61 protein-coding genes, 2 tRNA genes and 1 pseudogene (1 of these 64 only partly in view) are annotated in these 56088 nt (G+C 51.0%); 40 read left to right on the forward strand and 24 right to left on the reverse strand.

Annotation, left to right across the window (positions count from 1 at the left end; all coding sequences use genetic code 11):
- Positions 1-372 (reverse strand): annotated as a pseudogene (locus MV421_RS08140) (hypothetical protein); the annotation flags it as partial.
- Positions 373-604: 232 nt separating this feature from the next.
- On the opposite strand from MV421_RS08140, the gene MV421_RS08145 reads away from it, so the two are divergent.
- Together MV421_RS08145 and MV421_RS11070 are read left to right on the forward strand one after the other, a co-directional pair.
- The gene (locus MV421_RS08145; RefSeq protein WP_297503653.1) at positions 605-1294 is read left to right on the forward strand and encodes a hypothetical protein; all 690 of its coding nucleotides are present in this window, start codon (positions 605-607) and stop codon (positions 1292-1294) included.
- Positions 1295-1319: 25 nt separating this feature from the next.
- The gene (locus MV421_RS11070) at positions 1320-1724 is read left to right on the forward strand and encodes a type II toxin-antitoxin system PemK/MazF family toxin (protein WP_297503651.1); all 405 of its coding nucleotides are present in this window, start codon (positions 1320-1322) and stop codon (positions 1722-1724) included.
- 390 nt (positions 1725-2114) lie between these two features.
- On the opposite strand, the gene MV421_RS08150 is transcribed toward MV421_RS11070, so the two are convergent.
- A tRNA-Lys gene (locus tag MV421_RS08150) sits at positions 2115-2192 on the reverse strand.
- A 106-nt stretch (positions 2193-2298) separates the two neighbouring features.
- On the opposite strand from MV421_RS08150, the gene MV421_RS08155 reads away from it, so the two are divergent.
- The 15 genes from MV421_RS08155 to MV421_RS08225 all read left to right on the forward strand — a co-directional run bounded on the left by MV421_RS08155 (position 2299) and on the right by MV421_RS08225 (position 10931).
- Positions 2299-2374: transfer RNA gene (locus MV421_RS08155), tRNA-Gln, on the forward strand.
- A gap of 371 nt (positions 2375-2745) precedes the next feature.
- The gene (locus MV421_RS08160) at positions 2746-2961 is read left to right on the forward strand and encodes a BlaI/MecI/CopY family transcriptional regulator (RefSeq protein ID WP_297420887.1); all 216 of its coding nucleotides are present in this window, start codon (positions 2746-2748) and stop codon (positions 2959-2961) included.
- Positions 2962-3011: 50 nt separating this feature from the next.
- Positions 3012-3401 (forward strand): hypothetical protein, encoded by a 390-nt coding sequence (locus tag MV421_RS08165; protein WP_297420891.1) that lies wholly within the window; start codon positions 3012-3014, stop codon positions 3399-3401.
- Between the two features lie 255 nt (positions 3402-3656).
- Complete coding sequence (locus MV421_RS08170; RefSeq protein ID WP_297420885.1) at positions 3657-4259, forward strand: DUF1102 domain-containing protein; 603 nt, start codon at positions 3657-3659, stop codon at positions 4257-4259.
- A gap of 14 nt (positions 4260-4273) precedes the next feature.
- Positions 4274-4810 carry a DUF1102 domain-containing protein gene (locus tag MV421_RS08175; RefSeq protein WP_297420883.1) on the forward strand — a complete coding sequence of 179 codons (537 nt, stop codon included), beginning with the start codon at positions 4274-4276 and terminating at the stop codon, positions 4808-4810.
- Positions 4811-4923: 113 nt separating this feature from the next.
- Positions 4924-5991 (forward strand): signal peptidase I, encoded by a 1068-nt coding sequence (locus MV421_RS08180; RefSeq protein ID WP_297420881.1) that lies wholly within the window; start codon positions 4924-4926, stop codon positions 5989-5991.
- Positions 5984-6907, forward strand: coding sequence for a hypothetical protein (locus tag MV421_RS08185; RefSeq protein ID WP_297420879.1), 924 nt, complete (start codon positions 5984-5986; stop codon positions 6905-6907). The genes MV421_RS08180 and MV421_RS08185 overlap by 8 nt, the downstream gene beginning before the upstream one ends.
- Positions 6904-7893: a DUF5305 family protein gene (locus MV421_RS08190; RefSeq protein WP_297420877.1), complete on the forward strand. Its 990-nt coding sequence runs from the start codon at positions 6904-6906 to the stop codon at positions 7891-7893. The genes MV421_RS08185 and MV421_RS08190 overlap by 4 nt, the downstream gene beginning before the upstream one ends.
- A gap of 82 nt (positions 7894-7975) precedes the next feature.
- Positions 7976-8512: an inorganic diphosphatase gene (locus MV421_RS08195; protein WP_297420875.1), complete on the forward strand. Its 537-nt coding sequence runs from the start codon at positions 7976-7978 to the stop codon at positions 8510-8512.
- Between the two features lie 35 nt (positions 8513-8547).
- Positions 8548-9108 carry a DNA-directed RNA polymerase gene (locus tag MV421_RS08200; RefSeq protein WP_297420872.1) on the forward strand — a complete coding sequence of 187 codons (561 nt, stop codon included), beginning with the start codon at positions 8548-8550 and terminating at the stop codon, positions 9106-9108.
- A gap of 3 nt (positions 9109-9111) precedes the next feature.
- Complete coding sequence (gene spt4, locus MV421_RS08205; RefSeq protein ID WP_297504074.1) at positions 9112-9300, forward strand: transcription elongation factor subunit Spt4; 189 nt, start codon at positions 9112-9114, stop codon at positions 9298-9300.
- On the forward strand, positions 9297-9830 hold the full coding sequence (locus MV421_RS08210; protein WP_297420867.1) for a GTP-dependent dephospho-CoA kinase: 534 nt from the start codon (positions 9297-9299) through the stop codon (positions 9828-9830). The genes spt4 and MV421_RS08210 overlap by 4 nt, the downstream gene beginning before the upstream one ends.
- Positions 9820-10116: a 30S ribosomal protein S24e gene (locus MV421_RS08215; RefSeq protein WP_297420865.1), complete on the forward strand. Its 297-nt coding sequence runs from the start codon at positions 9820-9822 to the stop codon at positions 10114-10116. The genes MV421_RS08210 and MV421_RS08215 overlap by 11 nt, the downstream gene beginning before the upstream one ends.
- 10 nt (positions 10117-10126) lie before the next feature.
- Positions 10127-10303, forward strand: a complete 177-nt coding sequence (locus MV421_RS08220) for a 30S ribosomal protein S27ae (protein WP_297420863.1) — start codon at positions 10127-10129, stop codon at positions 10301-10303.
- 46 nt (positions 10304-10349) lie between these two features.
- A complete protein-coding gene (locus MV421_RS08225) occupies positions 10350-10931 on the forward strand; it encodes a HemK2/MTQ2 family protein methyltransferase (RefSeq protein ID WP_297420861.1) in 582 nt (193 codons plus the stop codon).
- On the opposite strand, the gene MV421_RS08230 is transcribed toward MV421_RS08225, so the two are convergent.
- Positions 10916-11053 (reverse strand): hypothetical protein, encoded by a 138-nt coding sequence (locus MV421_RS08230; RefSeq protein WP_297420859.1) that lies wholly within the window; start codon positions 11051-11053, stop codon positions 10916-10918. The two genes, MV421_RS08225 and MV421_RS08230, sit on opposite strands and share 16 nt — an antisense overlap.
- Positions 11054-11199: 146 nt before the next feature.
- Between MV421_RS08230 and twy1 the strand changes: the two genes are divergently transcribed.
- From twy1 to MV421_RS08285, 11 genes are all read left to right on the forward strand, one after another.
- On the forward strand, positions 11200-12201 hold the full coding sequence (gene twy1, locus MV421_RS08235) for a 4-demethylwyosine synthase TYW1 (RefSeq protein ID WP_297504079.1): 1002 nt from the start codon (positions 11200-11202) through the stop codon (positions 12199-12201).
- Between the two features lie 69 nt (positions 12202-12270).
- Complete coding sequence (locus tag MV421_RS08240; protein ID WP_297504082.1) at positions 12271-14517, forward strand: prenyltransferase/squalene oxidase repeat-containing protein; 2247 nt, start codon at positions 12271-12273, stop codon at positions 14515-14517.
- A 7-nt stretch (positions 14518-14524) separates the two neighbouring features.
- The gene (locus MV421_RS08245) at positions 14525-15619 is read left to right on the forward strand and encodes a cell division protein FtsZ (RefSeq protein ID WP_297504084.1); all 1095 of its coding nucleotides are present in this window, start codon (positions 14525-14527) and stop codon (positions 15617-15619) included.
- A complete protein-coding gene (locus MV421_RS08250; RefSeq protein WP_297504086.1) occupies positions 15616-16263 on the forward strand; it encodes a hypothetical protein in 648 nt (215 codons plus the stop codon). The genes MV421_RS08245 and MV421_RS08250 overlap by 4 nt, the downstream gene beginning before the upstream one ends.
- 19 nt (positions 16264-16282) lie before the next feature.
- Positions 16283-16939: a hypothetical protein gene (locus tag MV421_RS08255; RefSeq protein WP_297504089.1), complete on the forward strand. Its 657-nt coding sequence runs from the start codon at positions 16283-16285 to the stop codon at positions 16937-16939.
- Position 16940: 1 nt separating this feature from the next.
- Entirely contained in the window at positions 16941-17390 is a 450-nt protein-coding gene (locus tag MV421_RS08260; protein ID WP_297504091.1) for a hypothetical protein, read from the forward strand.
- A complete protein-coding gene (locus tag MV421_RS08265; RefSeq protein WP_297504093.1) occupies positions 17365-17871 on the forward strand; it encodes a hypothetical protein in 507 nt (168 codons plus the stop codon). Before MV421_RS08260 ends, MV421_RS08265 begins: the two co-directional genes overlap by 26 nt.
- Before the next feature lie 53 nt (positions 17872-17924).
- Positions 17925-19367: a hypothetical protein gene (locus MV421_RS08270; RefSeq protein ID WP_297504116.1), complete on the forward strand. Its 1443-nt coding sequence runs from the start codon at positions 17925-17927 to the stop codon at positions 19365-19367.
- On the forward strand, positions 19364-21466 hold the full coding sequence (locus MV421_RS08275) for a hydrolase (RefSeq protein ID WP_297504096.1): 2103 nt from the start codon (positions 19364-19366) through the stop codon (positions 21464-21466). The genes MV421_RS08270 and MV421_RS08275 overlap by 4 nt, the downstream gene beginning before the upstream one ends.
- The gene (locus tag MV421_RS08280; protein WP_297504100.1) at positions 21466-23793 is read left to right on the forward strand and encodes a DUF2341 domain-containing protein; all 2328 of its coding nucleotides are present in this window, start codon (positions 21466-21468) and stop codon (positions 23791-23793) included. The genes MV421_RS08275 and MV421_RS08280 overlap by 1 nt, the downstream gene beginning before the upstream one ends.
- Before the next feature lie 4 nt (positions 23794-23797).
- Positions 23798-24541, forward strand: coding sequence for a DUF2101 family protein (locus MV421_RS08285; RefSeq protein WP_297504102.1), 744 nt, complete (start codon positions 23798-23800; stop codon positions 24539-24541).
- Between the two features lie 323 nt (positions 24542-24864).
- Here the strand turns inward: MV421_RS08285 and MV421_RS08290 are convergent, their stop codons facing one another.
- The 13 genes from MV421_RS08290 to MV421_RS08350 all read right to left on the reverse strand — a co-directional run bounded on the left by MV421_RS08290 (position 24865) and on the right by MV421_RS08350 (position 38520).
- Positions 24865-25431 (reverse strand): GMP synthase subunit A, encoded by a 567-nt coding sequence (locus tag MV421_RS08290; RefSeq protein ID WP_297417298.1) that lies wholly within the window; start codon positions 25429-25431, stop codon positions 24865-24867.
- Positions 25428-25874: a type II toxin-antitoxin system VapC family toxin gene (locus MV421_RS08295; RefSeq protein WP_297417301.1), complete on the reverse strand. Its 447-nt coding sequence runs from the start codon at positions 25872-25874 to the stop codon at positions 25428-25430. The genes MV421_RS08290 and MV421_RS08295 overlap by 4 nt, the downstream gene beginning before the upstream one ends.
- A complete protein-coding gene (locus MV421_RS08300) occupies positions 25871-26080 on the reverse strand; it encodes an antitoxin AF2212-like protein (protein WP_297417305.1) in 210 nt (69 codons plus the stop codon). Before MV421_RS08300 ends, MV421_RS08295 begins: the two co-directional genes overlap by 4 nt.
- Positions 26081-26126: 46 nt before the next feature.
- Positions 26127-27050, reverse strand: coding sequence for a glutamine-hydrolyzing GMP synthase (guaA, locus tag MV421_RS08305; RefSeq protein ID WP_297504119.1), 924 nt, complete (start codon positions 27048-27050; stop codon positions 26127-26129).
- Positions 27051-27117: 67 nt separating this feature from the next.
- Positions 27118-28113 carry a formate--phosphoribosylaminoimidazolecarboxamide ligase gene (locus tag MV421_RS08310; protein WP_297417307.1) on the reverse strand — a complete coding sequence of 332 codons (996 nt, stop codon included), beginning with the start codon at positions 28111-28113 and terminating at the stop codon, positions 27118-27120.
- Positions 28110-30254, reverse strand: coding sequence for a phosphoribosylformylglycinamidine synthase subunit PurL (purL, locus tag MV421_RS08315; protein WP_297417310.1), 2145 nt, complete (start codon positions 30252-30254; stop codon positions 28110-28112). The genes MV421_RS08310 and purL overlap by 4 nt, the downstream gene beginning before the upstream one ends.
- A gap of 92 nt (positions 30255-30346) precedes the next feature.
- Positions 30347-31840 (reverse strand): PEP/pyruvate-binding domain-containing protein, encoded by a 1494-nt coding sequence (locus MV421_RS08320; protein ID WP_297417313.1) that lies wholly within the window; start codon positions 31838-31840, stop codon positions 30347-30349.
- Positions 31841-31867: 27 nt separating this feature from the next.
- Positions 31868-32788, reverse strand: a complete 921-nt coding sequence (locus MV421_RS08325) for an ABC transporter ATP-binding protein (protein WP_297504109.1) — start codon at positions 32786-32788, stop codon at positions 31868-31870.
- Positions 32789-32798: 10 nt separating this feature from the next.
- Positions 32799-33587 (reverse strand): ABC transporter permease subunit, encoded by a 789-nt coding sequence (locus tag MV421_RS08330; protein WP_297417319.1) that lies wholly within the window; start codon positions 33585-33587, stop codon positions 32799-32801.
- 166 nt (positions 33588-33753) lie between these two features.
- Positions 33754-35259, reverse strand: coding sequence for a DUF4932 domain-containing protein (locus MV421_RS08335; RefSeq protein WP_297518189.1), 1506 nt, complete (start codon positions 35257-35259; stop codon positions 33754-33756).
- Positions 35260-35348: 89 nt separating this feature from the next.
- Positions 35349-37076: a M1 family aminopeptidase gene (locus MV421_RS08340; protein ID WP_297518192.1), complete on the reverse strand. Its 1728-nt coding sequence runs from the start codon at positions 37074-37076 to the stop codon at positions 35349-35351.
- Complete coding sequence (locus tag MV421_RS08345; RefSeq protein ID WP_297518195.1) at positions 37077-37508, reverse strand: SPASM domain-containing protein; 432 nt, start codon at positions 37506-37508, stop codon at positions 37077-37079.
- Positions 37509-37812: 304 nt separating this feature from the next.
- Complete coding sequence (locus tag MV421_RS08350) at positions 37813-38520, reverse strand: radical SAM protein (protein ID WP_297503020.1); 708 nt, start codon at positions 38518-38520, stop codon at positions 37813-37815.
- A 430-nt stretch (positions 38521-38950) separates the two neighbouring features.
- Between MV421_RS08350 and MV421_RS08355 the strand changes: the two genes are divergently transcribed.
- The 3 genes from MV421_RS08355 to MV421_RS08365 are packed head-to-tail and all read left to right on the forward strand — an operon-like array spanning position 38951 to position 41030.
- The gene (locus tag MV421_RS08355) at positions 38951-39754 is read left to right on the forward strand and encodes an ABC transporter permease (protein WP_297503022.1); all 804 of its coding nucleotides are present in this window, start codon (positions 38951-38953) and stop codon (positions 39752-39754) included.
- Positions 39755-39764: 10 nt separating this feature from the next.
- Positions 39765-40040, forward strand: a complete 276-nt coding sequence (locus MV421_RS08360) for a MarR family transcriptional regulator (RefSeq protein WP_297503024.1) — start codon at positions 39765-39767, stop codon at positions 40038-40040.
- Positions 40041-41030 carry an ABC transporter ATP-binding protein gene (locus MV421_RS08365; protein WP_297503026.1) on the forward strand — a complete coding sequence of 330 codons (990 nt, stop codon included), beginning with the start codon at positions 40041-40043 and terminating at the stop codon, positions 41028-41030.
- Positions 41031-41038: 8 nt separating this feature from the next.
- Here the strand turns inward: MV421_RS08365 and purQ are convergent, their stop codons facing one another.
- The 4 genes from purQ to purD are packed head-to-tail and all read right to left on the reverse strand — an operon-like array spanning position 41039 to position 44434.
- The gene (gene purQ, locus MV421_RS08370) at positions 41039-41710 is read right to left on the reverse strand and encodes a phosphoribosylformylglycinamidine synthase I (protein ID WP_297503028.1); all 672 of its coding nucleotides are present in this window, start codon (positions 41708-41710) and stop codon (positions 41039-41041) included.
- A 1-nt stretch (position 41711) separates the two neighbouring features.
- Complete coding sequence (gene purS / locus MV421_RS08375) at positions 41712-41954, reverse strand: phosphoribosylformylglycinamidine synthase subunit PurS (RefSeq protein ID WP_297503030.1); 243 nt, start codon at positions 41952-41954, stop codon at positions 41712-41714.
- A 10-nt stretch (positions 41955-41964) separates the two neighbouring features.
- Entirely contained in the window at positions 41965-43107 is a 1143-nt protein-coding gene (locus tag MV421_RS08380; protein WP_297420995.1) for a formate--phosphoribosylaminoimidazolecarboxamide ligase family protein, read from the reverse strand.
- Positions 43108-43117: 10 nt separating this feature from the next.
- Complete coding sequence (gene purD, locus MV421_RS08385; RefSeq protein WP_297421021.1) at positions 43118-44434, reverse strand: phosphoribosylamine--glycine ligase; 1317 nt, start codon at positions 44432-44434, stop codon at positions 43118-43120.
- 110 nt (positions 44435-44544) lie between these two features.
- Here purD and MV421_RS08390 point away from each other — a divergent pair, with 110 nt between their 5' ends.
- The 4 genes from MV421_RS08390 (at position 44545) to purE (ending at position 46478) form a co-directional block, all read left to right on the forward strand.
- Positions 44545-45198 carry a hypothetical protein gene (locus tag MV421_RS08390; protein ID WP_297420994.1) on the forward strand — a complete coding sequence of 218 codons (654 nt, stop codon included), beginning with the start codon at positions 44545-44547 and terminating at the stop codon, positions 45196-45198.
- Positions 45199-45214: 16 nt separating this feature from the next.
- Complete coding sequence (locus tag MV421_RS08395) at positions 45215-45679, forward strand: hypothetical protein (RefSeq protein ID WP_297518198.1); 465 nt, start codon at positions 45215-45217, stop codon at positions 45677-45679.
- A 92-nt stretch (positions 45680-45771) separates the two neighbouring features.
- Positions 45772-45939, forward strand: a complete 168-nt coding sequence (locus MV421_RS08400) for a hypothetical protein (protein WP_297518200.1) — start codon at positions 45772-45774, stop codon at positions 45937-45939.
- A gap of 104 nt (positions 45940-46043) precedes the next feature.
- Positions 46044-46478 (forward strand): 5-(carboxyamino)imidazole ribonucleotide mutase, encoded by a 435-nt coding sequence (purE, locus tag MV421_RS08405; RefSeq protein ID WP_297420992.1) that lies wholly within the window; start codon positions 46044-46046, stop codon positions 46476-46478.
- A gap of 327 nt (positions 46479-46805) precedes the next feature.
- Here the strand turns inward: purE and purT are convergent, their stop codons facing one another.
- Positions 46806-48125, reverse strand: a complete 1320-nt coding sequence (purT, locus tag MV421_RS08410; protein WP_297420991.1) for a phosphoribosylglycinamide formyltransferase 2 — start codon at positions 48123-48125, stop codon at positions 46806-46808.
- Positions 48126-48353: 228 nt separating this feature from the next.
- Between purT and MV421_RS08415 the strand changes: the two genes are divergently transcribed.
- From MV421_RS08415 to MV421_RS08430, 4 genes are all read left to right on the forward strand, one after another.
- Positions 48354-49502: a DUF4855 domain-containing protein gene (locus tag MV421_RS08415; RefSeq protein ID WP_297420990.1), complete on the forward strand. Its 1149-nt coding sequence runs from the start codon at positions 48354-48356 to the stop codon at positions 49500-49502.
- Positions 49487-50500, forward strand: coding sequence for a CGP-CTERM sorting domain-containing protein (locus MV421_RS08420; RefSeq protein WP_297518203.1), 1014 nt, complete (start codon positions 49487-49489; stop codon positions 50498-50500). The genes MV421_RS08415 and MV421_RS08420 overlap by 16 nt, the downstream gene beginning before the upstream one ends.
- A gap of 96 nt (positions 50501-50596) precedes the next feature.
- Complete coding sequence (gene purM / locus MV421_RS08425) at positions 50597-51601, forward strand: phosphoribosylformylglycinamidine cyclo-ligase (protein ID WP_297421019.1); 1005 nt, start codon at positions 50597-50599, stop codon at positions 51599-51601.
- Between the two features lie 31 nt (positions 51602-51632).
- On the forward strand, positions 51633-51797 hold the full coding sequence (locus MV421_RS08430) for a hypothetical protein (protein WP_297420988.1): 165 nt from the start codon (positions 51633-51635) through the stop codon (positions 51795-51797).
- Here the strand turns inward: MV421_RS08430 and purC are convergent.
- Positions 51769-52476 (reverse strand): phosphoribosylaminoimidazolesuccinocarboxamide synthase, encoded by a 708-nt coding sequence (gene purC, locus MV421_RS08435; protein WP_297421017.1) that lies wholly within the window; start codon positions 52474-52476, stop codon positions 51769-51771. The genes MV421_RS08430 and purC overlap by 29 nt on opposite strands.
- Before the next feature lie 158 nt (positions 52477-52634).
- Between purC and purF the strand changes: the two genes are divergently transcribed.
- Entirely contained in the window at positions 52635-53984 is a 1350-nt protein-coding gene (gene purF / locus MV421_RS08440) for an amidophosphoribosyltransferase (RefSeq protein ID WP_297421015.1), read from the forward strand.
- Here the strand turns inward: purF and fdhF are convergent.
- A complete protein-coding gene (gene fdhF / locus MV421_RS08445; protein ID WP_297421013.1) occupies positions 53974-55959 on the reverse strand; it encodes a formate dehydrogenase subunit alpha in 1986 nt (661 codons plus the stop codon). The genes purF and fdhF overlap by 11 nt on opposite strands.
- 83 nt (positions 55960-56042) lie before the next feature.
- Positions 56043-56088, reverse strand: the final stretch of a protein-coding gene (gene pdxT / locus MV421_RS08450) for a pyridoxal 5'-phosphate synthase glutaminase subunit PdxT (RefSeq protein WP_297503436.1). 548 nt of this gene lie beyond the right edge of the window; the window shows 46 of its 594 coding nt (coding positions 549-594); its start codon lies beyond the right edge, outside the window — the gene reads right to left on this strand; its stop codon occupies positions 56043-56045.

The following is a 56088-nucleotide window of genomic DNA, read 5'->3' on the forward strand; positions in this document are numbered from 1 at the left end:
TCTTGTGTCGATGTTATTTGTCCTTTTGAGTTTGACACAGTTCTTTATTGCTTCGTATTCTTCTTTTGTGATGATTTTTGCCTCGTACATGTATTTTGCAAGGCTTCTGAGTGCGAGTCGTTGATTCTTCGAGCCGTCTTTCATTTGTAGTATATCATTGAAGGTTTGTACTTTTTTGAGTGCGTTTTCATACTCAATGAGCGTCTTTTTTGACAGGTGCTGCATTCCCCATTTCTGCCATTCTCCAATCAGTCGTTCTTTTTCCAAAAGGAGCATTTTGAGAGGCTCACATTTTTCCAATTGGCCGTTTGTGAGTGTTCCATAGCCTGATAAGCGGGAGGTCCGGGGTTCGAAGCCCCGCGGGCCCACCATCGAAACTTTGCTGGGCAGAGTTTCATCAAAGTTCGTAGCTCTCTTTCTAAAGTTGAATCTCAAGTGATTTTCTTTACTTCTTTCTCCCGAAAGCCTCGTTCTTTAGGGCGGGGAGGAAGTCAGGACTTTTAGCTTTTGAAACGATGGAGTAATAATTATTACGTACGAAACCTATTTAAGCCCCATACGGATACCTTCCCTTGGAGATAGAGGCTATGAGGGCGATCATAATGTGCGCCCAAGTGGCGAGAGGATATTATGCATTCTGGCAAAGATTCTTCAAAGAAGTCCCCCCGTGTTCACGGATATCACCTCCCTATCAGATGCATTTGAAAAAATACGAACACAAATAGATAAAAACTCCGATGAGATCCTACAGAAACTCCTAAAGATCACTCCTGAAGAGGCAACCAAAGAATCTTATGAGAGGGCAATAAGAGATATCCACGATATTATCATCTCTGAAATGTCTCAATTCTTAGATGAGCTCATAGAAGCCGCAGAAAACAACTACATGCGTCCAGAAGAGGTCAAAGAGGAAATTCTCAATATTCTAATTCCTGAGATAGTAAAACTTCAGGCCCAAATGAATGAATCAAACACAAAGCTATGGGAAAAAGCGTTAAACAAAGATACTCTGACTGAGGAAGAGATTAAACAATTCGAAACCCTTGACAAATTCTTATTCCTCGAATCAAACATCCTCAGGATAATGGCAGAGAACAGGGATCTTAAAACCATGGAGGAACTAATTGGATACTCCCTCCTCTTGCTTCTGAGAGTCCTAAAGCTTGTTGAGGAAAAAAGAGACATAGCCAAACTTGAAAAAGACTTTAAAATCGTTGCAGAGAAAATAAAGTCCCTAAATCCTGAACCAAGAGCAATAGATGACTACTTCATTGACGAACTCCTAGAAGAGTGATTCCCTAACCCAAGGAGGACAAAACATGTTCGAACAGGGTGAAATATGGACGGCACCATTTCCCTACTATGAACTCCAGAATAACACGGCATACAAAAGACAGTTCGTTTTAAAAGACAAAATACGGCCCGTCATAATAGTCTCAGAGAGTAACTTCAATTCAGACAAGTTAGATGTCATAGTCTGCCAAGTCTCCCGACACAAAGACTATCGGATACTAACCCTACGTCCGGAACTCAAAAAGAGATTGATAATAATCTCAAACTCCAACCTAATACCCGGGACAGGAAACCTAAGAAACATAAGTATCATCAAGCCATTTAAATTATTCACCCTTCCCAAAGACCTCGTTCTAAATGGAAAACTGATCGGAAAACTCGACCAGCAAACACTCCAACAACTATTAAACAACATCCACAGCCTCTTTTAGCTCCTTGTCCCTAAGGGTAAACCTTACGAGGAATCTAACCATAAGAACAGTCTGCAAAATCATCACAGCCGAGGTGATCCCATGAAAGAAACCAAAGAACCACTAGCGAAGTTTCACGCGAAACTTGATCCAAAGGTAGGGTCCTGAAAAAGCTCCTAGCCCTCGGTATGGTTTACGAGGATCGTGGGATGTACAAACTCTCCGAGCGCTTCTCAGAGCGTATGGAAAACCTAGCCAAGATGTGGAAGTTTGAGATCGGCAAAGTCGCTGAACTGTGGTGAAGACCATGACCACAGTCCTAATAACTAACCAGGAGCCGCTTCATCGAGGAGGCGGTTATCATGAGGCTTTCGCATGAGAACTTGCTTTCTGGAGAAGTGAGGACGATTCTGGCGGGCCGGGCGGGATTCGAACCCGCGGCCACGGGGTTAAAAGCCCCGCGCTCTAACCAGGCTGAGCTACCGGCCCATTCCAAGGGGATACATGTGGGGAGATTTTATAAGCTTTGCCCCGTCCGTCGGCCCCATTAAAGGAAAAAATTTATAAATCCCCTCCTTCATCTATCAGCGGGTACAGCCCCGTGGTGTAGCGGCCAAGCATCGGGGACTCTGGATCCCTGGACCGGGGTTCGAATCCCCGCGGGGCTACCATTTAAACCCCGTCTTCGCTTTTCGAACCTCATGTTATACCTCGTATTGTAATCCTCACTATAATGGTTTCTTTATGTCTGTGGGATTTTTCTGTGTGTTCCATCTTCAGGTCTTTAACTCATGGAATTTTCTTACATTATTTTTAGGATATTGGAAAAACTCCAAGTCCTGTTTAAGAACCCCCGTTATGAAACGCTCTCATACTATCGCTTTTGTGGCTTATCTGCTTGATAAGACCCGTTTTTTGGATATCATAATTTGAGCGTTGTGATCGGTGAATAAAACTTTTTAGGAACTCTTAAATAAGATGGCGTCCAACTCTAATCAACATCCGGGTGTTACACACCGCGGGCTTAATGTGGGGTGATGGCATGAACGGTTCAGTGGACTTGGAGAGTGAAATCAGAGGCATGCTCCGCGCCCATGGGGAACTTAGCGTTGCGTTCATAACGAGGTTCCTCCATGAGAGGGGCCTGGACTGCACGAGGCAGGGGGTAGAAAGGGTTCTCAGGCGACTCGTTAGAAAGGGTGTGGTCGAGGCTTTCTACACAAACGGAAATCAAAGGAAGCACTACAGGTTAAGGTGAAAAACGTGGGGACCTCTTCGGTCATACTAGGAAACAGCAGGAGGATGCTGATGATAGAGTTCCTCCAGAACAGGGAGGGGCGAGCGGAGCTCAGGGAAGTGGTTGACTTCATTGCAGAGAAGGAAGGCGCGACCGACAGGAAGCACAGGAAGAGCGTTTACGTGAGCCTCGTCCAGACCCATATCCCGCGACTCCAGAGGGAGGGGGTTATCTCCTTCGATAGGGGCACCGTCACACTACTGAGGATACCCGACGACGTGACCGTCTATATGGAGGTCGTGAAGAGGAATGACATAAGCTGGAGTGCCTTCTACACGGGTACCTCGCTCATCTTTCTCCTCACAGGTTTTTACCTCGGAAACGTCCACCTTATCTTCGCGTCACTCGTGTACCTCATTATCAGTTTTGTGCACCACCGGCGGGTTAGGCGGCTGGTGTGAGTTTTTCAGAGCTTCTTCAGGTAAGCGAGGCCTTTTACTGGGAGTAACGTAACGTTACCCCACCGGTAACCCGGAATTTACTATATACCTTTGAGGCTAAGTTTGATGTGGAGCAACCTTAGGGGGTTGCCCGCCTAAGGGGCACTGCTGTGATGCAGGGCCAAAGCTGTGTGTGTTCGTGGCACCGAGGGGTTCTAAAACCCCCGCACCCAGGTTTGATCTGGTCCACGGTGCCTCCAAACGGAGGCGAAAAAATTGAGAAAGAATCTTGCTTTGGGAATTTTTGGCCTGCTGGTGGCCTTTGGTCTCGTTTTGGGAGCCGGAGCCAACTTCAGGGATTACAACGCAGACAGGAGCGTCCACTGGAATATCGTGAGTGACGACAACGAGCTTATTGACCTCACCCCGATCCAGCCCTACGCGTACATAAACAATGGCGGCGTCCTCGTCGTTGATATAAGCCCGAACAATCCGAACTGGCCGGGCTACGGAAACGGACTCAGCCCGAACTCAGAGTACAACTTCGATGAGGTCTTCCAGGTAAGCAACCACCTCTGGGAGAACAACATGTCAATTGTTGTCAGGATAACCAACGCCAACACCGCGATCCAGTTCTACGGTGCAGACATGAACGTACACGACAGTGCAAACGGCACAGTTGTTTACGCCAGTGACATGGCGAAGAACGACGTCTGCTTCATCGTGAACAACGGCGACGCAGTTAAGGTTGGAATGGACTTTACGGTTGGAAACGACGCTACAAACACCACTCAGAGCAGTACCATCCACATACAGGCCTACAGACTCGGCACCGAGCCGTCGGAGCTTGTTGGAAAGTGCGGACAGGGGAACAACTGAAGGAGGAATGAAGCATGAATAAACTACTTGGATTGGCCGTACTTATGATTGGAATGCTCCTAGCGGTTGGAGCGGGTGCGAACTTCCGCTACTACTCAGCGGACAGATCTGCATCATTCCAAGTCGTCTCGGACGACAACGAACTTATTGACCTTACTGCACTTCAGCCCTACGTGACCTACGACGCTGGAAAGCTCTACGTCGACATAAGCCAGTACAACCCCAACCACCCTGAGGGCGGCGGAAACGGCATGAGCCCGAACACGACCTACGTCTTTGAAGAAATGTTCCAGGTAAGCAACCACCTCTGGGAGAACAACCAGACCAACTACCCGATCTGCGTCAAGATAAAGAGCGACCACGACAACGTACTGCTCTTTGCAGGGAACTACACCAGCCCGATAGCGGGTCCAGGTGACAACATAGAGTTCACAGTCGAGCACGGCAACCCAGTCCCCATAGGCATGATCTTCGACAACACCAACGCTACCGAGGGCATGGATCAGTTTCAGATGAGCTTTGAGGCACACGCAGGTGCATGCGGGCCGTGATTTCAGTCTGAGGCTTTTGCCTCCCACATTAACTTTGTGAATTGAATCGGTTTTCATAGCTCTCATACGCTCTAATCCGACGGCTCGTGCCGCGCTGTAAGGAAGGGATATCCATGAAAGGATTGGTAAAAAACATTACGATAACCTTATTGCTCATGTTCCTGACCGCCTCAGTGGCGGGTTTTCTGCTCGACAGGCCTATTCTGATTTCCTACGCATACTCCGAGAGCATGACGCCTACAATAAACAAGGGCGACCTCTTTTTCATAAACCCGCTCTCAAGGACCGGAGACGTTGGGGACATCATAGTATTCCACAGGCGCGACGGCTGGACCGTCCACAGGATATTTGCGGTTTCTGAGAACGGTTACCTGACGAAGGGAGACAACAACGTGGCCACAGACCAGCAGGATGGGATCTACCCCCCCGTCAAACCCTCCGATGTCGCCGGAAAGGTGATAACCCTCTCTGGCCATCCACTAGTCATAAGGGGAGGGGGAGCGTTCATAGAGTCAATGAGGAAGCGCCTGACGAGCGTCTATGCCGTAGTCATTTTCCTCATCCTCGGTGCCTTCCTGACGTTCTCCGGAGGGGGGAAGAAAAGAAGCCACTCGAAGAGAAGGAAGTTCATCCGCGTTAGGGCGAGAACCCTCTACGCCGTTCTGTCCGTCGGAATCATTGCCGGCTTTATCTTCGTTACCGTGGCGTCGTGGGGCACCCTCGCGTTCACTTACTCCTCAACCCTTGCCGGCGGTCAGAAAGAGGGCTGGTACCTCCCAGGGAGTTCCTTCGAGAGAAACCTTACTGTAAAGAACAGCGCGGTATATCCATTCTACTACTTCGTCGGGGAGAAAGGGGAAGGGGCGGAAATCACAAACGCAAGGGCATTCAAGCTAGGCGGCGGTTCCTTCCACAACGTAACGGTGGACGTCAAGGTCCCAGCCGATACGAGGATCTACCGTGTGGAGGTGGCGGTTCGCTCCTATCCAGCCATACTGCCGGGGAACCTTGTGGCGGCACTCTACGGGGCGAATCCTTACCTTCCTTTGGTCGCTTACTCGGCCGAGCTGGCCCTAGTTCTCCTAGCCTTTTACCGACTGGCTGACATAGCGGACGGCGATGTTCTTAGAATACGAACCAGGAGGAGAAGCCTCCTGAGCAAACTCATGGGGGATGGTTGATATGAGGACACTTTTCCTGGCTTTGGCGTTCATCCTTGGTCTCCTCCTGGTGGTGGGATCGAGCGGGAACTTCCAGGGCTACAGCTCGGTCAGGGACGTTTCGGTGGACATCGTGCCGCACGACCAGGAGTACGTTGGGTTCAGGTGTAACGATGGTTATGCGGCGGTCGTTACGGTGGGCCAGAACTCCACCGAGAACTTCGGTGCACTGACGGTCATGAACTACCTGCCCGGAAACCATGAGGTAGCTGTGGCAGTTGAGCCGGATTACTCGTTGCTTCCCACAGGATTGGACGTTGAGGTTGAGACTGAAAATGGGGGTTCGGCCGTTCTCTCACCTGGAGAGGAGCGTACTCTGATTGGAAGGGTTACCGCAGGGAACGTAAGTCCCGGGACGTACATAATCCCGCTTGGCCTCTACGCCAGCTGGGACGGCGGCTCGGCATCGCTCTCACCCTGTCCGATTAAGGTCATTGTGAGGGGCGATCCGAAGATAGAGAAGACCCTCATCTTCGGAAACGCGACCGTTGAAAGGGGGGCGAGGGGTCCATGGACTTTCAGGATAACCGTTACGAATCCCACCTCCGAGCCGCTTGAGCTTACGGTGACCGACTTCATTTCCACCGACTTCCGGATCGTCCCCTGTGGGATTAGGGCAAGTTCAGGCTCCTATTTCCTCGCACCCTCTGGCTGCGGTTGCAGGAGGGGAACCAGACTGGTCTGGTACGTTAGGGTTCCGGCAGGGGGAAGCGAGCACATCGACGTTACGGTGCGGGCCGGACACTGCGGGCTTTCGTGTGGAACCCACACCCTCAACTCCGGTGCGAGGATTGAGGGGTATGGGATAGTGAGCAACGGCCTGAATGTGAGGGCCGTTTGCAATGGAACTAGTTTTTCGGAGGAGGATGATTCATGATAAATTTCAGGATTGAACGGAGCAGGGCGATTACCATTGCACTCGTCGCTTTTATAAGTCTGGCAGTTCTTTTTGGCGGTTATTCGGCCGCGGCTTACCTAAAGAGTCCTACAACGACGGAGGTTTCTTACAGGACACTCTACGTTGAGAGGGGAAGTCTGAGTCATATGGGATTCTTCTCGAACGAGACGGTCTACAGAAACGGGACGCCGCTTGGATACTACCCGGAGAAGATAACCCGCGAGATAAGGGGTGCCTATGACTACTCCACAAGCCCCCCTGAAAGAGGAACCTACAGCGCGGTGCTGAGGGCTGACTACTACGTTACCGCCAACAAGAAGCGCATATCCCTGAAGAACACGACGATAAAGCGCTGGGAAGGGGACTTTTCAGGCTCGTTCTCGATTCCGGTTAACTTCAATATGACCAAACTCACCGGCGCCCTTGCTGATCTTCGCGAGGGAACGGGCCTTTATCGAGCGGCCTCGGATGTCTACCTGATCGTCAACGTCAGCGTTCCCGGAAGGAAAACCTTCACCCAGAGGATAAATCTCATCAGGAACACCGCTGGAATGTTGGCCCTTGAAGGATCATTGAAGTCCTACAAGAAGGTCGGTAGAACTGTCAACACGACGGTAAACACCTTCAGTTTCTTGGGAAAGAACGTTCCAGTCTCGACCGGGAGGACGGTCTTTCCGGCTATGGCCTTTGCCTTTGCCCTTCCACCGCTGGGCTTTACTTACACAAGGCGGGAGAGGAAGCCGAAGGATGAGCTTAAGGGCCTGAGGAAGTTCGTGGTTGCGGGAACCCCGAGTGGAGTTCCGGATGACCCGATCGAGCTTGACTCCGTTGAAGACCTTGAGAGGGTCTTTGACCTCGTTGACAAGCCGATAGTGCACCGCGTTGAGAACGGGGAGGACGTTTACTCGATAACCGACGGTGAGGTGGTTTACGAGTACCGGGCTGGAAACAACGGCGCCAGCTGATTGCTTTTCTCCCCCTCCCGACCAAAACTTTAAAAGCACTATCTGAAAGCCTAACTGTAGAGTTGGTGAGAGGTGATTAGAAATGAACCCATTCCATGACATAGAACCCGGACCGAACGCTCCGGAGGTTGTCAACGCCGTTATAGAGATCCCTAAGGGGAGCAGGAACAAGTACGAGCTTGACAAGAAACACGGCCTCATAAAGCTTGATAGGGTGCTCTACAGTCCGTTCTTCTACCCGGTTGACTACGGGCTCATCCCGCAGACATACTACGATGACGGCGACCCCTTTGACATCATGGTAATAATGCGTGAGCCGGTTTACCCGCTCACCCTCATCGAGTCCAGGCCGATAGGCATAATGAAGATGAACGACAGTGGCGACAAGGACTGGAAGGTCTTGGCCGTTCCGGCTGATGACCCCTACTTCAAGGACTGGGAGGACATCGACGATGTCCCAAAGGCCTTCCTCGACGAGATAGCCCACTTCTTCCAGAGGTACAAGGAACTCCAGGGCAAAACAACCAAGGTCGAGGGCTGGGGCAACGCCGAAGAGGCCAAGAAGGAAATCCTCCGCGCCATAGAGCTTTACAAAGAGAAGTTTGGGAAGAAGGAATGACCTCTTCTCCCTTCTTACCTTTGGGAGGTTGAGGCATGTACAAGCTCCTAACGATTAAGGACGTCGTCAGGATTCCGCCCAGGATGTTCACAATGGATCCGAAGGAGGCCGCCAAGGCAGTGCTCCGCGAGGCCTACGAGGGTATCTACGACCGTGACGAGGGCGTAGTTTTGGCCGTTATGGACGTCAGGGAGGTCGGCCAGGGCGTTATCGTTCCCGGAGACGGTGCCACCTACCACGAGGTGATCTTTGATATCATCGTCTGGAAGCCGGAGATGCACGAGGTCTTTGAGGGTGAGGTAATAGACGTTGCCCCATATGGAGCGTTCATCAGAATTGGCCCGATGGATGGCTTAGTTCACATCAGCCAGCTCATGGACGACTACGTTGTCTTTGATGAAAAGAACAAGCAGTTCATAGGCAAGGAGACCAACAGAACCCTCAAACTCGGCGACTACGTCAGGGCTAGGGTCATAGCGGTCAGCGTCAAGAGCCGTGTCATAAGGGAGAACAAGGTCGGCCTCACCATGCGCCAGCCAGGTCTCGGAAAGAGGGACTGGATAGAGAGGGAGAAGCGCAAGGAGAAGGAGGCGTGATCCATGGCCAAGGAGCGTGCCTGCAGGCACTGCCACTACATCACCACGGAAGACTGCTGTCCGATATGCGGTAGCAGGGACCTCAGCGACGAGTGGTTCGACCTGGTTATAATCACCGACCCCGAGAAGAGCATGATAGCCAAGAAGCTGGGGGTTAAAGTTCCCGGCAAATACGCGGTAAGGGTTAGATGATGAGGTTCGTGCTCACCCCAGAGCTTCGCGCTGCCCTGAAGGAACCAATGGGTGAGATTATACGGGGCGAGATTCCGGAGCCTTACCTCAAGATAATGGACGAACTGAAGCGCGCCCCGTTCTTAGTAACTGTCGGTGATGTAGTTACTGAGAACGTCCTCCGGCTCGGTATCAAGCCGAGTATGGCCATCTACGACCACAGAACGGAGAGACGGGACTACACTCCCAATATCGAGACTGATGCGGTTCTCATGACTGTCCAAAATCCCCCAGGGACGATAACGAAAGCTTTATTAAACGCAATCAGAAAGGGCTTTGGGCTGGCCGGACGTGGGAGGCGCGTTTACCTAAGCGTGAGCGGTGAGGAAGACCTAGCCGCGATTCCGGCAGTCCTCTACGCCCCCGTTGGCTCGGTAGTACTCTACGGCCAGCCCGACGAGGGGGTAGTGCTTATAAGGGTAACACCCGAATGCAAGCTCAGATGCGGGAAGCTCATGTCCAAGATGGAGGTGGTTCACGATGGAGATTAAGGTTACCGAAATGAAGGAGAACAAGCTCCTCAGAAGGAAAGAGATACACTTTGACGTCCTTCACGAGGGCGAGCCTACCCCGAGCAGGGAAGCGGTGAAGGGCAAGCTCGTCGCCATGCTAGACCTCGACCCCGAGACCGTTGTTGTCCAGTACATCCGGAGCTACTTCGGAAGCCACGTCAGCAAGGGCTACGCGAAGGCCTACGAGAGCAAGGAAAGGCTCCAGTATATCGAACCCGATTACGTTCTCCTTAGGAACGGGTTCATCCAGAAAGAGGAGGAGTGAGGTGGTCTGAATGGCGAAGGGCAAGAAGAAGACCAGTCAGAAGTGGAAGCTCTACGAGGTTAAGGGTAGGAAGATCGTCAGGAAGAACAAGTTCTGCCCGCGCTGCGGGCCTGGAGTCTTCATGGCCGAGCACAAGGACCGCTGGAGCTGCGGCCGCTGTGGCTACACCGAGTGGAAGAGGAAGTGACTTCCTTTTCCCCCTACACGCTTTTCTACTCCTTCCGGTGTTTCATATGCCCCTTTACTACGGCCTGAACATCAAACTTCATCCTCAGGTGTACGAGCCTGCCGAGGACACCTTCCTCCTCGCTGAGAATCTAACGGTTAGAGAGGGTGACCTCGCCCTCGACATGGGAACCGGGACGGGTTTGATAGCCCTCTTGATGGCGAGGAAAGCTCAGTTCGTCCTCGGCGTTGATGTAAACCCTTTAGCAATTGAACTGGCCAAAGAAAACGCCCGGCTGAACGGTATCAAAAACGTTGAGTTCTGCGTGAGCAACCTCTTTGAGCGGGTTGGCGGAAAGTTTGACGTCATAACCTTCAACGCTCCCTACCTGCCCGGTGAGCCAGAGGAACCGATAGACTTGGCCCTCATCGGTGGGAAAACCGGACGGGAAGTTCTCGATAAGTTTATCGGGAAGTTGCCCCATTACCTTAAGCCCGGTGGAACCGTCCAGATAGTCCAGAGTTCGATAACCGGTGTGGAAGAAACCCTAGAGGGGCTGGAAAAAGCTGGATTGACCACTAAGGTCACCACTAAGATGCACGTCTTCTTTGAGGACATCGTTCTTATAAATGCTCAGGCTAAGTGGTAGCGCCTGATCTCGAGGATGAGTTTAACCCTCGGTTTTTCGGTCCTCTCCTCTGGTTCCTCGAGTGGTCCCATTTCAGCGGCCTTTTCCTTGAGTGGGAGTTCAGGTTTTATTCTCTCGAACATGATGACTGACACGGCTCAGACCTTTTAAACCTTTCGGGGATTGCCGAACTGAGTTTCGACGGTAAATGACCGTTCCACAAAACCGGCCCATCACATTTTTAAAAGGCTCGTCCAAAGCCAGCCCAGAGAGGGATTAGGTGAGACTAATGGCGATAACGTTCGTATCCAACCCCAACATGCCTGAGGAAATAACCGAACTCTTTAAGAAGCAGCACTACGCTTTAGTGGGCAGGCACAGCTCGGTGAAGCTCTGCCACTGGCTCAAGGAGAGCCTGAAGCACGACCGTTTCTGCTACAAGCAGAAGTTCTACGGCATAGCGAGCCACCGCTGTTTGCAGATGACGCCGGTTACCGCCTGGTGCACCCACAACTGCATATTCTGCTGGCGCCCGATGGAGGGCTTCCTGGGGACGGAACTTCCCCAGCCATGGGACGACCCTGCATTCATAGTTGAGGAGAGCATCAAGGCCCAGAGAAAGCTCCTCGTCGGCTACAAGGGCATGCCCGGCATAAACATGAAGAAGTTTGAGGAGGCGTGGAACCCGAGGCATGCTGCCATAAGTCTCTCCGGCGAGCCTATGCTCTACCCCTACATGGGCGACCTCGTTGAGGAGTTCCACAAGAGGGGTTTTACTACCTTCATAGTCACCAACGGAACCGTTCCTAAGAGACTCGAGGAGATGAAGCGCGAGGACAAACTCCCGACCCAGCTCTACGTCTCGCTGACCGCCCCTGACACCGAGACCTATAACCGCGTCAACGTCCCGATGATTCCGGACGGCTGGGAGGGGATAAAGGGAACCCTCAAACTAATGAACGGCCTGCCGACTAGGACAGTGGTGAGGATAACCCTCGTCAAGGGCGAGAACATGAACAATCCAGATGGCTACGCGAAGCTAATCAAAATAGCGAACCCGATGTTCGTGGAAGCGAAGGCTTACATGTTCGTCGGCTTCTCCCGGAACAGGCTTACCATCAACAACATGCCGCGCCACGAGGAGATCAGGGCCTTCGCGGAGGAGCTTGTGAAGCGCCTGCCGGGCTATCACATCGAGGATGAGTACGGGCCGAGCAGGGTTGTACTCATAATGCGCGACGACGTTGACCCAAGCGGCCGCGGCACGGAAGGGCGCTTCGTAAAGCTCTGACGATCTCTCCTTTTCCCCTGTGGAAAAGTTTATTTATTTTCATGGTCTAAGGTGCTTAGGTGTGATGAAATGGGTAGGAGAATAATCCCGTTACTCCTGATTATCCTGGTTTTAATCCCGTACGCGAGTGCGGCCAGCGTTATCGATGAGTCCCAGCCATTCCTCAATCCCGCGATTGACTACACGAACGAGGTTCCCCAGGAGGCTCTCCTGCTTGCGGCGTTAGCATCGACTGTTGGGAAGACTGTGAACACCAGTGTCGCCGCTGCCACCGTTCTTGATGCGGTTAACACACTCGAGAGCTGGCAGAATCCGGACGGCGGCTGGGGCTATTACAGAGGGAGCATCAGCACCCCACAGGATACTGCCTTGGCCATAATAGGTCTGACCACCGCAAAGCCGGTTGTGGAGAAGTACGCCGGTGAATCTGCCTTCAATGCCCTCGACACCAGTCTCCGCGACGGTAGGGCTTACCTCCTTGGCTCCTTCGAGGGAAAGGGATGGGGCTACATCAAAGATTCGCCCATTGAGTTCTACCCGACGGTTCTCTCGCTCTGGGCGCTTGGTGAGCTTGGTCTCAACATCAACAACAGCCTGGTCGTTGACTCCGCCTCCGACTACGTTGCCAACTTCACCGACTTAAGCCCCGACTACCTTGCCCTCAGGCTCATCGCCTTTAAAGCAATCGGTCACAAGCCCGTTGAAGGGGATCTCCAGAGATGTAGTGAACTCTTAGGTAGCGGCAACCTGAGCGGGCTTGAGCGGGCCATGCTGACCTACGCCCTGGTTCTCTACGAACCCTTTGGCTTTGACACAGCCAAGGCCCTCACCGTTCTTGAGGAAGAAGGCCAGCACAACGGCACTTACTTCATTCTCAGCGGCAGCGGTGCCTTCCTCAACGTTGATTCCTTAACCCCGACAGCCTATGCGGTTATGGCTTTCTCCCTGCTCGCCGACGAGCTTTCCAAGGGAACTTTTACCAGTCCAAAGTCAGTTCTCTGCTCTGAGCTTATAAAGAGTCAAAACCCGGACGGTGGCTGGGGAATCTATGCTGGAGGTGCCTCCTCCGCTAAAGCCACCTATTACGCGGTTGAGGCCCTCCACTACTGCACACCATTACCGGAGGGTGTTAAAAAAGGAATCGCTTGGGCGAGGGAGCACCTGGAGTCCGCGGAAGACAACGCCCTCAGGGCAGGAACCATAACCGAGGACTACTACTACACGGTCCTCACCCTCGCGAGGTTTGGGAACCTCAGCGACTCGGAGAGGGTTGAACTCATCAACTTCACCCGGTCCCTTGAGTACGCCCCCGGACAGTGGAGGGGCCTCTTCTCAATCCCCCAGCCCTACGAGACGGCAATGGGCCTCTCCCTACTTCAGGCCCTGGGAGACCGCTCAAGCCGTGACGTTACCGCTGGAAAGAAGTGGCTGCTCTCCCTCACTAAGGGGGGCTGGGGCATCATCCTAAACCCCCTCTTTGGTGTAATGACCGCCGAGAACGTTCCCACTACCGTTATGGTCCTTGAAGCGCTCTCAAACGTCTCCACGCCGGAGGAGCTGAAGCCCCACCTTGACTGGCTCCTCTCCCAGAGACTTCCGGACGGTGCCTGGGGCTACTTCAGGGAGAGCACCAACATGCTCGGTCAGGTTTTCACTGGAACTCCATCGGTTGAATACACCGCCAGGGCCGCGTTCCTCTTGGAGAGTTTTGGTTACAATGTGATGCCCTCCGTGATCAACTGGACCCTGAAAAACCTTAATCTAACTACGACGACCGTTGACAAGGCACTCGCCCTCGAACTCATACGGAACGTTAAAATAATCCCTGAGGTTTCGATCTACGAGGTCATCAACGCCCTCTCAAGTGGGGTGTGGGAGGTCAACTATCTCGAACCCTACGCAAACGTTGCATCCGTGATTGGAGATGCAGTCTCGGCCGTTGGTGCCACCGTTGAACTCAAGGAAGGCTCGCTGGACTTTGAGGAGGGCAACCACATCGTGCTAGCCCCCTTTGGTTCGTTCAACGTTTCAAACTACAACAGTGGGCTTTCGGTGGTTCTCAGCGGCAACCAGGTCATTATCAACGGGAGGGCATACCCCGAAACCACCACGATCCTCATAGCTCCCGGAAGGACGCAGAACGGCTACGTACTGGCGGTTCTCTTCGATCCGAAGAACATCGGGGCTGTGGAGACCATATTCAGCTCGGGGATGTTCAAATACCTCCATGGGAATTACCTCATCCTTCGGGCCAGCGACATCAATGGGGACGGAAAGATAGAGCCAAACGAGATAATCCCCTTAGTGGCGGGGTGAGCGGAAGGTGAGGGCTTTAATCATCGGGGTCGGCCAGTGTGGAACCAAGATCGCCGACCTCTTTTCCCTCGTCGATTTTGAAGCCTTGGCTATAAACACCTCACTGGGCGATCTAGACTACCTCAAGCACGTCCCCCAGGAAAGGAGAATCCTAATAGGTGAGGGCATCACCGGTGGAAAGGGCGTCAACGCGAATCCCATACTTGGAAGAGAAGCGATGAAGCGCGATTTACCGATGGTAATGCGCAAGATAAACTCCATCATCGGCTACGAAGACGTTGACATCTTCTTCCTGACCTTCGGCTTCGGCGGCGGAACCGGGGCTGGTGGAACGCCTCCCCTGGCCGAGGCACTGAAGGAGGAGTACCCCGACTCCCTCGTTGTCGCGATAGGCGCCCTCCCACTGAAGGAGGAGGGCATAAGACCCACCATAAACGCGGCCATAACGATAGACAAGCTTTCCAAGATAGCGGATTCGATAATAGCCATCGACAACAACAAGCTCAAGGAGGGAAACGACGACATCAGCAGGGCCTACGAGCGCATTAACTACACGATAGTAGAGAGGATAGCATCACTCCTCGCTCTAGTCGACGTCCCTGGCGAGCAGACGCTCGATGCCAGCGATTTAAAGTTTGTCCTCAAGGCCCTCGGGAGCTTCGCCACAGTAGGCTACGCCAAGGCTGACGCCGGAAAGGTTAAGAGCCTGTCGAGGCTTATACTGAAGTCCTTCGAGAGCGAGGGGCTTTATCTTGAGGCGAACATAGAATCGGCACTCTACGGCCTCGTCGCGGTTCACGGTCCCCCCGAGGTTCTCAAGGCGGGTGACATCTTTGAAGCCCTTGACTACCTCACCGGTAAGATACGGGGCAAGCAGATATTCCGCGGCTTCTACCCAGATCCCCGCGAGAGAGAGGTGGAAGTTGTAACGCTCCTCAGCGGAATCTACGACAGCAAGAGCATCGAGGACATTGTAATCACCGCGAAGAATTACGCCCGTTCCTTTATGGAGGCAAAGGAAGAGGCTGAGACTAAGAAGAGGGAACTTCTCAGCGGTCTGCCGGATTTCGACGACGTCTATCCTGTGGAGGGAGGGAAATGACCGAACCGGTTAAGGACTCGGTGGAAGTGGCCCTTGAGCTTGACGAGAGGGAGGTCTACTCTCACATCGCCCACGAAAGCGCCGAGGACATAACCAGGATAATCTCCTCCCTTGACGCAGAACGTGCGAGACTCCACGGCGAGGTAATCTACTACAGGGACGACTGGGACGACCTTATACGTGAGCGGATAGCCAAGGGAAAGCGGCATACTGCCTTTGACTTCTATAACCCTGCCCTTCTTGACATCTGGGAAGCAAAGGTGAAGGAGGGCAAGAGGGTGAAAAACCTTGAGAGGGCAGGCTACACTGGAATAACCCTTGTCCTTCTCCTGAGTACACTGGCTTCCTGGTTCACCTCGGAGCCTTACTTTCTCCTTGGACTCTCACTTCTCCCCTTAGTCATCGTCATCCGCGACCTCTCACGGGAGCGCTTGGACCTCGTATACTACGAGCTTACACAGTTCTTCATCGATGAGCTTGCAAGCCTCGTTGGGGACCACGGCCTTGACCCTGATAGGTACAAGTTCAAAGTATTCAGCGGCGACTACTTCTCCATGGAGACGCGCAGAACCCCATCCGGGATTTTCGCCGTTGTCAAATCTTCTGGTTCCAAAGGACAAGCATTAAATAGAGGTTCGGTGTAATACACGTGGGAGTGAGAGAATGCGGTCGTCTAAGCGAGGTCAGGTGACCCTTGAGTTCCTGTTCATCTTTGGTTTGCTCACGATACTGCTACTCTACTCAGTGAAGACCACCACGTTCAGCCAAGGTAGCCCCTCTGTTGAGGACCTCAGGATGCAGGTGGCGATTGAGGAGAAGGGGCTCGCCGATACCATCTCCAACACGATAAGCCAGGTCTATGCCCAGGGACCCGGTTCAAAGGCCACCTCCTATGTCCACCTCGTTTACCTCCGCAATGTAGAATACCTCAAAAAAGCCTGGCCCGTCCAAACCCCTAAGGTGTTCATAACCTACGGCCACCTTCCAGGTGCCTCAGCAGTCAATGGAACTTACGTTCTTGTGATAAACGGAACTGGAACTACTGCGGCCGTGGTCAGCGGGGGCGACAAGAACGTTTTCCTCAGCCCCTCCATGTTCCAGAAAGACTTCGTCTTGAACATCTCCGTGTGGAACCCCCATGCGGACGTCACGCTTGATATCGTTGGCAGTCCGTCCACGTATCACGGTCTTGCCATTGATCCTGCCACCCTGCCGGCGTCCCTCCGCATCGTGGTGGAGTGGAACCCGGACATACCAAACGGCTGGACTTACAATTCAACCGCCGGTGAACTTAGGATAAACATCAACCCCGGTGGGTGAGATGAAGCGCGCTCAGCTCAGCATAGACCTACTATTTGCGGTTACCCTGATAAGTTTGACCATCCTCAGTCTGGTTAGTATGTCCGTCCACGAGGCCCAGGGAGCGAGGACGCTCGACACGATGGCCAAGCTCAAGGTCTTCACCATCGATCTGAGGGACACAGTAACAAAGGTTTACTCGACCGGCCAAGGGTTCGCCGTGAGAAAAGACTCCCCCATTCTCCTGGCGGCTGGAGACATCATAAACGTGACCCTCAATGCGTCCTCTGACCAGGTTGAGGTCAGTGCTTTAATAGGCGGTAGGAGATACTTCACGGCACAGAAGCTTCAGGTGCCCCTTGTTTCCGACAGCAACGTTACACTGAGCTCATCCAATGAAATTATGTGGGTTGTCGCCGCTTACAATGAAACGGTAGGGATGGTAGATGTCAGGGTTAAACAACATCCGTAAGGGCCAGACTGCAGTTGAGATGCTCTTCATCCTTGGGGTTATCCTAGCGGGGATAGTGGTGGTTGTTCCGGTCTACACCCAGCAGAGCTCGGACTCCGTTACGCTGACTGCCATTAGGGACGCCTCCTCACAGGCCGCTGCATATATAAACATGGGGGTTGTATCCAGTGATACTTCATACGCCCCGTTAAATGAGGTTATAAACAATTACACCGGCTATTCAAACGTTGGCTTCAGGTTCGTTGGCCTTGAAGTCCTTTCGGAGAACTCCACATCACTAGTGGTGGCAGTCAAGTTTGAGCACGACCTTCCCCCCAACTCCACGAGGGATGGGAAAATTGCCCTTGCCATTGGAGAGTTCCTTAAGGGCTACCTCGGTGGCATACACGGTTTTACCCTCCGCAACGGACATCTCTACACTGATAACAGGCTCCTGAAGTTCAACGTTACGGTAGGTGAGACATGGGAGGTGGTATCGTGAGACGCGGTCAGCTTCTCTCCATGGACGCCCTCGTGTCCCTTGTCCTTGTGATAATGATCCTTGGAACCGTTTCGGCAACGTCAGAGAGCCTGCGTAGCGGCATAACGTCGATGATAGGTTGGTATGAGAGGGCCAACATAGCGGACAACATGCTTGACGTTCTAACAAAGAGTCCCGGTGTTCCGGAGGACTGGTATACAAACATTAACTCACTCAAAGTCCTCGGACTTAAAAGTAACACATCCATACTGGGTTTAGATTATAACCGGGTTAGGGCTTTGGCCCTTAACTTCAATAACCCTTCCGTTTTAAGTGTATTAAAAAAGATGAGCTTGGGTAAGGACTTTTCCATTGAGTTTTACCTCTCCTCTTTCCAAGTGAGTATTGAGGGGAGCTTTCCGCGGATTTACATACCCAACATTACATTCACAGGCAGGAACGGGAAAGGGGTTCGGTTTGATCTCCAAGGAAGCCCTCAGGGCAACGATTATTTCTCCGTGAGTTACATTAAGATCACGAAAGCAAACGGTAGTGTTTACATAGATGAAAATATAACAGCACTCACAGGAAAAAACGGAAAAAACATCAACATAAGTAAGGGGGACACAATTGAAATCGTCACAGGTTCAACAACGTATCTAACAACCACGGGCGCGGATATCTCTTCGGAGTTATGTAACAAGGACTATTCCAGCGGAAACACCTGTGTGATTGGGCCGCTTCCAAAGAACACAGAGATTATAATTTATGCCAAGAGCTTAATCAGCAACTTTCAGATACAACTGGAAACAAAGGGGGACTGGAGGACTATCCGTTTAACCTCGGGACAGGGGAGCATCGTCGTCACGGTCTTCGCCTATGACAACACCACCCCGAAGGTCTCCACCAACTACACACTCTTCACTAACCTTTGGGAGAAGAAGAGCCCCACCTACTGGTTCGCGGTCATCAATGGGACCCCCACTCAGGACCGGGATCTCGTTGCTGCCTCCATGAACAGTTCTCCATGGGTGGAGTCGGCTGAGAGGGTGATAACGATAAGCCACTTCGATTACAACCTATCCGCAGGACCATCAGCCGTTGATCCTCTGGTTTATGGCATCCTCGTTCAGCCCGTGCCCTTAGGTGCCTACCTCTCGGTCAGCGCTCCGGATACAAAGGGAAACGCCACGTTCGTGGCACTGTCTGGCTCACATCCCATTGGGTTAATGATTTACAGGAACCAAAGGGGAGACCCGCTCAAAGGGGTCTTGGTAGAGAATACGACGGCGGGTGTTGTTGTCAAGCAGTATCCTGGAACAACATCGTCCGTTTCAATTCCCCTTAAGGATATCTTTGGTGAGGAGGGCAACAGGTTTGCGGGCCTGTGGTTCTACTCCCTGGGAGGATGGGATAGGAGTGAGGTTTCCATTTATATTGTGCCGAGTATAAAGTGGGACCTTGAACCGAAGTCTGAGCCTGCCCTTGTAAAACTGATGGTGTGGGATGACCCATGAGGAGGGGGTTCATATTCACACTAGATGCACTGCTTTCGCTTCTGTTGGTCATGATGTTTGTGACCAGCATAGTCGTTATTATGAATAACACTTCCAGAGTTTATTCCACTTACATGCGCTCTCAGTCCCAGCATATTGCATTCGATACCCTTGAAACCCTCAGGACGGTCCCGCTGAACCAGCTCGTGCCTCCGGGGAAGATAAACGAGTGGATTAAAAATGGGGTTATTAACACAACCTATGTAACTCCTGATATGACACCTTTGGACATTGTGGCTACTTACTGGGCTGTCGCTCCTATGTACAATGAGTCCATTCAGTCCAAGTTTAAGAATAATTCCGCGAAGATCCTTGGCTACCTCCTCAACACGACCCTCAAGGGGTATGACTATGAACTAATGATAAACAACTACACAAGCCCGTATCTCAGAAAAGTGGGTTCCAACTACTCAAAGGCCCCTGATGTCTCTTCGGCAACCATCATAATGAGCGGCTACGCCTACAACCAGACCCCTAGGGGCTACATGGCGAGGGCTTATTTGACAAAGCTCGGGAGCAAGGAGAACGTTTACGTGATAAGGGGTGACTATATCTACGCTAGAACGGACTATTCAAGTCAGGCGGTTGATATAAAGTATATAGTCCCCGCCAATGCGATCCCATCGGATGCCTCAATAGAGCACATAACATGGTTCCTGGAACCGGCATGGGTCGGCTCCGAGTACAAGATATACCTAAACGGACAGGAGATATGGAGTGGATACGTGAATGACAACCTTAAAGTCAGTGATAATTCCAGGGTAGAGAATGAGTTGAAGGCAAACTTTCACCCTGGAAAACAGAACGTATTCGAGGTCAGGGTTTACAAAAGAGGGTACGATGGTGGTGAGGACGGTGCTCAGTACATAAAAATCAAATACAGAACCTCCATACCCTCAACCCTAGAATTCCCAAAAGAGTTCCATTTTGAGGATGTAACGGCGAATTACGGGATTGAAATCTGGAAGTATCTGTTCGTTCCGGGCAAGCTGAACTCGCTGAGCATTCAAGTGGCCGTCGGAAACGTCAGTAAGAACACACCGATAACCCTCTCCTTCATGTTCAATCAGAGTGTCACCATAAGCCCTACAAACTGTCAGTACAATACTTCCACGGAAATCAAGACCTGTTACTGGAGCAACTCAACGATATCGTCCACGCTTCAGAACGCCGGCTACAACTATACACAGATTTCGAGCAGGTACACCACAATAGTGGTTAATGCAGGAGGCAGGGACGCATACTACAACCCCAGAATACATCTAATCGGAAAAGACTCCTTTATTAAGGCCGATTATGATACTGGACTTGTTTTAACACCGTACACTATAGATATCACGGAACCGATATCCCTCCCAGACAGTGACTGGACTAGGAACGTGATCATCAACTTCAACGTGCCCTCCGGTGTTACCCCGCTGTGGGTGAAATTCCAGTTTCCCTGGCTGTACTCCACCAACTACGGAGAGCCAGAGCAGGTGATAACCGTTGACAACAGTAAGATCCCAGCCACGGACCTATACCGGCATCCTCCTGATCCATTTATATACGCACTGGCAAGGGTGGGTTATACCGCCAATACATTTGATTATCAATACAAAAGTCTCCCCAACGCAATAGCAAACGGAGCTAACACTCTGCAAATTACCCTAGGCAACGGCTATCAACTACAGCCAAAAAATGGGGATGGTACATTGACATATGTCATCCAGGCCTACGCCGGTTATGGCAACGTCTTCCCCAAGTTCATACGGGACGGTTGCGGGGGGTACAACATAACCTACTACTGGCAGGGTGACTCTAACCCGCACTACATCTTGGCGGGGAATGAACCGTACTGTAATATCAGCGCTACTCAGCTCTTAGAGGGCAGAAAAACCTACGCCGTGGACGACGCCATAGTGCGCCTGTTCAACAATCTCGGGGGGAACGGAACCCAAGCCGATCCGTTACTAGTGGAACTCCCATCGACGGTCACGATTGACTTCGCCTCCATGGGCAACATTCCCGGTCTCTTCCAGCCGATGCAGATAACCCTTAGGGTGTGGAGGGAGCACTGATGAGGAGGGCTTTCCTGATAAACTCCACAGTGATACTCCTTCTGATACCCCTACTTCTGCTCCTGGCCACTTACGAGGATGCATCATCCCAGATAATAAACTCCCAAAGTGAGAGGACACAGGTTGAGAGGACGTTCGATGTCGTGTCCTACCTTGAACTGGATTTCCAGAAGGCTATGGAACTCTCGGGAAAGAGGGCCCTAGTGGCAGTTGTTGACTACGTGGCCACCACAGGGAACTTCATAAACCCCAACTATATGGTCAACAATACGATCAGGGATCTCATCCTGAAGGGTACCACCTACAGTCCCGTAGGGAATAGCCCCGATGTCCAGAGGATAATGAGGAACCAGGATCTGAAAAGCTGGATGTCAAACGTATCGGCCATGCTCAAAAAACAGGGATATATCCTCGAGCCCAGCCCGGCGAAGATAGCCAACAGCATCGAATTAACGGTCTCGCTCTTGGACGCGTTCCACGTTGTGATCAGGGGACGGATACCCAACGTCACCATCCGCGATCTCTCGGGGAACGTCGTCTACACGGGACCGATTCCGCGTAATGGCTACATCTACTCAATAATAAGCATCCAAAACCTTGAAGACCCCATGTACTCTGCTATGACAGGGGGCAGGTATCACCGCTCGGTGAGGGCATGCAACTACGCGTTCCCCGATTTCACCCCACCGTTCACCACGGCCAACGGCTCCGGTATCACAAATTACACCAGGGTGGTGGGCCTCTTTGGAAAGGATCTCCAGTACAACTCAACGTACATCTGGGCCCCAACCGAGGGTTACATGACAAACCTGACGATCAACGACTCACCGGTGACTACGGACAGGATCATATTGAATGACGGTGACATGGGCGTGATGGTCTTCAACAGCACCTCCTCAGGCACCAGCGGAGGGACGGGCGGCTGGTGCTATCCCTCACTTGGGTATAGGGTGAACTTCACGATAAGTGGGGGGAGTCTCACCAACTACGACGGGTACCAGATACCTATAGTGATAACCAACTCGGAGATACTTGGCAAAACGTACTACACCGGGGACAATGCATCAATCAGGATTGTCGAGAAGGGAACATGTACTCAAGTTCCATTTTGGATCGAGTACTGGAGTTCCACAAAAGCCATAGTATGGATACGAGCGACAGCTTCAACGGAATACACTCTGTACTTTGGGGATGCCCCGACCTATGCAACCAGAGGGAACGGAACCAGTGTTTTTGAGTGGTTCCATGGTACAGAGGAGATAATCCAAGATGGCAAAGATAAGTCCTTTGATCTGAGTTCACTGGATTTAAGAGGGAGCATAGCGATAGACTTCCGGGCGAAACCCAGCATACCGAGCACCAACGAGGCCTGGGATAGTGGGATTTATGTTAGCACCACCGACGTAAACGGTAACCCACAGTGGATATACTTCATTGACGACACTAAAAGCTTATCATACTCACTAGCCATATGGGATGTATATTATGTGTGGTGGTGGCCATGGCCATTGCAAGGTCCGGCAACTAATGATGGCGCAAGGGGGGACACGGATTTCCACACCTACGAGGCGATAATAAAGCCCAATATAAACGGGGCGTACGTAAATTTCCTGGATTACGGGGTTGACTACACCGGCTTTCCAACACCGGTAAGGGAAAACTTAGATGGGTACCTACGGCACTACCAGCCTCCCCTGAAATATCTATACCTGGTAAACCTCTACAACGGGAATAAAAATAAAGCCATATTCAAGTGGATATTCATACGAAAGTATATACAGACCCTGCCCACAGTGACGTTTGGGGGAATCGGGGAATATACCCCACCCACTACTACCACCCAAACGGAAACAGCGGCAAGGGTCTATGACCTCCAGCCTTTCATCAACTGCCTTCGGGACAACCGCTACTTCGCGATACCCGGAGGTTGGTCATTCTTTGAGCGTCTGGAGGGGAGTGACCAGAACCACAATGCATACGTTGCACTGGCACACTCAATGCAGGACGCCCTCGGGTACAAGTATGGGAACAGCTACTATCCCATAGGTCTCGTCAGCTTCATGATACCCAACGCAAATTACGATGAGAAACTTCTCAACCTGTTTAACACCTTGGGTATCACCTTGGACAATGAGAGCAGTGTCGACTACTACTTCCTGCCCCACTACTTCAAGAAAGCGCCAAAGGTTCAGGGATACCGGGTCTGGGGAATATCCTACGGTACGTATTCTGGCGGTGATCTCTCGATCATACCATTTTACATAGATGAAAGGACAGCAGAGGAGATATTTGGCATATATGGGTCGAAGGATCTAACGGTGAGGTGAAATCATGCCCATTGAAGACGTTCTGTACGGGATAGGGGAGGCGGTAGACTCAGGTGTTGGGAAGCTCCGGGGGTTGCTCCTCCCGGCACCTTCAGAAAAACCCCCTTCCTTTAGACACCTGAGGCGTTTAATAAGAAGAAACCTTACCGTCCACGAGTTCCTGAGCCTAACATTACAACTTGCGTTTGTGTCCTATCTGATGATAAACCTGATCCTCCTGCTCCTGAGGCTGGATGTGCTCTGGATTCTTCTAATCGCTCCACCGTACTTCCTGTACATTAGGTACATTCTAGTACGGAACAGAAGATTTTTCCTAGAGCCGGATCTGTATAGGGTGTTTTACTACTGGATATCTATAATCTCATTTGCTTCATTCACCGGATACGCGGTAGTACGGGATATCTCAACCACGGTGTACTATTATATTGGGTATCTCACGGCGATACTTGGGGTTGTGGTGGTGTTCAGGTATTATTTCAAGTCCCGCTACGGCCGCGACTACACCTACGGTGTCGTTGAGGAGGTCAAGAACGACCTCGTTAGGGTCTTTGTCCACGATGATATAGCGGCCAACGTTAAGCCCGGCTACTACTGGCTCCCCGCCATTTCCGATGCCGAACCAGGGAGTGTTGTAAAAATATTGGTAGAGGAGAAGGCTCTGAAGAGCGCCCGACCGACGAGGATAATCGAGGTTTATCTTGATCAGTCCTCCCAAAGGGAGACAGAGCCAAAGGCCGCGACGGAGTAAAGGATGAGAAGGTAGATCGAGTGGCATGGTTCAACAAGGTTTGTCTTTACGAATCCCTTCCCATTTTTCTCGATTACTAACATCTCAACGTGATTGCACGGTGCCCTCACTACCACGCTGTTCTTCAAAATTTTTGCTTCCCACTCAAGCCCACGACACGCTTTCTTTACAAGGTGGGTGAACTCCTTCCATTTTTCCACGGAGGTGGAATAGTACAGGGTGTGCCCCAAAGTATCACCATTACAAATACGAAAACAACGGTTATAAAGTTTTCTGATTCTTATAATAAGAAATAGTAAGTAGTAACCCCTTACGCATGCCCCTTAAAGCACCTTGCAAAGCTCCACGAAGTTGCGGTAGACCTCTGCTCCACGCTCCGTGTGGGCAACCTCCGGGTGGAACTGAACGCCGTAGATTGGAAGGCTCTCGTGCTTCATGGCCTCGACCGGACAGGTCTCACTCCTGGCAAGAATCTTGAATCCGGGGGGAAGTTCCTTCACCTCGTCCATGTGGCTCTCCCACACCTTTAACCTCTCGGGGAAGCCTTTGAATATCTCATCCTCGTCGAGGATTTTGACCTCAACGAGGCTGTACTCAGCCTTATTCCCCCGTCCGATCTCTCCGCCGAAGTGCTTTGCTATGAGCTGATGCCCGAGGCAGATTCCCAAAATCGGAACGTTGAACTCGTCGTAGTGCTCCAAGATGGCTTTACAGTTGCCCGTTTTGTTTATGTCTGGCCCGCCGGAGAAGATTATTCCCTCCGGCTTCATCGTCTTGATTTCTTCCAGCGGCGTCGTGTTGGGGATTATCTTTGCCCCGACGCCGAGGTATCTCAAAGTCCTCCAAATCCTGTGGACGTACTGTCCGCCGTTGTCCATAATCACTATCATGGGCCCACCCCCAGGAGTTTGAAAAACTCGTCGGATTCTTCAACCAGATAGAATGCATTTAAATCTAAGGATTTTGCCAGTTCGGCCATTTTTCTGTCGTTGGTTATTAGAACTGCGTTTAGATGAAGGGCTGTTGCGATGAAGTAGATGTCAGAGGCCTTGTGGTGGGTTTGAAACGTCACCTCCTTCAAATCCCTGATTACTAGCTCTTCCGGAATCCAGGTGACTATGGTGCTATAAAAATCCAGGGTTTTCTGGACCCTTTCATAGCCGAAATATCTGGATAGGACCGCCACGAACTCAACCTCTCCAAGACGGGGAGCGTAAAGCTCCGTACCTCCCAACTGGGTGCCTTCAATGATCTTTTCTGCAACCACGGTTCGCTCCGGATAAAAGCTGGAAAATAGATGAAACACGACGGAGGTATCTATAACAGCTCTCATGTCTCCTCCTCCCTGAGGTGCAGAAGGTAATCGGTTGGATCCTCCTTAAAGCGCTCCTTAGTGACTTCCTTTCTCATTTCCCTGGCCAGCTCAAGAAAATCTCCAAGGTAAATCCTCACCCTGAGCTTCTGCCCTTCCTTCAGCTTCAGGGGTTTCAGAGGCTTCAGCACGCCATTTTCATAAACAACCTCAATTATCTCTTTCATCCCTGCCACCATATTTTAAAATCTCTTCAAAAATAAATAAATGTTCTCACTCAAACTCTATCGTCGCCGGCGGCTTGTTGGTGATGTCGTAGAGGACCCTTCCAACTTCGGGAATCTCACTCGTTACCCTGAAGGCTATCCTCTGGAGCACTTCGAAGGGAACCGCCATCGCGTTGGCCGTCATGCCGTCGAGACTCTCCACAACTCTGACCGCTACCGTCTCTTTGTAGGCCCTTATGTCGCCCTGGACGCCAACCGTTTTGACGCCGAGGAGGGCGGCGAAGGCCTGCCATGGTTTCAGCCCGGCCCTCTCAATCTCCTCCTCGACTATGGCGTTGGCCTCCCTAACGATGGCGACCTTCTCCGGCGTGACCTCTCCGAGAACCCTAATGGCCAGGCCCGGCCCGGGGAAGGGCATGCGATTGTATATCTTCTCAGGAAGACCGAGCTCCTTGGCGAGCTCCCTCACTTCGTCCTTGTAGAGGTCTCTAAGCGGTTCTATCAGCTTGAGGTTGAGCCTCTCCGGCAGACCACCGACGTTGTGGTGGCTCTTTATCTTTCCCTGACTCTCAATCCAGTCGGGGGCAATCGTCCCCTGGATGAGGAAGTCGGCGTTGATTTCCTTAGCGACCTCCTCAAAGACCTCGATGAAGACCCTTCCGATGGCCTTCCTCTTCTCCTCTGGCTCGGTTACTCCCTTAAGCTCGGCAAAAAAGCGCTCGCTCGCGTCAACGTAGTGGAGGTTGAGGCCGAACTCGCCGCGGAAGGTCTCCACGACGAACTCCGGTTCGTTCTTCCTCATGAAGCCCGTGTTGACGAAGACCGCGTGAAGCCTCTCACCTATTGCTTTATGGGCGAGCACCGCCGCGGTCGAGCTGTCAACCCCCCCCGAAAGTGCTATTATCGCCTTACCGTTCCCAACGGTTTCTTTTATCTCCTCAACCTTCTCCTCGATGAACTTCTCCCACATGAGCACCACCTTTGGCCAGCATTTGAACGTTAATTTATAAATCTATTCTGCGAAATATTAAACAAATTTATGTTAAAACCTCCCCAAGCCTGTCCTCTTCCACAGCTTGCCCTAGCTCCATCGCTATCCTCCTGCCCGTGCTCACCGGTTTATCGTAGCGGAGCCAGCTGTACGGTGAGCCGTGGACGAAGGGGTTGGTTCCCGCCACTATCCTGGCTGAGATTTCGAAGACCACGAACTCCAGCTCCTCGGTGTAAATTCCCTCAAGGCAGAACGGTCCCCAGAGACCGCCCATGAGCTTTTCAGCCGCTTTAACAGTTCTCTCCCCGGCCTCGATGACGTCCATCAGGAGGCTCTCCCTGAGGACGACCGGAATGTTGCCGATTACCGTGTAGTTGGTGTTCAGTTCAAGGCCCAGCTGTTCTCCCGCTGGGATTCTGCCTATCGCGTCCGCGTTGCTCTCGTATCTCCTATCAACGCTCATAAGCTCAAGCTCGTGGCTGAGCTTCGAGTAGAAATAGTGCGGGTAAACAGGAACCCCAACGGCGTACTCCTGTATCTGGACACTCCCCAGGTCCTCCTTGCCCCTAATACCGAGCCTCTCAGCCTTCTTCCAAAAATCGGCCGGGCTTTTAGCCAAAAAGTAGCCCCTTCCGCCGCCTGCGCCGAACGGCTTGACTATAACAGGCCCATCAATCTCGTCCGGGTCTTCGTAAACCCTCGGAAGCCTCAGCTTCGCTTTTTCGAGCCACTTCCGCTCCAGGGAGCGGTCGCTCTCCCATTTGAGGACCTCTTTGTTGCCGTAGTAGGGGACGCGCATCCTCTCGACAAGCTCAATTCCCAGGTGGGCCACGAAGGAGCCGGTGGGGATAACCACGGCCTCAAGCTCAAGCAGTTCTTCCTCCGGATAAGTCCCTTCGATGAAGTAATCTGCAACGGGGAAGTATTTTGTGTAAAGTGGCTTTACCCTCCCAGTCCCAAAGGCCACCGTTTCAAAGCCCTCCTGCTTTGCGCCCTTCAAAATCTGAAGGGCGGAATGGGAAGCGTAGGTAGCTACCCTCATTCTTCCTCACCCAAAAGCATCGGTAGCGACTCGTGGATTTTCCTCAGCTCGGAAATCGGCCTTCTGAGGAGCTCCTCTCCCCTCCAGCGGAAGACCACGTTGCTTCCGCCGGCTTTTCCTACAACGGCGAAGTGCCTGAAGAGACCCTTAAGGTCGTCAATTTTCTCCTCCTCGAAGGCCACCACGTACCTCCCGTGGCTCTCGCTGAAGGCAACCTCCAGATGGGAGAGACTTCCTTCCACCAGAACCCCTGAGAGGTCGACCTCAAAGCCAGCCTTCCCGGCGAGGGCCATCTCGGTCAGAGCGGCGGCTATTCCTCCCTTACTAGCGTCGTGGACTGCCCTAACCAGACCTTTCCGTATAGCCCTCAAAATCCCCCCGGCATTCGCCTTTTCCTCGTCGAGGTTCACGCGTGGAGCGAAGCCGCCCTCGACGCCGAGCCTTGCGTAGAGCTCAGAGCCACCGAGTTCCTTCTTCGTAAGCCCGACAATGCCGATGAGCAGGCCCTCTTCAATCCCCATCTGGGGAATCTTCTCAAGCTCAACCTTCCCGAGGCCGGCAACGACAGGAGTTGGCTTTATCGGCCTGTCAACGACTTCGTTGTAGAAGCTGACATTACCGCTGACGTAGGCCAGATCGAAGGCCTTGGCGGCGTCGGCCAGCCCCCTAACGGTTTCAGCGAAGCTCCAGTAGACCTCGGGCCTCTCGGGCGAGGCGAAGTTGAGGTTGTCCACCAGGGCTAAAGGTTCCGCCCCGACGCTCACGAGGTTTCTAACCACCTCGGCAACGGCCCCCATCGCGCCGTGGTAGGGGTTGAAGTAGCTGTGGTTAGGGTTTCCATCGGTGACGAAAGCTAAACCGCATTTTTCATTTATCTTCAGAACCGTTGAGTCTCTACCGGGCTTTAGCACGGTTCTTCCCTGAACCTCATGGTCGTATCCCTCCCAGACCCAGCGCTTGCTCAGGACGTTCGGACCGCTCCAGACGAGATCGAAGGCCTCTCTAAAGTCAACCTCGGGCGTTTCGACGTCCTTTTCTACGCTGTAGGGCTTCATCTCCCACTCTATCGTCGGTACGTCCGTGAGCAGGTCAACCGGCAGGTCGGCGACCTTTTCCCCCTTCCAGTAGACGATGTAGCGCGGCTCCTCAATTATCTCACCAATGACGGCCCACCCAAGCTCGTACTTCTCGAAAATCCTCCCGATTTCTTCCACATCCTCGGGTTTGACAGCGAAGAGCATCCTCTCTTGGCTCTCCGATATCATGACCTCCGCAGGCGTCATACCCGGCTCGCGGAGCGGGATGCGGTCTGCGTAGATAACCGCGCCGAAGCCTTTTTTCCCGGCCATCTCCGATGAGGCGCAGGTCAAACCGCCACCGCCGAGGTCTTTGAGGGCCCTAACCTTTCCAGTATAGACCGCTTCAAGGGTCGCCTCGATCAGGAGCTTCTCGGTGAAGGGGTCAGGAATCTGCACCGCCGAGCGATCCTCCTCCTCGGCGTTCTCCCCAAGCTCTTCGCTCGCGAAAGTTACTCCGTGGATTCCGTCCCTTCCGGTTCTGTTGCCCACCAAAACGAGTTTTAAGCCAGCTTCACTCACGTAGCTGCGGACGAGGTGCCCCGGTCTCATTACCCCTACGCAGGCAACGTTCACGAGCGCGTAGCTGTCGAGGCTCTCATCGAACTCGGTTTCGCCCCCAACGGTCGGGACGCCTATCCTGTTGCCGTAGTCGGCTATGCCCTTGACGACGTATTCAAAGAGGTAGCGGTTGCGCTCCTTCTCCAGAGGTCCGAACCTTATCGGGTCGAGGAGCGCTATTGGACGAGCACCCATGCAGAGGATGTCCCTCACAATCCCGCCGACGCCCGTTGCAGCTCCCCCGTAGGGCTCCACTGCACTAGGGTGATTGTGGCTCTCTATCCCAACGGCTATCCACGTCTCGTCGTCGAACTTAACTATTCCGGCGTCCTCGCCGGGGCCGAGAATCACGTGCTCGCTCTCGGTCGGTAAAAGCTTCAGAAAGGGTCTGCTCGACTTGTAGGCGGCGTGCTCGCTCCACATGACCTCGAGCATGGCCCACTCAACTTCGTTAGGCTCTCTCTTCAGGCGCTCACGGATGAGCTTCTCCTCGTGCGGAAACATTGTGAACCCTCCGGAAATTGACGTATTAATGTAAAAAAGAACTGTTTTTAAGGTTTATTTTGACTAAAAAATGTTAAAAATTGGCGCTCCTCTCAAACTCCAAAGAGCATCTTTGGAACCTCCCTTACCCTCTCGTCCGTGTAGTTAATGAAAGCCTTGAGGAGGCGGTAGATTTCGAAGAGCCTCTTCTCCTCTTCACTCCTCGGTTCCGCCTCCCTGTCAGCGCGGGAGAATACACCCACAACATCAAACCGCTCCGCGAGAATCCTCGGCGTTTCCTCCTCCATGAGCTCGTTTATGAAGTAGTAGACGTTGAAGGCCTTCTCCCTATCCGTGGAATAAAGCTCCCTGGCGAGTGAAAACGCCTTCAGGATAACCTCCTCCAGCCTCTCCGGAGAGAGCTCCCCAAGGGCCTCCACGTACTCATCCCTGAGTTCCTTTGTGATCTCATCTTCCACATAGCTTGATTTCCAAAGCTCAATCCCCCTCAGAACCTTTTTTGGGTTCTTCACGTAGACAATCCCCGCGCTCCCATCAACGGTTACCTCGTCCCCCTCCCGTATTACCTCAACGTCAACCCCAACGACGCAGGGAATGCCGAGTTCCCTCGCGATTATCGCAGGATGGGAAAGCACGCCCTCCACTTTTGTCACTATTCCAGAGGCCTTTGCGAAGGTATTGTAATGTTCCGCGTGGAGAACATAGGTCACCAAAATAGCCCCTTCCGGAAAAAGCTTTTCCACTTCCTCAGGCGGCTGATCGTCGAGCACGAAGTACGCCCTTCCCTTCGCCTTTCCAGGACTGGCCGGGATTCCCCTGAGCCTGTGCCATCCCTGCGGTGCTTTAGCCTCCTTGCGCTTTTGCGCCAGTGCCGTTACGTCCCTCGACTGAAGGAGCCAGAGGGTTCCGTCGTAGGCCCACTCAATGTCCTGGGGCTTCCCGAAGAGAGCCTCAACCTCCAACCCGGTGGTGAGAAGTTCCTTCATTAGCGGATCCTCAACCTCTGAAGGATCGCGTGAAAGGGACAGCCTTTTTCCGCTGACTTCCCCGCCCACAAGCTTTTCGGGGGAGCCCTGGACGAACTCAACGAGCGCGGTTTCAGGATCGTTTGGGGAGCGCGTGAAGAGAACCCCTGAGAGTTTTGGGTTTATCTGTCTCTGGACGATGACGGCCATCTTGGGTTCTTCGCTTATCCCCCTTCGCTTCATGTAAAGCCTGACCCTTTTGGATGTTGCACTTCTAAAAACCCTCTCAATCGCCTTGAGTAACTCATCGAAAGAGTTCACCTTGGTCACGCTCTCGAAAACGCCCGCAAAGCTCGCCTTTTTGCTGTCCTCCACCGTTGCTGAACTCCGCACGACGATGGGGAACTTGCCTTCAAGGACATAGGGGGAATAAAAGTATTCCCGAATTTCTTCAACGAGTTCCTTTGATAGCCGTCCTTCCCTTCTCCAGGTGTTGTAGGCCTCCGTTGTTACCACGAATCCCTCCGGGACGTTGAAGTATTTAGTTAGGATGGATAGGCGGTGGGCTTTTCCGCCGATTTCCTCAACAGTGCCTCCGGCTGAAATGGAGCGGACGAACATGTGATATCACCCTCTATCCGGGGAGTGCTATCGACGATGTGCCTCATTACCCCTAGAGAGTTCCATGAACAGCTTTTCGAGGGGCACCTCCTTAGGTCTCACCTGCAGAAGTCCAACACCGTTCTCGGCGAGAACACTCGTTATCTCGGGCACTTCAGATGCGTAGCTGGATACACTGACAACGATGTTCCTGCCCTCAGCCCGGGTGTTGTATTCTTTCTCCTTCAGAACCCGAAGGGCCAGTTCTTGATTGGTCACGGTAAGGACAACCTCAACACTTCTGAGGAGTGATATGAGGTTCTCAAGCTTTTTTTCCAAAATGAGCTTCCCGTCCCGTATTATACCCACTCTGCAGTTCACTCCTTCAAAGTGCTGAAGCTCACTCAAAATATGGGTTGAGAAGAGCACGATCTTTTCCTCCTTCAGCATTTCAATAATCCTCTCCCTCAGCTCCATTACGCTTGGAACGTCGAGGTTGCTGAAAGGCTCGTCCAAGACGAGTACCTCGGGATCATGTAGGAGAGCCCTCGCAAGGGCGAGCCTTTTCCTCAAACCCCTGCTCAGTTCCCCGGCTTTTTTGTCCCTGTGCTCATACAGCCCGAACTCCTTGAGGATCTTATTAATCCGCCCTTCGGGAACGCCGTAGATGCGGGAGAAGAACAGAAGGTTTTTGTAGACGCTCAGATTGGGATAAACCCTTTCACCTTCTGGCAGGTATCCTATCATCACCTTGGCCTTTGTGGGTTCCTTCCATAAATCTACTCCTTCAATCACCACCCTGCCACTGGAGAGGGGCAGTATTCCTGTGACGACCCTGAAAGTTGTCGTCTTCCCCGCTCCGTTCGTGCCCAGTAGTAAGTAGATCTCACCTCGAACTGCGGTGAATGAGATATCATGGATAACGTCCCCTCTGCCATAACCTGCACTCACGTTTATTACTTCAAGCATCGGAACCCCCTCAGTTCGTTATGAACGCCAGCCTGTTTATTATTCTTCTTGAGAGCAGTGTAAGGAGTACAGCCAAGCCAGCACCCGCAATCGCTATTAGGAGCATCGTTCTGACATAATCAGTTGCCGAAAACCTCGATGCAAATATTAGGACCCCTATTGGGATGAACACTACAAACGTGCCTGAGGCCATCAAAACCTTGGATCCTCTCATTCCAACCACTAACGCAACGGGGAATGCGAGGGCAGAGAAAGCTCCAGAAAAGAGTACCATGAGGAACAGATAGCTTCTGGTTGGCATCCACCATGTTCCGGCATAGTGATGAAAACCAGCTTCTATGCCCAGGGTGTTTATCAAAAAAGCAAGGATTACGAGTCCAATTCCAAGAAATGCTCCCGTTATCATCTTCGAAGCAATTATTTCGCTTTCATGAAGGGATGTTGAGAAGAGAACCTCTATCGTTTTATTTGTTTTCTCGGAAAGGATTGAGTTCGCTAGGTATGAATAAATGGCTATGTATATTGTTATGCCAAAAACCACCGGTATCTGAGCTACCATGGCCCCGAAATTGAACACCCACCTGCCTAATGACCTCACGATTTCCCCGGATACTCCGAACAGTTCTGGGTTAGAAGTGATCTGATGATAAACGGCATACGAACTCTGGGGGGTTGGAGGAACGAGAACCGACAGCGCAGTTATAAATATTATCATTCCAATCCCGGAAAAAAGTTGGGATAAGTTGTCCCTTAACATCCACCACTCTTTTTCGACTAGGGCCTTCATCTCGGGCCTCATTCACCTCCCTCCAGGAGGACGCTATCCACAACCACTATTCCCCGATCGGTTTTTAACACGGTGCAGTATGGTGTAGTACAGTACACTTTGGCCGTTCCGTATTTAGTCCCTCCGGTAACTCTTTATGAAATCAATCTTACTCAATAAATCCCCCCAGAGGTTGCATCTATTCAAACGCGACCGCTCTTTTGAGTTCTGTAATGTACACGAAGTAATGGTAGTTCAGCAGGCTCTCATCACCGCTTTTAGAGGGCTTTCTTTTGAACACGTCCGGAGTTCCCGCCATTAAAAGGACAAATCCTCCTCCCTCCGGATTCCTAAGGGCTTCAACGAGGAAAACTCCCCTGGAGTACTCAACCCCATCGAGAACGACGGAGTTATTCCTTATCTCCACGTACCTGTTGAGCTTCCGGACGATTGGAGAGTTTAATGGCACGATGACAATGAGGTTGCCACTTTCGAGCCTGTTCGTGAAGTTTACTTTAAAACCCGCCTTTCTAAGGGTCTCAACGTAGTTTCTGACGTAGGTGCTCTCTGAGAGGTTCCCTGCAACGTATATTTTAACGCCCTCTGTTTTAAATTTCAAAAACGCCATTCTAAGGGTCGGCTCAGGATAGATGTTCTTCCAGAACCCTTCCCGATACCATCTACCCATAAGCTCTGCGAGCTCCGGCATAAAGCTGTTGAAGGTAGGATATCTGTTCCTATCTGAGAGGTAGTCCTCGAGGTATGCCCTGTAGACTCTCCCCACGAGGTAAAATCCGAGGGTTTCCTGAGTCTGTATAAATCTCTCCGCACTCAGGTTTCCCTGTGTTTCGAGAATGTAATATGCTTCAAACGCCCTCACGAGGGTCTCGTCAAGGTAAGTCTTCCAGCCCGAGTACCCCATGGAAGTCATGACATCCCTTACAGGCGAGAACATTTTCCTGTACTCTCTGAACTCCCTGTAATGTCTGTCCACCGCAGGGTTAACGAAGCTATGGGCAAGCTCGTGGGCAGAAGCACTGCAGTATGATTGAGTCCCATTAAACGTCGAACAGATTCCGATAAAGGCGTAAACGGTGTTGTTCATCCAACCGCTGTAGCTGTAGTATGCTTCAAGGGGCTGGAGAACGAAAACCCAGCGTTTCCTATTTTCTCCAAAGAACTTCTCCTCGAAGTGAGGAAGGTTGAAAATACCGGAGTTCTCCTTAAAAAAGAGCCTTATCTGCTCCCTGTAAAACCCGCTGTGGTTCTCGTAGAAGGCCGAAAAGTTCGATTCTCGGGCGAAATCTTTTATCGCTATGGAAAGTTCGTTGAGGAGCTTTTTATTTCCGTGTACTCTTGAAAGAAGGTATCCGCTCCACTCCGTGGAGTTCAGTTCCAGCGCGAACTTTGGAATTGCATCGTACTCCAGGCCCTCTCTCAGGGCTTTTTTAGCCAGGAGTACTGCCCTGTGGTTTCTGTAGGAGGAAAAGTAAGACTCAACCTCCTGAGAGTAGGGAGTAATGTTGCCGGAGTTCCAACCCGCAAGGTGGAAAACAACATCCGTCAGCTCGATGTAGGGATTCACCTCGACGCAGACGTTGCCGGAACACTCGAAAATCGGGGAGACGTTGAGCTGGAAGTCCGGCTTTGGAGGAGCAGGTGACTGAGTCAGGTAATATGTGAAAAGGAGTACTAACAGGGACAACGGCACCACTAAAGGTTTAACCTTGGGCATTGTTATTTCTCCTCCCGTTCATATGTGTGGTTTCGTTCTTATTTGTTTCTTTTTACGTCTTAATTAATGATTATCTCAACACCTTTTAAAGGGTAAACTCTGTTCTCGTTGACCATCCATTCATCTGGGTCGAGGATTATTATCCTGGGTTTATCGTTTAATTCGAATTCCACCCTTGCAGTCCCGTTAACCCAGACTCTTTTGACGAAACTCTTTGTTTGGGTTTTTACTTCGACATCGAGGGGCATTGTGAAGTTGTTTTCGTCGGTAATTTCAAAAGTTAGGAGATATTTTCCGTTTTTCCGATTTAAACTCAGATTTCTTACGTAATAATCGGGCACTTTTGTGGTGTAAAACCACTCGTTGAAGAACCAGTCTAAATTCTGACCACTGACTTTCTCAAAAACGTTTTGAATGTCCGTCAAATTGCACTCTTTACCATGACACTCTTTTAAAAGCTCCCTCAAGCCCTTAAAGAAAGTCTCATTACCCAAGACGAACTGAAGTGAGCGAAAGACGAAAGCACCTTTGTAGTAAATGATTGCTTCTCTGATGGTTGGGTTTAGTATTCCCTCTTTATACGCATATATCAACGACATTGACTTCAAGTTTGGAAGTACATCAAGGTTTTCAATATCATCAAGATCATCAAGATAATTTGAATATTGTTTATCTGTTTTGGACATGGCTAAAAATTCCATAAACGTGGCAAGACTCTCGTCAATCCGACCGAATTTAGCGTAGTCCCCAAACCATAAATGTCCCAGCTCGTGAAAAATCAATCCTGGATTTGAGTAAACCACATTGCCAACACTTGGGAGTTGATGCGAAGAGAAACATCCAATAACCACGGAGGGTACTGTAGTATCTGTTGTCGTCAGGCCTTCGTCCATAGGCCACGAGGGGTTTAAAATAATGTAGAATATATTAACCGGAACTATTTTCGTTACATTACTGTAAAGAGTAAGTGCCACTTGGAGTTTTTCTTCAAAGTTTTCCAATGACTGATGGGTATACTGACAGTTTGCAGGAATATAAATTTTAGCGTGCATACTCCCAGCGCTTATCTCCTGCACCTTGCCCACTCTCATAAAAAAGGCTCCATAAATCCTGTTGATATTGAAGTTCTTCATCTTAATCGTTGAATTTAAAAGTCCGTACCCAGGCAGGAAGAAAATATAACCTGAGGGAAATCTAACCGTTAAGTTTACAAGGTTCCCTTTCCCGCTAATTGCCCACCAAGTTAATGGTGTTCCGATTGTCAACGAAGGGTTGAGAGTTCTCACAAAAGAATCATTAAGCTGGTACTTTATCATTCCCTTTATTTCAGGAAGAGATGTTGAGACATTGATGACATAAACTTTAGCTCGCAGTCCAAGTGTATTGTTCCTGATGATGTACTTGTCGAGTCTATTCAGTTCAATATTATTTCCATTAAGGCTTACGTTGAGCTTCAAGGCATCTGGAATACCTATGGTAGCAAGATACAGAGTTAAATTATGGTGGATGTTCTTAATGGAGAAGTTATATTCTCCAGAGATACTCCCGTCGGGATGATAATTCACTGTGAGATTACCGGACTGGAGATAACTTACGGAGTTAGCCATGTTGTCTATTTCTTCCACTGATGTATGCAATGTACGGGGTTCTCTGGGGTATATTATTCTTAAATAGGCCGAGTGCTTTAATGTTTTTTGGTGATTGCTGTGAAAAGGACCCGTACACCCCATAATAATGAGCACAATTGTAATAATACTTAGAATACCCAACTCTCTCGTTCTTCTCATTTACCAACCCCCCACCTTGAATTCAAATGTTTTTGTATCATCTTTTACCCCCTCTGGAACTTTCCCTAAGATATCTACCAGTTCATCTGAAGTAAACAAGTGAGGATACCCTCTAGCGAGATAAAATTTCAACCCTTCCCTCCAAATGTATCTGTTCATATCGCATCCCGGTCCGTTGGGGTGCCCGTTTCTTCTTATTGATTCAGCGGCACAGCCACCGCCACAGATGGGAAGAAATGGACATTTTTTGCATTCTTCGAATTCTGTTGGGTCTTTTGCTTTAACGTCATAATAATATGGCTTGACTTTAAAATGTCCGTCATCTGTTATCTCCCCCACAGAATATTTTTCATTACCGACAAATTCCCAACATGGGTATAGTTTCCGGTTGGGATCAACAACATAAGAGAATGGGTGGTCATATACATACAATATAATGTTCGGTAGTTTGGTCTAGTTTGAACTTCAAAACCTCGTACATATGCTTCCTTCCAGAGCTTTGGTAAATAGTCTCTTAATTCACTCCCAGTCAAGAGAGTGTTATTACAGGAATGCGAATGCTGAATATCTCCCCGGATAATGCCAAATGAAATACTAACTTCACTTATGCCTTCAGAAACGAGATAATCCAGCAAGTCAGGAATTGCATGGACGTTTGTCTTATCAACATTTATTCGAATCCCTATATGAAACTTTTTATTCGTGACATTATCTAGTAAGAGCTTTATATTATGTATTATAGTGTCAAATGTCCCTTTACCGTCCTAGTTATCCTTCTTTTGTCATGAATCTCTTTGGGACCATCTAGAGTAATTTGCATTGACACAATGTTAAAATCATTAATAGCATCAATGACGTCCATGTTTATCAGTGTTCCATTCGTGACAAATCCTGCAGTATAATCTTCAATTTCTCCTTTCCTCTTAAGAGCCTCAAGTGATTCTAAAGTATATTTACAGCATTTCCAATTAAGAAGAGGCTCACCCCCATAGAAACTTACATCAATGCTAGGATTGCGTTTAATTGGAAAGTATTTTTGATGGTTCAGAGCAAATTTTAAAATAATGTCAATATCTTTTTTTGATAAGAAATCTGCCTTCTGTGTTAGATTGCCCTCATAGCAATAGGGGCACTTAAGATTACAGGCATAGGTCATAGTTAAGGTCAAACCAACTCTGAATGCAGAGTATAGTTTAGAGATTTCAAAATTATGCATCGTTTTAATAATATTTAACTCTTCTAACTCATCATCAACTAAAAAACCAAAATTGTATAATTTCGACCTAATGTCTTGAGGAATATCCTCCAGGTTTCCTTTTAACATTGCCTCTAATAGCTCAAAATCCACCTTAGAGATGCTATTGTACAGAGTATTATACAAAATATAGGTGTTTTCTCTTAATCTGAAAGCAATATTATATTTGGAAATCTTCACCATTGGCATCACCCCAACAATAAGGATAAAAATGCATAAACAAAAGCATTAGTGGCATGTACAGTGGTATACGAGACAAAATACAGGTATTGGAATCGGGATAGGTCCGTGCTCTATGCAAACTTCTGGACAGTAGATCGTACAATAATCCTCGCACTCATAGTTACAATTGCAATGGGGGCTACAATTGGGACTACAGTTAGGACTGCAGTAATTCCCTGCAAGGCTTTCCCCTGACCCCACTTCAATGATATCAAACTCCATCTACCTCACCTCCTTCGGGTTTTTGCGTTTAATTCTTCACTGAAACAATCCATAAGTTTTACTGCAACTAATTTATAAACAACTGAAATCCATTTATAAATAAAGTGAAACAATTCATGAGCAAAAAAAAGGCAATATTTATAAGTAATTTCACTAATTGACTTCAGGTGGTCAAATGGAGGCAGTGCAGGGCATTAGAACAATCAAAGCCTTCGTCTTCATCCAGAAGGAGGTCTTCTTCTCAAGGCGCTTTGATCTGCTCCTTCAGTTCATAGGCCTCGGCCTGAACATCCTCTTCATCGGAATCTTCGCAAAACTTGTCACAATCAATGCAAACATCTCCCAGTACGGCACTCCAAACTACCTCGACTACCTCCTCATTGGCTCAATAATCCACAACCTCGTCTTCCTGCCGAGGGGAAGCATATCATCCTTCGTCCTCGGGAGAATATTCCCAGTCCTTTACAACTCTCCTGCATCTCTAACATCCATTTTCATCGGAATCAACGCCTGGCGAATTCTGTGGAATCTGGGATTGACGTTCATCGTAACACTCGCATACATCCTGTTTTTCGGTTTAAGGATCCACCTCAACCTCGGCGTTCTGGTCGTCATTCTAAGCGGCATTCTATTAATCTTCGCACTCGACCTTTTCTCAGCGGGGTTCAGAATAGCAACCAAAGCCCGACAAGATCCCCTAAACTGGTTCTTCAACATAACCGCTCAACTCGTCAGCGGGCTCTACTTCCCCCCGGAAAAGCTTCCCGGGTGGCTCCAACCTCTATCAAAAATCCATCCCGAGACGTACATCCTTCAAATGGGCAGGCTCACAATGGGTGGCGGCTACTCGTTATCCCAAATCCTTCCGAGTTTAATTAACATGCTCGTTATCACGGCCGTAATGCTCCTCATCGGATACATCACGTTCAGATGGGGATTTAACAAGGCCAGACAGCTGGGAACGCTGGGCCAGATGTGAGGTGGGCCTTATGAGAGTGCACATCCTCAAGGAAGAGTGTGAAAACGGGAAACTCGTTTTGCTTCTCAGAGTGGAGATTGAGATAAACAGCCTGCATAAACATGAACTGGGTGAGCTGGAGAGACAGATATTGGACTTCATTCTCGACAATGATGAAGTAACACAAAGCGAACTGAGCCGGCTGTTCGGCAGAGCCCAAGCCTGCAGGGCAATAAAAAACCTCGAAAACATGGGATTAATTCAGCGTGAGAGGAAAGGGAGAACGTACGTTGTCAGGGTGGTCTGAGTGATAGAAGCCGTTAATCTGACCAAGTACTATCCTCCACCGATAAAGTCCCTGCTCGACTTGAAGAGCCTCTGGGACTTTCTCAAAACTCCCCGTGAAGAAATTCCAGCCCTGGTTGATGTGAGCTTTAAAGTTAAAGAAGGCGAAATATACGGCCTTCTGGGTCCGAACGGGGCTGGAAAAACTACACTCTGTAAAATTGCCAATGGTCTCGTGATTCCAACGAGGGGCCACCTCTACATCAACGGACACGACTCAATCCAGGAGCACGATAAAATTAGGGGCAAAATCTTCACAATCTTCGGGGGAAGCAGGGACTTATTCGGCCTCTTCCAGTGGCGCGTAAGTGTTGAAAAGAACCTTAAGTTCATAGCCGAACTCTGGGGTGTTTTAGGGCAGGAGGCAGATAAAAGAATTAACTATGCCCTCAAGCTCTTGGACTTGGATGAAAAAAGAAACGAGTGGTACCAAAAGCTCTCCGCCGGAATGAGGCAGAAGGTCTACCTCGCATTGCCCTTCATCATTCAGCCCGAGGTCCTCATCTTGGATGAACCCACTGTGCATCTTGATATTTTCACAAGGAGGGAAGTTTGGAATGCTATCTTGAAACTTTCAGGGGAAATGGGAACAACGGTACTCCTGACGACCCACAACCTCAACGAGGCTGAGAGGCTCTGCGATAGAATACTCTTCTTCAACAAGCGAAAAATAGCCGAGGGTAAACCTCGAGAACTCGTTGAGAAAGTTCAAGCCCTAAAAGCGGAGAGGAAACTAATCGCCAAAATTAAGGGGAAGGTGAACGCTGGTGAGTTCAAAAGCATAATCCAGAAAATCGAGGTCCAAAGTGATGGACAATTCACGCACCTCCAGCTTTATTTCAGAGACGATGGGCTCCGGGAGGTTCTAAAGCGCCTCTCCAAGTACAACGTAGTTGACCTCCAAAGCGCCCCGGTGACCCTTGAGGAGGTCTTCGTGCAGTTATGTAAATAATAAAGAAATCACCTCTTCGCCCACTCAACCATGCTCTTGAAAACTCTCAACCCGTCCTCACTGCCCAGAAACCTGTCGCTCGCCCTCTCCGGGTGTGGCATAGTTCCAAGGACGTTTCCCTTTTCGTTGGCTACCGCCGCTATGTTGAGGACGGAGCCGTTCGGGTTAGCATCCTCCGTAACGTTGCCCTTTTTGTCACTGTACTGGAAGACGATTCTGAACTTTGACGGATCGTCGACGTAGTAGTTGCCCTCGGCATGCGCTATCGGCATCCTTATGACTTCCCCGAGCTTGTAGAGGGGCGTGAACGGCGTCTCGTTGTCGGTGACCCTGAGGTGAACCCACCTGCAGAGGAAGCGCGGGACCCTGTTCGGCCTGAGCGCACCGGGCAAAAGGCCGGCCTCGGTGAGAACCTGGAAGCCGTTGCATACCCCGAGAACCGGTCTTCCCTCACGGGCGAACTCCCTGACCTCCCCCATTATCTCCTGTCTCGCCGCTATCGCCCCGGCGCGGAGATAATCGGCGTAGCTGAAGCCGCCGGGCAGAACGACGCCGTCAAAGTCCTTTAGGCTGGTCTTGTACCAGACGCGTTCAGCCTCCGCTCCAGCCATCTTTATTGCCCTCTCTGTCTCGAAGTCGCAGTTGGTTCCCGGAAAGACCACCACGGCAAACTTCACCATCTCAGCTCACCGGCTCGATTCTGTACTCCCAACTGTGGATCAGAGGGTTGGCGAGAAGCTTCCTGCACATCCCCTCGACCTCCTCCTCCGGGTTCTCACTCTCCAGCTCAAACTCGAAGTATTTCGGAACGTGGAGATTCTCGATGGCGTACCCAAGGTTCCTGAGCGCGTTTCCGATGACCCTCCCCTCGGGGTCGTTGAGGCCTTCCTTAAGGCGAACGATGACGGTAACCTTCCACTTCATTGGGATCACCTCAAGTGACGACCTTCTCAAGCTCGTCCAGCTCAATCGCGCGCTTTATCTCAAGTGCTATCCTCCGCCCTGTGCTCATCGGCTTCCTCCAGAGGGCATTTCCGTATGGGTGGCCAACCGCCATGTGAATGTTGGTTCCCCCACCGGTTCTCGGGGCAACGTCGTAGATGTAGAAGTTCAGATCTTTGTCCACGGCCGTCTGGAGGGTGAACGGCCCGATTATCCCGGGCGGGTAGTACTCCTGCGTCGCCTTCACATAGCGCTCGGCCATGTCGAAGACCTTCTCCAAAAGCGACTCGCGGAGAGTCGAGGCGGCGTGGCCGGTTACCGTGTACTCAGGCTCGAACTGGTGCTCCGGGAGTGTTAGTTGCTGGCTCGCAGGAAGCCTCACGTGGCCGTCCAGACTCGTCTCGAAGCGCCAGTCTATTCCGAGTAGCTCAATCTCTCCATCTATTGGAGAGTAGAAAAAGTCGAAGTTGAATACCGGGCCGATTATGTAGCGCTCTATCCTCGCCTTGGCAAGGTCTTCCTCCGTAATGACGCCGAGCTTCTTCAGTCTCTCGGCCTTCTCTCGGAACTCCTTGTAGGAAGCGGCGGTGAAGAAACCGCGCTCAAGCCTCTTCTTGGCGTGGGGGAGTTTGACTATCACGAGGCCCACTTCATCAATCTCCTCCGGCTTTACCGCCTCGGGGTACGGGAGGTTGGCCTTCTCGAGGAGCCAGTAGTAGCTCTTCTCCTCTCTCCTCTCCTCGCTCCTCAGGAGGTTCCTGCTCCCGAAGAGGGGAACGCGGAAGTCGTTTTCAACCCTGTCTATGCCGGTGTAAACCACGAAGGAGCGGTTGGGGACGAATATGACGTTCCTCTTAACTAGCTCCTCCTGGATTTCCACGATCTGGGCGAACTTCTCCAAAACCAGAACCTCATCTATGAAGCCCTTGGTTAGGCCGTCTCTGGCCCTCCTGAGCTTAAAATACTCCTCGTAAGTCCTGTGCCTGCCCCGTTGGGCAACGATGAGAACGGGTAAACTCTCCTCCCTTGCCCCGTCGGCTATGTCGAGGGCAGAGTGGCTTCCTATTGCTCCAACGGTTATCCTCTCCGGGTCGTATTTCTCAAGGATTCCCAAAACCTCATCACGGTTTATCATACCAACCACCTCAGCAGGAATTCGGCTCAAACTCCTTTCCGAGCTCCCTCATAATCCGAATTCTCTTCTCAATGCTCTCCTTCGTTCCAACGTCCTCCCGATAGAACAGCTCCCCCCTGATGTGCGGAACCGCGCTCTTTGCGATCCCCTCAGCTTCCCTAAGTGTGCCGGCGATTCCAACGACCGCTATTGCGCGCGAACCGAGGAGTGTGAAGTTCTCGTCTATGGAGGCATAGTAAAGCCTCGCTCCCGCCTTCTTTACCGCTTCCTCGTCTATCTCAAGCCTCAGGTTCTTCACAGGGTTCCCAGGATATCCCTTCGGCGCGAGGTACTTCACGACCGTTGCCCTTTCCTCGAACTCTACCTTCCCAAGTTTGCCGTCAACGATTCCCTCGGCCACCTCTGGCAGGGGCGTTTTGAGGAGCGGGAGAACGTTTATCGCCTCCGGGTCTCCGAAGCGGGCGTTGTACTCTATTAGAACAGGTCCATCTCTGGAGAGCATGAACTGTCCGTAGAGGATGCCCCTGTAAGGGGTTCCCTCCTTTCTCATCGCCTCGATTGTGGTCTTAAGTGTCTCGAGGGCCTTTTCGTAGTCCTCCTTAGTTACGAAGGGCAGAAGACCGTTTGAGCAGGAGTAGCTTCCCATACCGCCGGTTATCGGCCCCCTGTCGTTCTCGTGGGCGTGGGGGTAGTCCTGAACCAGGGGCATTGGGAGGATGTGCTTCCCGTCGCTGAAGACCTGAAAGGTGAACTCGACGCCATCAGTGCGCTCCTCTATCAGAACCCTCCCGTATTTCCTGATCAGCTCCTCCGCGTAGGCCTTGGCCTCTTCGTTGTCCCTCAGCTGGTAGCCGACTACCTTGACGCCTTTCCCGCCTGTGAGGCCGATGGGCTTAACAACGACTGGCTTGCCGAAATCGTCTATCCACGAGCGCATTTCGGAGACGTAGTCGAAGACCCTGAAGGCTTTTCTTCCAGGGATTCTGTTGCGTTCCATGAAGGCCCTTGCGAAGGCCTTATCTGTTTCAAGCCTTGCCGCTTCCCTTTCCGGGCCAAGGGCCGGAATACCGTTCTCCTCAAGAACGTCCACGATGCCCCTTTCAAGCGGCGCCTCCGGGCCGATGAAGGCCATGTCCACGCCGAACTTTTCCGCGTAAGCGAGAACCTTCTCCACGTCCGTTTCCCTGGCCAAGCCGTAATCCTTTGCGAGCCTTACCAGGCCGGGGTTTCTGTGCTTGGCAACAACATAAAGCTTGGCGCCCCCCCGGGCGAGGGCCTCGCCAATTGCGTGCTCCCTTCCACTGCCACCAACGAGCAGGATTCTCATAAGTTTCACCATTTATTTGTTAAAATTTTTGGTTTTTAAGCTTTGTTTCTACATTGTTATGTTTAAAATTGTTTAATAACTTCAAACCCGATTATCTGGGGGGAGTTCACATGAACTACTCAGCGCTGATAGGATCAATCCATAGGAACGGTGTTCTGACTGTTATAGCGAGGGGTGCGGAATCAAACGGAGACCTTCTCGGGATAAAGCTTTTGAAGGAACTTCTTAAGCTGAAGGAACCGATTTTCGTGGCCCTCTATGAGCCGCTTCTTGTCTTCCGCTCGAACCTCGCGAACGAGGGAATAATGCTTGAAGATGTTTTGGGTGACGATTTCTGGATTCTCGATGTTTTCGGAAACTTTAAGGGGATAGAACGGGATATCCCGCACGTCTACCAGATGAGCGGATACCTTGACGACGGTGTTTTTGTGAGCAAATACGGTGAGATGATGAAGGGGCTTTCTAAGAGTCTTTCATCGGAACGTGTTTGGTTCTTCTCCTACCTAAGTTCTGGGGCCTGCAAGCTCTTTTCCATGCCCCGGCGCACTTATCAGATTATATGGAACCTGAAAATGGAAGTTGAGGAATACTTGCCTGACATAAGGTCAGTGCTTGTTTACGACAGTGCTGACTGTCCAGAGCTTGAGGACTACATATATACCATTTCAGACGTCGTTGTCGAGGCCGTTAAGAGGGGAACGAGAAGGCTGGCCTACATAACGAAGGGAGGAGAGGCCGTCTTTGATCCGTTCGGGGGTGAGTAAATTGTTCAAAACTGGGATGAAAGAGTTGGATAAACTCCTTGGAGGTATAAGGGAGCACGCTTACATACTCTTCCATGAAGAGGATCCGAGATCCCTTGGCCGGGAGCTGGTCTTCCGCTTCATTCGCTACAAGTTAGAGAATGACAACTTGATGGGTATTTTCAACATAAGCTACTCTCTCCCATTTCTGCTGGAGGTAATGTGCAAGAACGGCATCGACGCTGATTCCTACCTCGATTCACTAAATCTCGCAATAGTCGATACCTTTGGAAGCTTTTACGGGCCGCGCATCAGACGCAGGGGAGTCTGGTATCTTCCGGGTTCTCCCTCATATGAACTTCTCTCCAGGAAGTATGCAGAGGTTGTTCGGGCCCACAAAGAGCTTTGGGCGGAAAAGGGAATGTTCTCGGGAAGGGAGCTGTGGGGGGTTGCGGTGGACGTTTCTGAATACATACGCATATTTGGGAGGCCAATACACTGAGCTACTTTGAGATCTCAGCGGAGGTCAGGAGACAGCATGAGGCCTACCGCAGGTATCCTGCCGGGACGAACATCTGGGTCTTCTCCGGTGATGTGGACAGGGTATTCTCTTCACTCTACCGTAGGGTTGACTACGTGTTTAGAACGAGGAGCGTGCTGACCGAGGACGGCGTCACACGCTATCTCTACGTCCTTAAGGCCCCGGGATTGTCGGACATTCCCGTTTTGAGTACCGCATTACTAAGGATGATGTTAAGGTAAAGAGGACTTGATACCCTGATGTCTGGATTTTGTAAGCATTTGCATGTTTATTGTTTAGGAATATTTTTAAACTTTAGACATTTTTAAGTTAAGGGTGAGATCCAATGAAGGTTCTCGTGGTTATGGGTAGCCGAAGTGACAGCCACATAGCAGAGAAGGTGACCTCGGTTCTCGACGAGTTCGGCGTTGAATACGACGTTGAGGTTGCCTCAGCCCACAGAAACCCGGAAAAAGTTGAAGAGCTTGCAAAGAGTGACTATGATGTTTTTATAGCAATAGCCGGCTTAAGCGCCGCTTTACCTGGGGTTATTGCCTCCCACACGATCAAACCCGTTATCGGTGTTCCAGTCTCGGCGAAGCTCGGTGGTCTCGACGCCCTGCTGAGCATCTCTCAGATGCCGCCGGGGATTCCCGTTGCATCTGTGGGGATAGACAACGGAAAGAACGCGGCCCTGCTCGCAATTGAGATACTGGCGCTGGGCAATCAGGAGCTTGCTGAGAAGGTTGAGGAGTATCGTAGAGAAATGGGGAGGGCTTAATTACAAAGATCTAGAAATGAGGGGGAGATCCCCCGATTCTTAATTCTATTCATTTTAATTCTATTCACATCTTATTCAGCAACTTTCTTCATTTCATACCCTTCTTATTCAACGGCCCTTTGGCGTTCAGCTTCTTACTCGACTTTGTTCTGACTTTAGTGTATTATTTCATAGATGGGACATTCAATAATGCAGGGAATTAAATTTAAACTTTTCGGATATTCTCCAAATCATTGGGCAAATATACACCTCTGTTCACCAACCTGGTGTACATACAGGGTAGAAAACACGCCTCCTACCCGGCGTTGAGGGCGCACTTTTTGGGCATTATCCCAAGTGGGAGTCACTTGGGTGATTGCCTGAACAGTGCTTCCGCCTTTCAAAGTCCTGCCCGTGCCAGCCCGAAGAACGCGTCCTCAGCTCTATCGAGTGGGCAACAATCTCGGCCCTTCTCTTTGCATCCTCAACGTTTTTATCCCATGCTATCGCAACACCGAGCCTCCTTCCGGGATAGGCCTCCGGCTTCCCGAAGAGCCTCACTGTCGCGTTGGGAACGCTCAAAGCCCTGGCGAGACCCCTGAAGCGAGGGGAATATCCGGAGACGTTCGCCTTTATGACGTGGGTTGCGGCCGGGCTGAGCATGTGGAAGAGCCTGTAGCCGTCAACCCATTCTCCGGGGATTGGGAGCCCGAGGACTGCCCTGAGGTGCAGGCCGAACTCGGAGAAGCCCGTTGGATGAGAAGCTAAAGTCACCATCCCGGTGTCGTGGGGCCTCGGGGAGACCTCGTTCGCCCACACCTTGTCGCCCTTCACGAACATCTCGATGCCGAAGAGGCCGAAGCCACCGAGGACGTCTGTGATGCGCTTCGCTATGCGGTAAACCTCGCGCTCGGCTCCCTCGCTTATTCCCGCTGGCTGCCAGCTGGCATGGTAGTCCCCGTCGATCTGGTAGTGGCCGACCGGCCTCGGAAAGGTCGTGACTATCTCGCCGTTATCGTCGTAGTGCCTCACAGCCAGCTCGGTTATCTCGACGTCGAAGTCTATGTGTTCCTCAACGATAAGCTTCTCCGCGCTTCCCCTGGCCTTCTTCTTTGCCACCTCCCATGCCTTCGGGACATCTTCGGGGCTCTTCACGAAGTATGAGCCCTTTCCCGAGGAGCTCATTATGGCCTTCGTGTGGCAGGGATAGCCTATCTTTTCGCAGGCTTCGTAGAGCTCGTCGAGGGTTGTGGCATAGGCGTAGCGCGAAGTCGGAACCTTGGCTTCTTTCGCGAGGGTCTCCCTAGTCCTCTCACGGTGCATGGCAATCCAAGTGGCTTTTGCGTTCGGAACAACGAAGTGGCCGTCCTTCTCCAACTCGAAGAGGGCGTCAAGGTTTATCGCCTCTATCTCCGGGATTATGGCATCTGGCCTCTCCCTCTCGACGACGGAGAAGAGGAAGTCAGCATTTCTCATATCACCGACATACGAGCGGTGGGCAACGTGCATTGCAGGAGCGTTGGCGTATCTGTCAACCGCCACCACCTCAACGCCGAGCCTCTGAGCTTCGATCGCTATCTCCTTCCCGAGCTCACCGCTCCCCAATAGGAGGATCTTCTGGGCGGAGTCAGTCAAGGCCGTTCCGAGCTCGTCCCTTAAGCTTATCATGGGCACCACCCCGTTTATTGACGTTAAAATGTTAAAAATTGGTAATATTTAAGCCTTTTTGAGCAGAAAAATGGCAAATAATTCACACCTCTTCATGAATACTAGAGGGTAATCAATTACTATCCCATGATTTTGACTTATCTTGGAACTTTTAGGACGTTTTAAATTCATTTATTTAACGGAAAGGTTTTTATATGTTGAATAACTATCTAAGATTGGTGATTCCTTATGTCGAAGTTTGGTTTGTGGTGGGTTCAGTGGAACGGCTCCGACTACGAGTCGAGGATGACTTACAAGGGACAACTTCCAGTTTCTTTTCATGAAGCTGTCCAGTGGTTTAAAGATAGGGGCTTTGATGTTGCAGTTTTTCTTGGAGACATACATTATTCTGGGAGAAAATTAACAGAGTACACTATAAATAGTCTTAAAGAATACACCAAAACCTATACATGTGTAGAGGGAAAATACCAAACAGGTTATTCAGACGGGCAGCACTTTTCTCAGTGGGTTTCATCTAAGGTGAATAGTGCATTGGGATACTACATAGTAATTCCAGAATCTTATATGCTCAAAAGAATCATAACAGGCGTTGTGAACGGGGAGAGAGTGAAATACAACTCTATTCCAAGGGACTGCCCAGCGAATGGTTTCCATAGTTCATATTGGCATGGCTGGATTGACGGTGTTCTCAGCGTGCCTGATAGTAGCAGACTTGGTTTTTACTGGGGCTACGAAAGTTGCCTCCAGGCAACCATTTATGATCCAAATCTGAAATACATATTTAATCCATTCTGCGACTATAACAACACAGAGTACATCGAGAAATACACATCATTCCTTAAAGACATGAGCAACTACATTCACAACCATGGGCTGGAACTTATCTGGATTCCCACGATTGGAAACAGAACTATGGAGCAGGTAAAGACTTTTTGTGCTATTCCCACTCTTGCGGGGTATTTTAATCACGTGTTTGTTCAGCCCCACTATTACCAGACTACTAAACTGAGTGATGGCAATGACTATACTCTCTATGAACTCGTTCGCCGTTTAAAGTGGATGAGGGAGAAGGGAGTCTCCATTGAGATGGAGGCCGACAACAGTATAATCGGAGAAAAAAGCAACTGCGCATACTGCAAAAGCACTCAGAACAGGAAAGGTTGTGACTTGACCCCTACTTCAGAGATAGAAGAAAAATGCATTAACCGCGCATGCGATTATGTAAACGCCATATTGGAGGCATATTCAGAGCTGTTTCACCGCCCACCATTATCGCCAGAAACGGTTATTAACGAACTCTTTCCCCAGCGGGCTTACTATTTCGGCACAGACTTTGAAGTAATAGACCGGGTGAGGTCGCAGTGTCCAGACTGGTGATTCCTCTTTTAATCCTCCTTCTTTTTGCCCCGGTTGCTTCGGCGGTTTACTCTGTAAAGCTCAACGGTTACTTCTACGTTGTCAGCTACAAGGTTTACTCCAACGGGACAGCGGCATTAATCAATGCCGAAATCGACAACACGGGAACCACCTGCGACATGAAAGGAAACTGCTGGATGTCAGTTTATGGCGGTTACGAGTATCTTCTTTATTACAATGGTTCCCGGCTTTTTCTCTTGAACTTCACGTGGTGTCCTCCAACAATGCCAATCCCAGCGTACGTTAACGGCATTTGGTACCTGAACGTAACAGCCTGCGGGATACTCCACTACGTTTACAGGTTAAACCTCACGAGGTTCTGCATTAACGAGGTCACCGTCAACTGGTCCCGGCTTTCAAAAAACAGCACATTCACCAACACAATAAACGGCTGGAAACTCGTAATCCCAAAGGAGTTTTTGCCTTCTCCTGGCTATGGGCCTTTTAGGGCTTACTTCTTTGTTGGGGTGAATTCAAGCGTCACGAAACCCACGAGCGTTCCACCGTTCCTGGCAATACCCCCCCACTCAAAGCTCCCGGTTTACTTCCTCCTTGAAAAGGACGGTCAAGTGAAAAACGTGACGCTCTTCTACATCAACGCGACTGAGAACTTAACCGGCTTCTGGCTTCCAGAGAGTGTTAAAATCGTTAACGTAACCTTCTGCAAACCGATTGTTGCTCCAGAGAACGCCACCTCGAACGGGACTATAGCTCAAACAACCATTTCGGAGAACACCACGCTCAACATCACGAACACCAGCGAGGAAACGAATGAAACGGTCACTTCAATTAGGTTAGTGAACACGACACGACCATCACCCACCGCTGGAGGGAATACTACTTCACTCCACGCGAACACAACCACGACTTCAGTACCCACCAAAAAGAACATCTGCGGACCTGCGTTCGTAATCCTGGCTGCAATAACAGTTCTCCTGTTGAGGAGGCATCGAAATTAACATTGATTTGTTTAATTTTTGAGTTTTCATCTTCTTTTTTACCATAAGTACGGCAAAGCTTTTAAGCCTTCACTGGAACTCTCACCGGTGGTGCTCATGCTGACCTATGCCCAGGCTGGAGTTGACGACGAGAAGACTGCGAGGGCCTTGAAGAGCGTAATCTCCCTCGCAAAGGCGACCTTTGAGTTCAGAGGAGGGAAAACCGGCGAACCTGCGGAAGACCTCGGCCACTACTCGGCCCTGCTCGACTTTGGAAGCTTTTACCTCGCGATGACGACGGATGGAGTTGGGACGAAGGTTCTGGTCGCTGAAGTGGTGAGTAAGTTTGACACAATAGGGATAGACATGATAGCAATGAATGTGAACGATTTGCTCTGCGTCGGGGCCGAGCCTGTTGCGCTCGTTGATTATCTCGCAGTTAAGGATCCGGACGAGAAAGTCTTTGGGGAGATAGCGAAGGGTCTCTACGAGGGTGCAAAGCAGGCTGAAATAGCGATAGTCGGCGGCGAGACCGCGGTTATGCCTGACCTGATCAACGGCTTCGATCTGGCTGGAACCGCCATCGGAGTTGTTGAGAAGGGGAAAGCCATAACCGGAGAAAGGATAAGACCGGGTGATGCCGTGATAGGCATCTCAAGCTCGGGAATCCACTCGAACGGCTTGACTCTTGCGAGGAAGCTCCTGATTCCGAAGTATGGCCTTGATTACGAGTATGAGGGCAAAAAGCTCTGGGAGTGGCTTCTGGAGCCGACGAGGATCTACGTCAGGCCAATTTTAGAGCTCCTTGAGAGTGTCGAGGTTCACGGGCTGGCCCACATAACCGGCGGAGGACTGCTCAACCTAAAGCGCCTAACCGGTTACGGCTTCTCCCTGCAGATGCCCCCCATCGGGGGAATCTTCAGGCTCATCCACGAGAACGGCGTTCCGCTGGAGGAGATGTTCCGTGTTTTCAACATGGGCGTTGGAATGATCGCGATAGTTCCGCATGAGGAAAAGGAGGGGGTTCTTGAGGTCCTTAACAGGTACTACAGGAGCTTTGGGCTTGGAGTGGTTACAGAGGAGCCGGGGATAAAGGTGGAGAACTATAGGGTAATGCTTTAACATCCTCCTCCAATTCTTTTTGGGTGGTCCGATGGAACTCACGGTTAAAGAGAAGGCTTTCCTTGAGAACCTTCCTGAACTCGTAGAGAAGGCCGTAGATACCTACGGAATCCGACTGAGGAAAATAGTGATGGAGGAAGATGAAAAAGGATGCTACACCATTTTGATCACGTACGACTCGGAGTTTCGCCCGTAAGCCTCTGATAGAGTTCCTCGTAGGCGTTTATGAGGTCCCCCCGGTCAAAGCGGAAGACGTCCTTATCGAGGCTCTTCTTTGTCTCCGCATCCCAGAAGCGGCATGTGTCGGGGCTTATCTCGTCTCCCAGGATTATCTCCCCCCTCCCGTTCTTCCCAAACTCCAGCTTGAAGTCAACGAGGATTACCCCTCTCCCGGCGAAGTACTCCGTGAGAACCTCGTTAATCTTCAGGGCTATGCGCTCCATCTCCCTTACCTCTGCCTCGTCAATGCCCAGAACTTTTGCATGGTGGTGGTTTATCATTGGGTCGCCCCTGCTGTCATCCTTGTAGTACAGCTCCACCAATGGCTCGGGCAGTTTCACCCCTTCCTCGAGGGGGAGACGTTTCTTCAGACTCCCGGCAACGATGTTCCTCACAACAACTTCGAGCGGATACATCTCGAGTTTTTCAACTATCAGCCTGTTGCCCCCGGCAACGCCTATGAAATGGGTCTTGATACCGTTCTCCTCGAGGACTTTAAAGAGGTAGGCGCTTATCTGGGCGTTGAGCCAGCCCTTTCCCCTGAATTGGGCCTTCTTTTTTCCGTCAAAGGCTGTGGCATCATCCTTGAACTCCATTATTGCCTTTTCATCATCGAGCGGGATTACCTTCTTTGCCTTACCTTCGTAGACGTCCATAGACTTCACCATGTTTATGTAAAATCTAGAAGTTTTTAAGCATTTTTTAAACATAAAAAAGTTAAATAATGGGCAAGGTTTTTAAACTTAAAACTGTAAACTCCAGCAAAACTCTCGGCCAGAATAAACATCCTGACGGCAATGGAGTGGTGGTGAAGTTGAGAGAAAAGTGCGGAATCTTCGCGGCAGCAACAGAGAACGCGGCTAGGAAGGCCTACTACGCACTTCTTACCCTTCAGCATCGGGGGCAGGAGAGCGCTGGAATAAGCGTCTGGAGGCGTAGAATAAGGACACTATCAGGAAGGGGTCTAGTTTCGGAGGTCTTCAAGAACGGAGAGCTGACAAGGTTGAAATCAAACATGGTCCTAGCCCACGTCCGCTATTCTACCTCTGGCTCGCTCAACGAGACCCAACCGCTCGAAACTGAATGCTGCGGGAGGAGAATAGCGGTGGTCCACAACGGAACCCTAACGAACTTCGGATCCCTCCGGAAGAGGTATGAGAAGCTCGGTGTTAGATTCCGCCATTCCATGGATTCCGAGCTGTTGGGGATTTCATTCCTCTGGCATCTTAATGACACCGGAGACGAGTTTGAGGCTATGAAGAGAGTCTTTGAAGAGGTTAAAGGTGCTTACTCGCTTGCCTTCCTCTTCGACGGAAAAATTCTGGTGGCGAGGGATCCCGTCGGCTTCAGACCGCTGAGCTACGGGAAGGGAGAGGGCCACTACTTCGCGAGCGAGGATTCCGCATTGAGACTGTTCGTCGATGAGCTGGATGGCGGGAGGATAAGGGACGTTGGGCCGGGAGAGGTATTTTTGCTCTCGGAGGAAAGCGTTGAAAGCAGGGTTCTGGCGAAAGAGGCCCACCACCACTGCGTCTTCGAGTACATCTACTTCGCCAGACCCGACAGTACGATCGACGGGGTAAACGTCTACTCCGCGAGGGTGAGGATGGGCGTCGAGCTGGCGAGAGAAAGCCCGGCCGATGGGGACGTCGTCATAGCGGTTCCTGATTCCGGAAGAGCTGCTGCCCTTGGTTTTTCCACGGAGAGCGGTGTTCCCTACGCCGAAGGGCTGATAAAGAACCGCTACATCGGGAGGACTTTTATAACACCGGGCCAGTTCTACCGCGAGTTGAAGGTCAAGCTGAAGCTCTCGCCCGTGAGGGAAGTTGTCAGTGGGAAGCGAGTGATTCTCGTTGACGATTCCATCGTCAGGGGGACTACAATGAAGCGCATAGTGACCATGCTGCGAAATGCTGGCGCGAGAGAGGTTCACGTCAGGATTGCCTCTCCCCCCATAAGGTATCCCTGCTACATGGGGGTGGACATACCGACGAGGCACGAGCTTATAGCGGCTTTTGGTGGTGTTGAGAAAGTTAGGGAGACCATAAACGCCGACAGTTTGGCTTACCTCAGCGTTGAAGGCCTCATGCTGGCAGTGGGTAGGGGAGACCTCTGCACCGCCTGCCTCACCGGCGAATACCCCGGCTGGGCATTCAAGTTCTGAGCCTTTTCACCCGGCACGCTGAGTACTTGAACTCCGGCGTTCCGGCCTTGTTGAGCGCTGGACTCGTTATTCTGTTCGCCTTAAAGTGGAAGGGAATCGCTATCAGGCCCTCAGGGACGCCACCGATTTTTGCGCGCATCCTTATCCTCCCGCGCCTCGTCTCTATCTCTACCCACTCCCCGTCGTCGATTCCAAGTTTCTCAGCGTCATGCTCACTTATTAACGCTTTTGGTTCGCCCATAAACTTGACAAGGGAGGGCCCCCTAAGCGTCATCTCGCCGGTGTTGTAGTGGCCTACCAGTCTGACTGTTGTGAGTACGAATGGATATTCCTCGTCCGGCCGCTCCCACGGGTCTATCTGTTCCACTGCCACCAGTTTGGCTTTTCCATCGGGTGTTGCGAATTCCCATGTGTGGAGCCTTTTCTTCGGCAGGAAGATTCCCTCCGAGCTTTTAAGCTCTTTAACTGTCCTTTCCTCAAGCGACAGAAAGAGCTTAAAGTACTCCGCGGTTATCTCTTCCACCGAGCGGTAGTTGAAGCCGTTCAAACCGAGTGATCTACCCAACATGGTTAGTATCTCCCAGTCTGGCTTTGAGTCACCCGGAGGCTCGCAGACCTTCTCGCTCCACTGGATCCTCCTCTCGCTGTTCATGTAGTTGCCAGCTTTTTCGCAGAAGGCACCCGCTGGGAGGAGGTAGTGAGCGTATCTGGAGGTTCTCGTAGGAAAGATATCCTGGACGACGAGGAGGTCCAGTTTTTTCAGGGCCTTCTTCACGTGGGTGGAGTCCGCCTCGCTCACGGCCGGGTTCTCGCCCATTATGTAGAGTGCCCTGACGTCACCTTCCTCTATTGCATCCCACAACTCAGTTAGATAAAGCCCGCGCTCCGTCGGTAGATCATCGACACCCCATAGCGCGGCGACACGCTTCCTGAAGCGCTCGTCTGTGAGCGGGACGTAGCCGGGTAAGAACTCGCTCAAAGCCCCCATGTAAGCTGCCCCTTGCACGTTGTTCTGCCCGCGCATGGGGTATAGACCACCGTTCTCGCCGGTGTAGCCGAGGAGCAGAGCAAGGTCTATCACGGCCAGAACGTTCTCGACGCCTGAGACATGCTGAGTGAGGCCCATTCCCCACATTATGGCACCACTCCCTGCTAAAGCGAAGGCCCTCGCGACTTCCCTTGTAACTCCTGAGGGGATCCCGGTTACCCTCTCCGCGTACTCGGGGGTGTATTTTGTGACCGCCATCTTGACCTCCGAGAAGCCCCTCGTCCTCGAGCGGACAAAGTCCTCATTGTAAAGCTCCTCGCGGATTATCACGTGCATCATCGCGTTTGCAAGGGTTATGTCGGTTCCGGGCTTTATTATAACCCTGTAATCGGCAAAGGCCATCGTCCTCGTTTCCCTGACGTCAACGACGATGATTTTGGCCCCTCTTCTCTTTGCCCTCAGGAGGTAGTCCATCACAACCGGATGGGTCTCGGCAGGGTTGTAACCCCAGATGAGTATCGCTCCAAAGTTCTCAAGATCCTCGTAGGGGTTCGTCTGCGCCCCGGTTCCAACCGTCATCTTGAGGGCGTGAACGCTAGCTTCATGGCAGAGACGGGCACAGTTGTCAATGTTATTGGTGCCGAAGAGCCTCGCCATCTTCTGGAGGAGGTAGTTTTCCTCGTTGCTAACCTTGGGGGAGGCCAGAAAAGCGACTGCGTCAACCCCGTAGAGCTCGCGAATTTCAAGGAGTTTGCCCGCTATTTCCTCGATTGCCCTGCCCCAGCTCAAGGGCAGCATCCTGTTCCCTTCCCTCTTCAGAGGACGCTTGAGTCTGTTCCTTGAGAGGACGAACTCGGTCGCGTGGAGGCCCTTGGGGCAGAGCTTGCTCCTGTTCGGCTCACCGCGGTATGGCCTTACCCTTAGTGTTTCCGGGTCTATGAGGAGGTTGCAGCCGAAGCCACAGTAAGGACAGACAACCTTCTTCAATTCTTTCACACCACCACCTGATTTACAAAAATAACGCAAAAAATAAAAAGTTTTCTCTGATTTTTAACATGAAATTATAAAAATCAAAGGACCTTCCCCAAAAAGTACTCATGAACCCGTGTGTCATCT

It is taken from the genome of Thermococcus sp., assembly GCF_027023865.1.
GTDB lineage: Archaea > Methanobacteriota_B > Thermococci > Thermococcales > Thermococcaceae > Thermococcus.

What these genes read in the sequence shown, in the direction of transcription:
- MV421_RS08355 (WP_297503022.1), top strand. Translation starts at nt 38,951, where the DNA reads ATGGAGGCAGTGCAGGGCATTAGAACAATCAAAGCCTTCGTCTTCATC.
- spt4 (WP_297504074.1), top strand. Translation starts at nt 9,112, where the DNA reads ATGGCCAAGGAGCGTGCCTGCAGGCACTGCCACTACATCACCACGGAA.
- MV421_RS08320 (WP_297417313.1), bottom strand. Translation starts at nt 31,840, where the DNA reads ATGTTCGTCCGCTCCATTTCAGCCGGAGGCACTGTTGAGGAAATCGGC.
- MV421_RS11070 (WP_297503651.1), top strand. Translation starts at nt 1,320, where the DNA reads ATGTTCGAACAGGGTGAAATATGGACGGCACCATTTCCCTACTATGAA.
- MV421_RS08325 (WP_297504109.1), bottom strand. Translation starts at nt 32,788, where the DNA reads ATGCTTGAAGTAATAAACGTGAGTGCAGGTTATGGCAGAGGGGACGTT.
- purM (WP_297421019.1), top strand. Translation starts at nt 50,597, where the DNA reads ATGCTGACCTATGCCCAGGCTGGAGTTGACGACGAGAAGACTGCGAGG.
- MV421_RS08195 (WP_297420875.1), top strand. Translation starts at nt 7,976, where the DNA reads ATGAACCCATTCCATGACATAGAACCCGGACCGAACGCTCCGGAGGTT.
- MV421_RS08280 (WP_297504100.1), top strand. Translation starts at nt 21,466, where the DNA reads ATGAGGAGGGCTTTCCTGATAAACTCCACAGTGATACTCCTTCTGATA.
- MV421_RS08225 (WP_297420861.1), top strand. Translation starts at nt 10,350, where the DNA reads ATGCCCCTTTACTACGGCCTGAACATCAAACTTCATCCTCAGGTGTAC.
- MV421_RS08350 (WP_297503020.1), bottom strand. Translation starts at nt 38,520, where the DNA reads ATGCCAATGGTGAAGATTTCCAAATATAATATTGCTTTCAGATTAAGA.
- guaA (WP_297504119.1), bottom strand. Translation starts at nt 27,050, where the DNA reads ATGTGGGAGAAGTTCATCGAGGAGAAGGTTGAGGAGATAAAAGAAACC.
- MV421_RS08180 (WP_297420881.1), top strand. Translation starts at nt 4,924, where the DNA reads ATGAAAGGATTGGTAAAAAACATTACGATAACCTTATTGCTCATGTTC.
- MV421_RS08415 (WP_297420990.1), top strand. Translation starts at nt 48,354, where the DNA reads ATGTCGAAGTTTGGTTTGTGGTGGGTTCAGTGGAACGGCTCCGACTAC.
- MV421_RS08270 (WP_297504116.1), top strand. Translation starts at nt 17,925, where the DNA reads ATGATCCTTGGAACCGTTTCGGCAACGTCAGAGAGCCTGCGTAGCGGC.
- MV421_RS08390 (WP_297420994.1), top strand. Translation starts at nt 44,545, where the DNA reads ATGAACTACTCAGCGCTGATAGGATCAATCCATAGGAACGGTGTTCTG.
- purC (WP_297421017.1), bottom strand. Translation starts at nt 52,476, where the DNA reads ATGGACGTCTACGAAGGTAAGGCAAAGAAGGTAATCCCGCTCGATGAT.
- MV421_RS08250 (WP_297504086.1), top strand. Translation starts at nt 15,616, where the DNA reads ATGACCGAACCGGTTAAGGACTCGGTGGAAGTGGCCCTTGAGCTTGAC.
- MV421_RS08290 (WP_297417298.1), bottom strand. Translation starts at nt 25,431, where the DNA reads ATGATAGTGATTATGGACAACGGCGGACAGTACGTCCACAGGATTTGG.
- MV421_RS08220 (WP_297420863.1), top strand. Translation starts at nt 10,127, where the DNA reads ATGGCGAAGGGCAAGAAGAAGACCAGTCAGAAGTGGAAGCTCTACGAG.
- MV421_RS08260 (WP_297504091.1), top strand. Translation starts at nt 16,941, where the DNA reads ATGAAGCGCGCTCAGCTCAGCATAGACCTACTATTTGCGGTTACCCTG.
- MV421_RS08340 (WP_297518192.1), bottom strand. Translation starts at nt 37,076, where the DNA reads ATGAGAAGAACGAGAGAGTTGGGTATTCTAAGTATTATTACAATTGTG.
- MV421_RS08160 (WP_297420887.1), top strand. Translation starts at nt 2,746, where the DNA reads ATGAACGGTTCAGTGGACTTGGAGAGTGAAATCAGAGGCATGCTCCGC.
- purT (WP_297420991.1), bottom strand. Translation starts at nt 48,125, where the DNA reads ATGATAAGCTTAAGGGACGAGCTCGGAACGGCCTTGACTGACTCCGCC.
- MV421_RS08215 (WP_297420865.1), top strand. Translation starts at nt 9,820, where the DNA reads ATGGAGATTAAGGTTACCGAAATGAAGGAGAACAAGCTCCTCAGAAGG.
- MV421_RS08310 (WP_297417307.1), bottom strand. Translation starts at nt 28,113, where the DNA reads ATGAGGGTAGCTACCTACGCTTCCCATTCCGCCCTTCAGATTTTGAAG.
- purD (WP_297421021.1), bottom strand. Translation starts at nt 44,434, where the DNA reads ATGAGAATCCTGCTCGTTGGTGGCAGTGGAAGGGAGCACGCAATTGGC.
- MV421_RS08255 (WP_297504089.1), top strand. Translation starts at nt 16,283, where the DNA reads ATGCGGTCGTCTAAGCGAGGTCAGGTGACCCTTGAGTTCCTGTTCATC.
- twy1 (WP_297504079.1), top strand. Translation starts at nt 11,200, where the DNA reads ATGGCGATAACGTTCGTATCCAACCCCAACATGCCTGAGGAAATAACC.
- MV421_RS08165 (WP_297420891.1), top strand. Translation starts at nt 3,012, where the DNA reads ATGATAGAGTTCCTCCAGAACAGGGAGGGGCGAGCGGAGCTCAGGGAA.
- MV421_RS08295 (WP_297417301.1), bottom strand. Translation starts at nt 25,874, where the DNA reads ATGAGAGCTGTTATAGATACCTCCGTCGTGTTTCATCTATTTTCCAGC.
- MV421_RS08210 (WP_297420867.1), top strand. Translation starts at nt 9,297, where the DNA reads ATGATGAGGTTCGTGCTCACCCCAGAGCTTCGCGCTGCCCTGAAGGAA.
- purE (WP_297420992.1), top strand. Translation starts at nt 46,044, where the DNA reads ATGAAGGTTCTCGTGGTTATGGGTAGCCGAAGTGACAGCCACATAGCA.
- MV421_RS08200 (WP_297420872.1), top strand. Translation starts at nt 8,548, where the DNA reads ATGTACAAGCTCCTAACGATTAAGGACGTCGTCAGGATTCCGCCCAGG.
- MV421_RS08190 (WP_297420877.1), top strand. Translation starts at nt 6,904, where the DNA reads ATGATAAATTTCAGGATTGAACGGAGCAGGGCGATTACCATTGCACTC.
- MV421_RS08330 (WP_297417319.1), bottom strand. Translation starts at nt 33,587, where the DNA reads ATGAGGCCCGAGATGAAGGCCCTAGTCGAAAAAGAGTGGTGGATGTTA.
- MV421_RS08300 (WP_297417305.1), bottom strand. Translation starts at nt 26,080, where the DNA reads ATGAAAGAGATAATTGAGGTTGTTTATGAAAATGGCGTGCTGAAGCCT.
- MV421_RS08275 (WP_297504096.1), top strand. Translation starts at nt 19,364, where the DNA reads ATGAGGAGGGGGTTCATATTCACACTAGATGCACTGCTTTCGCTTCTG.
- MV421_RS08265 (WP_297504093.1), top strand. Translation starts at nt 17,365, where the DNA reads ATGTCAGGGTTAAACAACATCCGTAAGGGCCAGACTGCAGTTGAGATG.
- purL (WP_297417310.1), bottom strand. Translation starts at nt 30,254, where the DNA reads ATGTTTCCGCACGAGGAGAAGCTCATCCGTGAGCGCCTGAAGAGAGAG.
- MV421_RS08185 (WP_297420879.1), top strand. Translation starts at nt 5,984, where the DNA reads ATGGTTGATATGAGGACACTTTTCCTGGCTTTGGCGTTCATCCTTGGT.
- purS (WP_297503030.1), bottom strand. Translation starts at nt 41,954, where the DNA reads ATGAAGTGGAAGGTTACCGTCATCGTTCGCCTTAAGGAAGGCCTCAAC.
- MV421_RS08240 (WP_297504082.1), top strand. Translation starts at nt 12,271, where the DNA reads ATGGGTAGGAGAATAATCCCGTTACTCCTGATTATCCTGGTTTTAATC.
- MV421_RS08285 (WP_297504102.1), top strand. Translation starts at nt 23,798, where the DNA reads ATGCCCATTGAAGACGTTCTGTACGGGATAGGGGAGGCGGTAGACTCA.
- MV421_RS08430 (WP_297420988.1), top strand. Translation starts at nt 51,633, where the DNA reads ATGGAACTCACGGTTAAAGAGAAGGCTTTCCTTGAGAACCTTCCTGAA.
- MV421_RS08230 (WP_297420859.1), bottom strand. Translation starts at nt 11,053, where the DNA reads ATGTTCGAGAGAATAAAACCTGAACTCCCACTCAAGGAAAAGGCCGCT.
- MV421_RS08175 (WP_297420883.1), top strand. Translation starts at nt 4,274, where the DNA reads ATGAATAAACTACTTGGATTGGCCGTACTTATGATTGGAATGCTCCTA.
- MV421_RS08360 (WP_297503024.1), top strand. Translation starts at nt 39,765, where the DNA reads ATGAGAGTGCACATCCTCAAGGAAGAGTGTGAAAACGGGAAACTCGTT.
- purQ (WP_297503028.1), bottom strand. Translation starts at nt 41,710, where the DNA reads ATGGTGAAGTTTGCCGTGGTGGTCTTTCCGGGAACCAACTGCGACTTC.
- MV421_RS08395 (WP_297518198.1), top strand. Translation starts at nt 45,215, where the DNA reads ATGAAAGAGTTGGATAAACTCCTTGGAGGTATAAGGGAGCACGCTTAC.
- MV421_RS08380 (WP_297420995.1), bottom strand. Translation starts at nt 43,107, where the DNA reads ATGATAAACCGTGATGAGGTTTTGGGAATCCTTGAGAAATACGACCCG.